The sequence below is a fragment of the Chryseobacterium sp. ON_d1 genome (assembly GCF_006829085.1).
Classification (GTDB): Bacteria; Bacteroidota; Bacteroidia; order Flavobacteriales; family Weeksellaceae; genus Chryseobacterium.
The window spans coordinates 288,358-339,264 of sequence record NZ_BJTC01000006.1; the positions used below are offsets into that span (position 1 = coordinate 288,358).

At 36.7% G+C, this 50,907-nt stretch carries 51 protein-coding genes and 2 rRNA genes (1 of these 53 only partly in view); 28 read left to right on the forward strand and 25 right to left on the reverse strand.

The window, feature by feature from the left end:
- The 3 genes from CRS_RS11835 to ruvX all read right to left on the reverse strand — a co-directional run.
- Positions 1-363, reverse strand: the 5' portion of a protein-coding gene (locus tag CRS_RS11835; RefSeq protein ID WP_142724241.1) for a DUF5606 domain-containing protein. It extends 198 nt beyond the left edge of the window; only the first 363 of its 561 coding nucleotides appear in the window; the start codon lies at positions 361-363; the stop codon falls past the left edge of the window.
- Positions 364-438: 75 nt separating this feature from the next.
- A complete protein-coding gene (gene def / locus CRS_RS11840; protein WP_142724242.1) occupies positions 439-1,011 on the reverse strand; it encodes a peptide deformylase in 573 nt (190 codons plus the stop codon).
- Positions 1,008-1,424 (reverse strand): Holliday junction resolvase RuvX, encoded by a 417-nt coding sequence (gene ruvX, locus CRS_RS11845; RefSeq protein ID WP_142724243.1) that lies wholly within the window; start codon positions 1,422-1,424, stop codon positions 1,008-1,010. Before ruvX ends, def begins: the two co-directional genes overlap by 4 nt.
- Before the next feature lie 115 nt (positions 1,425-1,539).
- On the opposite strand from ruvX, the gene CRS_RS11850 reads away from it, so the two are divergent.
- On the forward strand, positions 1,540-2,016 hold the full coding sequence (locus tag CRS_RS11850) for a histidine phosphatase family protein (RefSeq protein ID WP_142724244.1): 477 nt from the start codon (positions 1,540-1,542) through the stop codon (positions 2,014-2,016).
- A gap of 97 nt (positions 2,017-2,113) precedes the next feature.
- Entirely contained in the window at positions 2,114-2,890 is a 777-nt protein-coding gene (locus tag CRS_RS11855; RefSeq protein ID WP_228451234.1) for an archaemetzincin, read from the forward strand.
- 223 nt (positions 2,891-3,113) lie between these two features.
- On the opposite strand, the gene CRS_RS11860 is transcribed toward CRS_RS11855, so the two are convergent.
- Positions 3,114-4,658, reverse strand: a complete 1,545-nt coding sequence (locus tag CRS_RS11860) for a serine hydrolase (RefSeq protein WP_142724246.1) — start codon at positions 4,656-4,658, stop codon at positions 3,114-3,116.
- Positions 4,659-4,746: 88 nt separating this feature from the next.
- Between CRS_RS11860 and CRS_RS11865 the strand changes: the two genes are divergently transcribed.
- From CRS_RS11865 to CRS_RS11890, 6 genes are all read left to right on the forward strand, one after another.
- On the forward strand, positions 4,747-5,211 hold the full coding sequence (locus tag CRS_RS11865) for a hypothetical protein (RefSeq protein ID WP_142724247.1): 465 nt from the start codon (positions 4,747-4,749) through the stop codon (positions 5,209-5,211).
- A 57-nt stretch (positions 5,212-5,268) separates the two neighbouring features.
- Entirely contained in the window at positions 5,269-5,718 is a 450-nt protein-coding gene (locus CRS_RS11870) for a hypothetical protein (RefSeq protein WP_142724248.1), read from the forward strand.
- The gene (locus CRS_RS11875) at positions 5,718-6,215 is read left to right on the forward strand and encodes a metallophosphoesterase (RefSeq protein WP_142724249.1); all 498 of its coding nucleotides are present in this window, start codon (positions 5,718-5,720) and stop codon (positions 6,213-6,215) included. Before CRS_RS11870 ends, CRS_RS11875 begins: the two co-directional genes overlap by 1 nt.
- Positions 6,216-6,309: 94 nt before the next feature.
- Complete coding sequence (locus CRS_RS11880) at positions 6,310-6,804, forward strand: Smr/MutS family protein (RefSeq protein ID WP_142724250.1); 495 nt, start codon at positions 6,310-6,312, stop codon at positions 6,802-6,804.
- Positions 6,805-6,822: 18 nt separating this feature from the next.
- The gene (locus tag CRS_RS11885) at positions 6,823-7,539 is read left to right on the forward strand and encodes a DUF3822 family protein (protein WP_142724251.1); all 717 of its coding nucleotides are present in this window, start codon (positions 6,823-6,825) and stop codon (positions 7,537-7,539) included.
- A gap of 79 nt (positions 7,540-7,618) precedes the next feature.
- Positions 7,619-8,191: an RsmD family RNA methyltransferase gene (locus tag CRS_RS11890; RefSeq protein ID WP_142724252.1), complete on the forward strand. Its 573-nt coding sequence runs from the start codon at positions 7,619-7,621 to the stop codon at positions 8,189-8,191.
- Here the strand turns inward: CRS_RS11890 and CRS_RS11895 are convergent.
- Complete coding sequence (locus CRS_RS11895; protein ID WP_142724253.1) at positions 8,188-8,535, reverse strand: helix-turn-helix domain-containing protein; 348 nt, start codon at positions 8,533-8,535, stop codon at positions 8,188-8,190. The genes CRS_RS11890 and CRS_RS11895 overlap by 4 nt on opposite strands.
- Positions 8,536-8,619: 84 nt before the next feature.
- Between CRS_RS11895 and CRS_RS11900 the strand changes: the two genes are divergently transcribed.
- Positions 8,620-9,219: a nitroreductase family protein gene (locus tag CRS_RS11900; RefSeq protein WP_142724254.1), complete on the forward strand. Its 600-nt coding sequence runs from the start codon at positions 8,620-8,622 to the stop codon at positions 9,217-9,219.
- Between the two features lie 80 nt (positions 9,220-9,299).
- Here CRS_RS11900 and murI read toward each other — a convergent pair whose 3' ends face one another.
- From murI to CRS_RS11925, 5 genes are all read right to left on the reverse strand, one after another.
- Entirely contained in the window at positions 9,300-10,130 is an 831-nt protein-coding gene (murI, locus tag CRS_RS11905) for a glutamate racemase (RefSeq protein WP_142724255.1), read from the reverse strand.
- 59 nt (positions 10,131-10,189) lie between these two features.
- The gene (gene hemW / locus CRS_RS11910) at positions 10,190-11,314 is read right to left on the reverse strand and encodes a radical SAM family heme chaperone HemW (protein WP_142724256.1); all 1,125 of its coding nucleotides are present in this window, start codon (positions 11,312-11,314) and stop codon (positions 10,190-10,192) included.
- A 51-nt stretch (positions 11,315-11,365) separates the two neighbouring features.
- Entirely contained in the window at positions 11,366-12,316 is a 951-nt protein-coding gene (locus CRS_RS11915) for a PorP/SprF family type IX secretion system membrane protein (protein ID WP_142724257.1), read from the reverse strand.
- 51 nt (positions 12,317-12,367) lie between these two features.
- Entirely contained in the window at positions 12,368-13,441 is a 1,074-nt protein-coding gene (locus CRS_RS11920) for an RluA family pseudouridine synthase (protein WP_172617050.1), read from the reverse strand.
- 73 nt (positions 13,442-13,514) lie between these two features.
- Positions 13,515-14,591 (reverse strand): PASTA domain-containing protein, encoded by a 1,077-nt coding sequence (locus CRS_RS11925; RefSeq protein ID WP_142724258.1) that lies wholly within the window; start codon positions 14,589-14,591, stop codon positions 13,515-13,517.
- A 156-nt stretch (positions 14,592-14,747) separates the two neighbouring features.
- Here CRS_RS11925 and CRS_RS11930 point away from each other — a divergent pair, with 156 nt between their 5' ends.
- The 4 genes from CRS_RS11930 to CRS_RS11945 all read left to right on the forward strand — a co-directional run bounded on the left by CRS_RS11930 (position 14,748) and on the right by CRS_RS11945 (position 17,399).
- Positions 14,748-15,731, forward strand: a complete 984-nt coding sequence (locus CRS_RS11930) for a D-alanine--D-alanine ligase (protein ID WP_142724259.1) — start codon at positions 14,748-14,750, stop codon at positions 15,729-15,731.
- Positions 15,732-15,735: 4 nt separating this feature from the next.
- Positions 15,736-16,188 carry a hypothetical protein gene (locus CRS_RS11935; RefSeq protein WP_142724260.1) on the forward strand — a complete coding sequence of 151 codons (453 nt, stop codon included), beginning with the start codon at positions 15,736-15,738 and terminating at the stop codon, positions 16,186-16,188.
- A gap of 3 nt (positions 16,189-16,191) precedes the next feature.
- Positions 16,192-16,656, forward strand: coding sequence for a pantetheine-phosphate adenylyltransferase (gene coaD, locus CRS_RS11940; protein ID WP_002983612.1), 465 nt, complete (start codon positions 16,192-16,194; stop codon positions 16,654-16,656).
- Positions 16,657-16,766: 110 nt separating this feature from the next.
- On the forward strand, positions 16,767-17,399 hold the full coding sequence (locus tag CRS_RS11945) for a trimeric intracellular cation channel family protein (protein WP_142724261.1): 633 nt from the start codon (positions 16,767-16,769) through the stop codon (positions 17,397-17,399).
- A 68-nt stretch (positions 17,400-17,467) separates the two neighbouring features.
- Here the strand turns inward: CRS_RS11945 and CRS_RS11950 are convergent, their stop codons facing one another.
- Positions 17,468-18,037 (reverse strand): DUF2892 domain-containing protein, encoded by a 570-nt coding sequence (locus CRS_RS11950; protein ID WP_142724262.1) that lies wholly within the window; start codon positions 18,035-18,037, stop codon positions 17,468-17,470.
- A 149-nt stretch (positions 18,038-18,186) separates the two neighbouring features.
- Positions 18,187-18,684: a dihydrofolate reductase gene (locus CRS_RS11955; protein WP_142724263.1), complete on the reverse strand. Its 498-nt coding sequence runs from the start codon at positions 18,682-18,684 to the stop codon at positions 18,187-18,189.
- A 73-nt stretch (positions 18,685-18,757) separates the two neighbouring features.
- Between CRS_RS11955 and CRS_RS11960 the strand changes: the two genes are divergently transcribed.
- The 5 genes from CRS_RS11960 (at position 18,758) to CRS_RS11980 (ending at position 23,192) form a co-directional block, all read left to right on the forward strand.
- Positions 18,758-19,363: a LemA family protein gene (locus CRS_RS11960; protein ID WP_002983620.1), complete on the forward strand. Its 606-nt coding sequence runs from the start codon at positions 18,758-18,760 to the stop codon at positions 19,361-19,363.
- A 2-nt stretch (positions 19,364-19,365) separates the two neighbouring features.
- Positions 19,366-19,794, forward strand: a complete 429-nt coding sequence (locus tag CRS_RS11965; protein ID WP_172617051.1) for a TPM domain-containing protein — start codon at positions 19,366-19,368, stop codon at positions 19,792-19,794.
- Entirely contained in the window at positions 19,775-20,584 is an 810-nt protein-coding gene (locus tag CRS_RS11970; RefSeq protein ID WP_142724265.1) for a YgcG family protein, read from the forward strand. Before CRS_RS11965 ends, CRS_RS11970 begins: the two co-directional genes overlap by 20 nt.
- Positions 20,585-20,777: 193 nt before the next feature.
- Positions 20,778-21,299 (forward strand): NAD(P)H-dependent oxidoreductase, encoded by a 522-nt coding sequence (locus CRS_RS11975; RefSeq protein ID WP_142724266.1) that lies wholly within the window; start codon positions 20,778-20,780, stop codon positions 21,297-21,299.
- 3 nt (positions 21,300-21,302) lie between these two features.
- Positions 21,303-23,192 (forward strand): monovalent cation:proton antiporter-2 (CPA2) family protein, encoded by a 1,890-nt coding sequence (locus CRS_RS11980; RefSeq protein ID WP_142724267.1) that lies wholly within the window; start codon positions 21,303-21,305, stop codon positions 23,190-23,192.
- A 1-nt stretch (position 23,193) separates the two neighbouring features.
- Here CRS_RS11980 and CRS_RS11985 read toward each other — a convergent pair whose 3' ends face one another.
- Positions 23,194-24,021 carry a GIN domain-containing protein gene (locus CRS_RS11985; protein ID WP_142724268.1) on the reverse strand — a complete coding sequence of 276 codons (828 nt, stop codon included), beginning with the start codon at positions 24,019-24,021 and terminating at the stop codon, positions 23,194-23,196.
- A gap of 253 nt (positions 24,022-24,274) precedes the next feature.
- Here CRS_RS11985 and CRS_RS11990 point away from each other — a divergent pair, with 253 nt between their 5' ends.
- Together CRS_RS11990 and CRS_RS11995 are read left to right on the forward strand one after the other, a co-directional pair.
- A complete protein-coding gene (locus CRS_RS11990; RefSeq protein ID WP_142724269.1) occupies positions 24,275-26,416 on the forward strand; it encodes a M3 family metallopeptidase in 2,142 nt (713 codons plus the stop codon).
- Positions 26,417-26,643: 227 nt separating this feature from the next.
- Complete coding sequence (locus CRS_RS11995; protein ID WP_142724270.1) at positions 26,644-27,021, forward strand: YchJ family protein; 378 nt, start codon at positions 26,644-26,646, stop codon at positions 27,019-27,021.
- Between the two features lie 59 nt (positions 27,022-27,080).
- Here the strand turns inward: CRS_RS11995 and CRS_RS12000 are convergent, their stop codons facing one another.
- Together CRS_RS12000 and CRS_RS12005 are read right to left on the reverse strand one after the other, a co-directional pair.
- A complete protein-coding gene (locus CRS_RS12000) occupies positions 27,081-27,581 on the reverse strand; it encodes a peptidylprolyl isomerase (RefSeq protein ID WP_142724271.1) in 501 nt (166 codons plus the stop codon).
- Between the two features lie 145 nt (positions 27,582-27,726).
- The gene (locus CRS_RS12005; protein WP_142724272.1) at positions 27,727-27,975 is read right to left on the reverse strand and encodes a VF530 family DNA-binding protein; all 249 of its coding nucleotides are present in this window, start codon (positions 27,973-27,975) and stop codon (positions 27,727-27,729) included.
- Positions 27,976-28,095: 120 nt separating this feature from the next.
- Between CRS_RS12005 and CRS_RS24420 the strand changes: the two genes are divergently transcribed.
- The 3 genes from CRS_RS24420 to CRS_RS12015 all read left to right on the forward strand — a co-directional run bounded on the left by CRS_RS24420 (position 28,096) and on the right by CRS_RS12015 (position 32,638).
- The gene (locus tag CRS_RS24420) at positions 28,096-28,248 is read left to right on the forward strand and encodes a hypothetical protein (RefSeq protein ID WP_171006328.1); all 153 of its coding nucleotides are present in this window, start codon (positions 28,096-28,098) and stop codon (positions 28,246-28,248) included.
- A 145-nt stretch (positions 28,249-28,393) separates the two neighbouring features.
- Positions 28,394-29,599, forward strand: coding sequence for an exonuclease subunit SbcD (locus CRS_RS12010; protein ID WP_142724273.1), 1,206 nt, complete (start codon positions 28,394-28,396; stop codon positions 29,597-29,599).
- A gap of 3 nt (positions 29,600-29,602) precedes the next feature.
- The gene (locus tag CRS_RS12015) at positions 29,603-32,638 is read left to right on the forward strand and encodes an SbcC/MukB-like Walker B domain-containing protein (protein ID WP_142724274.1); all 3,036 of its coding nucleotides are present in this window, start codon (positions 29,603-29,605) and stop codon (positions 32,636-32,638) included.
- Positions 32,639-32,714: 76 nt separating this feature from the next.
- Here CRS_RS12015 and CRS_RS12020 read toward each other — a convergent pair whose 3' ends face one another.
- Together CRS_RS12020 and CRS_RS12025 are read right to left on the reverse strand one after the other, a co-directional pair.
- Positions 32,715-33,740 (reverse strand): LLM class flavin-dependent oxidoreductase, encoded by a 1,026-nt coding sequence (locus CRS_RS12020; RefSeq protein WP_142724275.1) that lies wholly within the window; start codon positions 33,738-33,740, stop codon positions 32,715-32,717.
- Between the two features lie 388 nt (positions 33,741-34,128).
- Positions 34,129-36,267 carry a DPP IV N-terminal domain-containing protein gene (locus CRS_RS12025; protein WP_142724276.1) on the reverse strand — a complete coding sequence of 713 codons (2,139 nt, stop codon included), beginning with the start codon at positions 36,265-36,267 and terminating at the stop codon, positions 34,129-34,131.
- Between the two features lie 441 nt (positions 36,268-36,708).
- On the opposite strand from CRS_RS12025, the gene CRS_RS12030 reads away from it, so the two are divergent.
- Positions 36,709-37,221, forward strand: a complete 513-nt coding sequence (locus CRS_RS12030) for a YceI family protein (protein WP_002983653.1) — start codon at positions 36,709-36,711, stop codon at positions 37,219-37,221.
- Between the two features lie 80 nt (positions 37,222-37,301).
- Positions 37,302-38,129, forward strand: a complete 828-nt coding sequence (ygiD, locus tag CRS_RS12035) for a 4,5-DOPA dioxygenase extradiol (RefSeq protein WP_142724277.1) — start codon at positions 37,302-37,304, stop codon at positions 38,127-38,129.
- Between the two features lie 65 nt (positions 38,130-38,194).
- Here the strand turns inward: ygiD and CRS_RS12040 are convergent, their stop codons facing one another.
- The 3 genes from CRS_RS12040 to hutH form a co-directional block, all read right to left on the reverse strand.
- A complete protein-coding gene (locus CRS_RS12040) occupies positions 38,195-39,676 on the reverse strand; it encodes a S8 family serine peptidase (protein ID WP_142724278.1) in 1,482 nt (493 codons plus the stop codon).
- 120 nt (positions 39,677-39,796) lie between these two features.
- On the reverse strand, positions 39,797-40,243 hold the full coding sequence (locus CRS_RS12045; protein WP_142724279.1) for a GNAT family N-acetyltransferase: 447 nt from the start codon (positions 40,241-40,243) through the stop codon (positions 39,797-39,799).
- Positions 40,244-40,333: 90 nt separating this feature from the next.
- On the reverse strand, positions 40,334-41,821 hold the full coding sequence (gene hutH / locus CRS_RS12050) for a histidine ammonia-lyase (protein ID WP_142724280.1): 1,488 nt from the start codon (positions 41,819-41,821) through the stop codon (positions 40,334-40,336).
- Positions 41,822-41,954: 133 nt separating this feature from the next.
- On the opposite strand from hutH, the gene CRS_RS12055 reads away from it, so the two are divergent.
- Positions 41,955-42,713, forward strand: a complete 759-nt coding sequence (locus tag CRS_RS12055) for a hypothetical protein (protein ID WP_228451235.1) — start codon at positions 41,955-41,957, stop codon at positions 42,711-42,713.
- 87 nt (positions 42,714-42,800) lie between these two features.
- Positions 42,801-44,594: an excinuclease ABC subunit UvrC gene (gene uvrC, locus CRS_RS12060; RefSeq protein ID WP_142724282.1), complete on the forward strand. Its 1,794-nt coding sequence runs from the start codon at positions 42,801-42,803 to the stop codon at positions 44,592-44,594.
- A gap of 419 nt (positions 44,595-45,013) precedes the next feature.
- On the opposite strand, the gene CRS_RS12065 is transcribed toward uvrC, so the two are convergent.
- The 3 genes from CRS_RS12065 to CRS_RS12075 are packed head-to-tail and all read right to left on the reverse strand — an operon-like array spanning position 45,014 to position 47,749.
- Positions 45,014-45,763 (reverse strand): hypothetical protein, encoded by a 750-nt coding sequence (locus CRS_RS12065; RefSeq protein ID WP_142724283.1) that lies wholly within the window; start codon positions 45,761-45,763, stop codon positions 45,014-45,016.
- Between the two features lie 11 nt (positions 45,764-45,774).
- On the reverse strand, positions 45,775-46,857 hold the full coding sequence (locus CRS_RS12070; RefSeq protein WP_142724284.1) for a PorV/PorQ family protein: 1,083 nt from the start codon (positions 46,855-46,857) through the stop codon (positions 45,775-45,777).
- 13 nt (positions 46,858-46,870) lie between these two features.
- Positions 46,871-47,749, reverse strand: coding sequence for a DMT family transporter (locus tag CRS_RS12075; RefSeq protein ID WP_142724285.1), 879 nt, complete (start codon positions 47,747-47,749; stop codon positions 46,871-46,873).
- Between the two features lie 364 nt (positions 47,750-48,113).
- Here CRS_RS12075 and CRS_RS12080 point away from each other — a divergent pair, with 364 nt between their 5' ends.
- Entirely contained in the window at positions 48,114-49,742 is a 1,629-nt protein-coding gene (locus CRS_RS12080; RefSeq protein ID WP_142724286.1) for an acyl-CoA carboxylase subunit beta, read from the forward strand.
- A 746-nt stretch (positions 49,743-50,488) separates the two neighbouring features.
- Here CRS_RS12080 and rrf read toward each other — a convergent pair.
- Together rrf and CRS_RS12090 are read right to left on the reverse strand one after the other, a co-directional pair.
- Positions 50,489-50,596, reverse strand: a 5S ribosomal RNA gene (gene rrf, locus CRS_RS12085).
- Between the two features lie 202 nt (positions 50,597-50,798).
- Positions 50,799-50,907, reverse strand: a 23S ribosomal RNA gene (locus CRS_RS12090); the annotation flags it as partial.

Below are 50,907 nucleotides of genomic sequence, written 5' to 3' on the forward strand. Positions count from 1 at the left end.
TTTCTGAAGAATGTTATACCATTGAGCCAGTTTCTTGATATCAGAAGAATATACCCTTTCTGTATCATAATTAGGAAGTGATGCCAGCATAAAGTCCTTAAGCTCTGAATCTGAAGATTTATGAGAGATCGTTTCTTTATAATCGTTGTTCTTAGCAATATTTTCAAAAACTTCGAATAAAGGAACTTCTTTTTCAAATGTAAACATGGCAATATTGTCCAGTAAACTTACCTGGCTTGAGTTTCCAATGCTTACTTTTTTCTTGTTGGTAACATCTTCAATGATGAATCCGTTTCTTAATTGAGAAACTAATTTGTAAAGTCCTGGTTTTCCAGAAATTGAAATTATTTTTTCTAACAGCATAATTTTATTTTTTGTAAATTCTGCAATCAGCACTAGCTTTTTGCTTTTTATTATTTCTTTTTATCCTTGTTTAAATTATTTTGGAAATCTCATTTTGTAACCGATGCTTACATCCCCCTGAGAGATTTTTGTCAGTTTCCCCTTTACCAGTTTCTTCTTAAGAGCACTCAGGTGGTCGGTAAACAGAATCCCTTCAATATGGTCATATTCATGCTGAATTACGCGGGCTCTAATATCGGAAAAAGTTTCTGTATGTTTCACAAAATTTTCGTCATAATATTCTATAACGATCGTACCTTTCCTTTTCACATCTTCTCTTACATCCGGAATAGAAAGACAGCCTTCATTGAACTTCCATTCTTCCCCTGATTCTTCAAGGATCTGAGCGTTGATGAATACTTTTTTGAACTCAGCCAACTCATCTTTAATATCTTCATAATCCTCATCTTCTGCAAGAGGAGTCACATCTATTACAAACAGACGGATATCCAAACCAATCTGAGGCGCTGCAAGACCTATGCCATTGGCGCTGTACATCGTTTCAAACATATTATCTATCAGTTCCTGTAATCCGGAATAATCTTTATCTATGTCTTTTCCCACTTTTCTCAAAACAGGATCCCCAAAAGCTCTTATCGGTAAAATCATCTTAATCTTTGTTCTAAAAAATTTTGCAATATGATGGTTGCGCTTACTTTATCTATTAATCCTTTTTCCTGTCTCTTTTTTTTGCTTTTTCCGCTTTGGGAAATAAAAAAAGAAGCCATTTTAGAGGTAAACCTCTCATCAAAACGGTGAACCGCAATATCTGAAAATTCCTTTTTGAATGCCTCAATGAATTTTAAAATATCGGTTTCCACTTCAGAAACATTTCCTTTCAAATCTATGGGAAGCCCAATCACTACTTCATCCACCTTGTTTTCTCTGAAATATTTTTTCAAAAATTCCATTAAAGAACGGTTTTCAACAGTTTCCAGCCCGCTGGCTATAATCTGCATATCATCCGTTACAGCAATACCACAACGGGCCTTTCCGTAATCTATAGCAAGGATTTGTCCCATAAGTCTGCAAATTTAGTAAAATTTACTGATTTTATTCATAACGCAGTTTTTTTATATAAATCATGTTTTATTCCATTATTTTTTTTATAATTTTAATCTTCCAAAAAACAATCATATGAAGAAACTCATCCTCGTAAGACATGCGAAAAGCGACTGGCCAGAGGAAACAGAGGACTTTGACAGGCCTTTAGCAGACAAAGGTCTGGAGGATGCTATGCACATGTCCAGATTCCTGAAAAGCAATAATATTTCCATTGATCATTTTGTATCCAGTCCTGCAGTACGTGCACTGAATACCTGCAAAATTTTTAATCAGACCTATCAGCTGAACTGCTCCACTGATCAGAAACTTTATAATCCTTCGGAAAGAAGCTTTGAATCTGTAATTTATGACCTGGATGATAATCTGAACTCCGTCGCTCTCTTTTCTCACAATAATGGAATATCCAATTTTGCCAATTCCATTTCTGAGGATATTTTCCATTTTCCAACCTGCGGTGTAGCCGGTTTCGAGGTAGACTGTGAGTCGTGGTCACAGTTTGATGGGGCTAAAAAGAAGCTTTTATTCTTTTATGAGCCTGGGAAAATATAACTTTATTTTTTTGTTTTTTTATGCTGTAGTATTCATTCTTCTTTTTTCTTGCGAAAAACAGAAGAATTCCTATATTGAATCTATTGCACGGAATGATATGAAGCTTTCTTCTTCACCAAAACCAGGAAGCTGGCGTTATAATCATGATGAATGTTTCCAGACATTTGAAGATTTTCAGAAGTTAAGAAAAATAAAACCCGGACCTGGAAAAAATATCATTTATATTCAGCCTATAGGAACTTTTGATGAACTTCAGAAAAAGGAAATAGTACTCACAAAAGAATATTTAAAAATATATTACCAGCTGGAAACAAAAATACTGCCTGCTCTGCCCAATACTATCTTTCCTGAAAAAGTGAAAAGAATTTCAAAAGAAGGACAGGAACAGATTTTGGCAGGATATGTACTGGACAGCATCCTGATCAAAAGAAAACCCAAAGATGCTCTAGTCCTGATGGGAATTACAGAGAAAGATCTTTTTCCCAAACCGGAATGGAATTATATTTTCGGATTGGCTTCTTATGAAGATGGTGTAGGAGTAACTTCAATGTACAGATTTGCTGACGGCCGCTTAACAGATTCTAATTTTAATGAGAGCTTTTTAAGGTTAATAAAAATCAGCTCTCACGAAATTGGTCATATGTTCGGAATCAGCCACTGCCTGAATGCCAACTGTGTAATGAATGGAACGAATTCATTACCGGAAACGGATTATCACCTGGCCAGAGCCTGTTCGCTTTGCCAAAGAAAACTGAGTTCAAGCATCCACTATGATCATAAAAAAAGACTTCTTCAACTAAAAAATTTCTTTGAAAAGCAACATCTCAATACAGAGCTCACTTTAGCCAACCAGGATCTGAATCTTGTCCAGTAAACCATTATTTCTTTTACCTACACATTCCCCTCCACCGGAGGGATGGCAAAAAATTTATTTTTGACGGGGTGGTTCATTTCTGCTAAAGCCTTTTTTTTATTAGAACTCGTGTTATTTGTGAACAAATTAATACCATTGGTGTTAAAGAAAAAAGAACAGACTAAAGCCCGTTCTTTTTAATATTTTTCTAAGATTTTATCTTTTACTTTTTAGCCTTTTGTATTTATTTTCTTTTTAAATCCAGGTCATCAAAATCAAAACTGAAATCCGTCACATCAGAAACAGCCTTCAATCTTGCAGATTCTGCTTTCCCGTTTTCATCATAGTTGAAAATAATATAAGCATCCGCATCATAACTTCTGTCATCCCATTTAATAATAAAAGAATTATTGGAGTAAGGAAGCAGTTCTCCTTTTAATCTCGGAGAGTTTTTACATGAAATTCTGTACGTATTACCCTGCTGTGTAATTTCTACATCACCAAACCAAACATCATTGTATGTTCCTACAAACTGTTCTGCTTTTGGCTGAAGACCTTTCTCTTTCTTAAAAGATTCTGATTTTGCAAAAGCATCTTTCTTCTGCTTATCAAATTCAGCTTCCATTTTAGACATTCTCTCGCCATATGTTTTCAGCCAGTTTCTGTCGGCTATCCCAAGGTAAGAATCTTTCACGGTATTGGTAATCGTATTGAAAGCGGCCCCGGATTGCTGGTTGGTCAGTACAACAATTCCCAGTTTCATATCCGGTATTAAAGTAAACTGTGTAACTGTTCCGATTAACCCTCCGGTATGCTGTACCTGCTTGTGTCCTTTAACATCACTCAGGAACCAGCCTAAGCCGTATCCATAGAAACTCGTATCATAAGGATTCTTCGCTGCCACCCTATCTGGAATCTGTAAGCTCCAAAGCTGTTGGGCATTTTTATCAGAAACCAGTTTTTTTCCGTCTTTAGTCGTAAAATTATTTAAGAGACATTCTGCCCAGGTGGTCATGTCTTTAATATTACTCATAATTCCGCCGGCTGCATTGGCTGTTTCATTCCAGTCATGAGGAACGGCGATTGCTTTTCCATCTACAGGTGCATGGGCATCAATTTTATTGGCTACCGCTTTTGCTCTGTTGTAGCTTCCAAAACTTGAAGTCATTCCTACAGGTTTCATGATTCTCTGCTCAATAAATTCTGCCCAGCTTAATCCGGAAACTCTGTGAATGACTTCTCCGGCTACAATAAACATGATATTGTTATAATCCAGTTTTGTTCTGAACGGATTCTCCGGTTTCAGATATCTCACATTACGAACAATATCATTAACGGTTAAGCTCCCTCCTTCCGGAAAAAACATCAGATCTCCCTGCCCAAGTCCTAATCCGGCTCTGTGTGTGATAAGGTCTTTGATTGTAACATTTTGTGATACGTACGGATCATACATTTGGAACTCAGGAATATATTTTGAAACTTTATCATCCCAGTTTAATTTTCCTTCATCTGCCAAAATAGCTAATGCTGTACATGTAAAACCTTTAGAATTGGAAGCAATTCCTACTAAAGTGTTATCATCCATAGGCTGCCTGGAAGTGAGTGAACGTACACCAAACCCTTTGGAATAGATCATTTTTCCATCTTTTACGATTCCTACTGACATTCCTGGTACATCAAAGGTTTTCAGGGTGTTTTGGATCAGCTCGTCCAGCTTTTTTTCTTCAACCTGCGCATTGGCCAGTCCTACGGTCAAAAGAAAAATGAAAAAAGAAAGTTTCTGTTTCATTGTTTATTTTAATTTTCCCAAATTTACTAAATATTAAGCGATGCTAATTTTAGCAGTGTTAAAACTTTACGATAAATCAGTTGTCTTCATGAAAAAGCCTATTTCTATCTGTATTTTCTCTCTTCTTATGACCTGCGGTATAAAAGCTCAGGACAGAACTGCCAATCCTTTACTTTTACAGACCTGGAATCTCAATAAAATGGATACTTATATTTATACTTATGAGAAACAGGATGGTTTTGAGGCCAGAAGAGAGGGGCTCAGATTTCAGAAAAATGGAAAAATTACAGGAAATCTGATTAAATCCACATTAAAATATGATGCTCTTGAAGAGCCCGTTATTAAAAATGAAAAAGCTGACCGTTATATCGGGAGCTGGAAAAAAGCTTCAGATTCTACAGTAACCATAGTATTCCCATCCAATACGAATATGACCGGAACTTTTATTATATCAAAGCTTACTGAGAACCAGCTGAAGCTAAAAAAAGTTTTCAGTGCAGATATAGAAAAGAAAATGGATTCCATCAGAAAAACAAAAAATATCACTGAATAAGATCCCGGCTCAGTTTATGAAAGCTTATCTATATTTGCAATCTAAAAAAATAGTAAAATGACATTAAACAGATTATTGGCTTTCTTCTTACTGATGATAAGCTGTAATTTATATTTTTCCCAGGACGTCACCATCAAAGATGATAAAGTTTTACTGGATGGGAAACAGATCCTGAAAGCCGAAAAAATCAATGTGGCACAGTATTCTTTTTTCTCCATGAAAGACGATGAAGAAATTCTTCTTTACCGGTATATGGATAATGAAACCCCGCGGTACGTAAGTGATGATTATTTTATCCTGAATTTCCTGACGGAAAAAACCAAAGTAGAATCTACGGATTTAGGCAAAATCTCTAATTTTATGAATTCCAAAAAAGGAATGGAAAAGCTGGTAAAATGGCTATTGAAAGAAAGAGTAATCAATCATGACGGAGAATTAAATCCGGACCGTCTGGCTGTGTTCAAAGATAAATACCACGAAAACATTACTGAAAGAACCCTTAGATAATGACAAAAGTTCTTCTTCTTTCCGATTCCCATTCTTATATTGACGACCGCATTCTTGAATATGCTTCTCAGGCCGATGAAGTATGGCATTGTGGAGATTTCGGGAGTCTTGATGTGATTGAACAGCTGGAAAAGATTAAACCTCTGAAGGGAGTTTACGGAAATATTGACCATGCTAAAATACAAGCAGAATTTCCTGAAGTGAATCGTTTTTTTTGTGAAAAACTGGAAGTTCTGATGATCCATATAGGAGGTTATCCCGGAAAGTATTCTCCACTCGCGAAAAAAGAAATTTCAGAAAAGGCTCCGAAATTATTTATTTCAGGGCATTCACATATTCTGAAAGCAATGTATGATGAGAAAAACAAGCTTCTCCATCTGAATCCCGGTGCCTGCGGAAAACAGGGCTGGCATAAAGTAAGAACAATGATGCGTTTTGCAGTGGATGGTGAGGAAATCAAGGATCTGGAAGTTATTGAATTGGGACCAAGAGCCTGACGGGATGAGAGGGTTTGAGAATTTGAGAGTTTGTGTTCATCCATTTTACTTTCTACCTTTGCAGAAATATTGGTTCAGAAAGGCCTTAAAAATTATGAAGATCGGCGATAAGGTTTCGGTAGTAGATGAAGATTTAAGCGGGGTAATTACTTCCGTAAAGGGGAATATTGTTGTTTTTAAAGATGAATATGGTTTTACTCATCAATATCCGAAAGAAAAAATGGTTCCTAAAAATGCTGATCTGTATGAAAATATCAGAATAGTAAAAAAAGCAGAGCCTAAAAAAATTATTTCCAAGAAACATCAGAAAAATCATTTGGTTTTAGATCTGCATTTTCATAATTTGGTAAAGAATCCCAATGACTATGACAGCTTTGAAAGATTGTTTATTCAAAAGGAAAAACTGATCGAAGTGATTGAATTCTGCAGAAAAAACAACCTCAAGAGGCTGGAAATTGTGCATGGTATTGGTGATGGCACTTTACAGCGTATGGTTCGTGATGTGTTGGAAAGCCAGCTCAATATTGATTTTTATAATAAGGAAATACTTCACCATCAATCAGGTGCGGTAATGGTAGAATTTCACTAAATTTGCAGGAATTGAAATATGAACGTACTTAATTTACTTTTTACCAAAGACGGATTGATCTGCCAGATTGTTAAAAACAAAAACATTCTGGAGGAAAAATCTTATTTCGTTACTGAAGAGACACCAGCCAATCTTATTGAACAGAAGCTGGACGAAGTTCTTATCAAGCAGCGTTATGAAGAAATCCATGTGATTTCGGCATTCAACCATTTTACCCTGATGCCAGAAGGTTTTTCTGAACATGATGCAGGATTTGATTTAATTGCCTTTAATGCTCCTGCTGACAGGGAAAAAGAAGAACTGATGCTCTCCATCAACAAAAAATTCAATATTCAGTTTTATTATACTTTCCCGAAAAGCTATTATAAAAAAATAAAAGAACTGGCTATACCTGCTCATTTTAACTTCTCCGGTGAAAAGTTTTTAAGCTCGATCAATAATAAAACCACTAAAGAAATTCACATCAACCTTTATCATAATCAATGCGAATTTTTTGCAATTGATAATAAGAAAATCATTCTTTATAATAACCTGGATGTGAATTCGGAAGTGGATTTTCTTTATTTTATCATGTTTACCTTAAGCAAAATCGGTTTCGGAATCAATGAGACCAGCTTTTATGCATATGGAGAAACAACGGAAAATGAAACCTTTATTTCCGAACTTCAGAAGTTTGTTAAAAACTTAAAAATTGTTTTTGACAATATTCCCAACAAAAATTTTATACTTAATTAGGTTGCAGGCCGCAGGAAATAGCAATTAAAACATATTCACCTGCCACCTAAAATCTATTACCCTAAACCGTAACAACAATATGTTCAGAATAATATCAGGCAAATGGAAAGCCAAAAAAATTGCCGCTCCCAAGAACTTTGAAGTAAGGCCTACAACTGATTTTGCAAAAGAGGCTTTATTCAGCATTCTGGAAAACAAATATGATATGCAGTCGATCTCTGTGCTCGATCTTTTTGCAGGAATTGGCTCTATCACTCTTGAATTTGCTTCCAGAGGATGCCAGAATATTACTTCTGTGGAAATGAACCCAAAGCATACAGCATTTATCAATACTACTGCTTCTGAGCTTGATATGGCACTACAGATCAATGTGCAGAGAGGTGATGTATTTGACTGGCTTAAAAAATTCAGAAATAAAAAATCATTTGAGATTGTATTCTCCGATGCTCCTTTCGAAATGGAAGAAAAAAAGTATCACGAACTGATTTCTCTGGTTTTAAACAATAAATATCTGAAAGAAAACGGAGTCCTTATTGTAGAACACCAAAGCCGTATGAAATTTGATCACCCGAATTTAATTGACACCCGAAAATACGGAAACGTAAGCTTCAGTTTTTTTGAACCGAATAAAGAAGATAATCAGGAACTTTAATTCCTGATTATTTTTTTTGAAATGACCGGAGCTTCCTCACCCCATTTTGTAATGGCCTCCAGAACGGGTAATAAAGTTTTTCCAAAAGAGGTTAATTCATACTCAACGACTAAAGGAGGTTTCTCTGTAAAAACTTTTCTGTCAACAATTCCATCTTCTTCCAGCTGTTTCAGCTGTAAGCTTAACGTTCTTTCTGTAATCGTAGGAATTGACTTCCTCAGTTCGTTATATCGCTTGGCACCATCAATCAGGTGATGTAAAATTACTGCCTTCCATTTCCCACCTATAAATTTCATGGTAACACTGGTACAGCAGGGATAGGATTTATTATCTATGGTATACATTTTTATACTATCATTTTTTACCGTTATTGCAAAGTTAGGAAACTTAAATTAATTTTGTAACTATAAAAATGATAGTATAAAATTATGAACTTTTTAGACCAAATGAAAAAAAGGTATACCGTAAAAAAGTATAACCCACAAGGAAAAATCACTGAAGAGAAAGTTGCAGAACTTAAAGAAATTTTACATCTCAGTCCATCTTCTATCAACAGTCAGCCGTGGAACTTTGTCTTTGTGAATGATCCTGAACAGAAGAAACGACTGGGAGAAAAGTCCTATTTTAATAAGGAAAAAGTGTTGCAAAGCAGCCATATTATTGTCTTTCAGGTAATCAAAGATGTAGAGAATTTTGAAAAACAAATAGAAGAAAATCTTCCGGAAGGTGCTGTTAATTATTACCACACTATGGTAAAGCCTAAGGGAGAAGAAGCTGTAAAATCATGGTTGAGGCATCAGGTGTACCTGTCATTAGGTGTACTTTTATCTGCCTGTGCAGCGATGGGAATAGATTCTACTCCTATGGAGGGAATTGAGCCTGAAGGATATGATGCAGTTCTGAATAATGGGAAATATGAGACGTTGTTTGCTGTGGTTATCGGGGAAAGAGATGAAACGGATGCTAATCAGCCTAAATTCAATCCAAAGAAGAGACTGAAAGCTGAAAAAGTAATTGTGGAGGCATAGTAATAACACGAATTTCACAAATTATTTCACCAATGACACTAATAAAAAAGTCTGCGTCAATATGAGGCAGACTTTTTTATTTATAGTACTTTCAATTCTAAATCAATTGTTTTTCCGAAGAATTTCTTAGAGATTTTTTCAAAATTCTTGGTAAGATCCGAAAGGTAGAAATGATAATTCGGTTTGGGGTTGTTATCATTTAAAAGATTGTATTTATCCAGGATAATCTTCAGATGATTGGCAACAATATTCGGAGAATCAATTACGCGGACTCTGTTTCCGTAATACTGTTTAATTTCATCAATTAAAAGAGGATAATGGGTACAACCCAGAATCAATGTTTCAATATTTTTTAATTTACTGTTGCTTAAATAATTATAGATGATAGCATGGGTGATCGGATGATTTTTAAATCCTTCTTCAATGGCAGGAACCAGCAATGGGGTAGCCAGCTCATCCACTTTGATCCATTTATTATGTTTACGGATACTCTTTTTATACAGCCCGGAATTCACAGTCGCTTTAGTAGCAATAACACCAACATTATTATGGATCTCGTAAGATACTTTTTCAGCAACCGGATTGATAACGTCTATCACAGGAACTCTTCCTGCAACAGACTGCATTACTTCATTCAATGCATTAGCCGTTGCTGTATTACATGCAATGACAATCGCCTTACAGTTCTGCTCCAGAAGAAAATTGGTGATTTTTGTAGAATATTCAATGATGGCTTCCTTGGACTTCTCTCCGTAAGGAAGGTGTTTGGTATCTCCAAAGTAGATCAGGTCTTCATGAGGCAGAAGTCTTTTGATTTCTTTGGCAACGGTAAGACCTCCTACCCCGCTGTCGAAAATTCCGATAGGCTGGCTTGGTGAAAGATGTGAATAATCTTGTTTTTTAGTTTTCAAGTGAGCTGAAATTTTATACAAAAATAGTGAATTTATGGTATATCATATACATCAAAATACTATACAATAAATAAATCTGAAGCAATTCCATCTGCCATAAACCAATGTTTTTCAGGAATTTTCAAATGTCCGTTTTCAGTGATTAAAATACCTTCTTCCAATTTCGGTTTGATCTCTGTCTGAAAATGCTCCAGCACTCTGTCTGAAAATTTACTTTTTAAGCTGGTGAGATCTACTCCCCAAATGGTGCGTAAACCAATCATAATCATTTCATTAAACTGATCTTCCTGGGAAAGAATTTCTTCTTCTTTGGCTAACAATTTATCATTAAGCTTTTTAATATACTGCTGATTATTGGCCACATTCCAGCTTCTGATATCAAATCCGTTATAAGAATGCGCAGAAGGTCCTATTCCCAAGTATTCACGGTATTTCCAATAAGAAGAATTGTGCCGCGAATAGAAACCGGGTTTTGCGAAATTGGAAACTTCATAATGTTCAAAGCCATGATCTTTTAAAAAGTCTGATAAATAATAGAATTCCCTGTTTTGCTCTTCTTCCTTCGGACTTTTTATCTTCCCTTTTGCAATCCAGTTTTCCAAAGCTGTTTTAGGTTCTACTGTCAGGGCATATGACGAAATATGAGGCACTTCCAAAGCAATGGCTTTATTCAGATTTTCTTTCCAGATCTCAAAATTGGAAGTAGGTGAACCATAGATCAGATCAATACTCAGATTTTCAAAACCGAAATCCTGAGCCCGTTTGATAGAGCTTTCTGCTTCAGAAGCACTGTGAGCCCTGTTCATGAGTTTCAGGTCATCTTCAAAAAAACTCTGAGTACCAATGGACAGTCTGTTCACTGAAGTTCCTGAAAGCTGTTTCAAGAAGTTTTTATCCAGATCATCAGGATTGGCCTCCAGTGTAATTTCAATATCTTTTTCAAAGCTGAAATAGCGCAATACTTCATCGATTAAAGAACTTATTTCATCCACGGAAAGAATAGAAGGGGTTCCCCCTCCGAAATACAGGGATTTCAGCGTTCTGTCCTGCAATTCATCTTTCCTGAGTAGTATTTCAGTTTTCATGGCACGAAGCATTTCATCCTTGAAATTCAAAGATGTTGAAAAGTGAAAATTACAGTAACTGCATTTCTGCTTACAGAACGGAATGTGAATGTATATCATAAAAAAAGCTCTGAAATTTTTCAGAGCTCAAATTTATTTAAATTAAATTGATTAGTATCTAAATCCTCTTACATTAATAAAGTTGTCAAAGTTATACCCTAAACCAATCATGAAACTGTTTCCGCCATAGCTCTGGATATCAGATAATCCAAGGTTATAGGTAGCTCCGATCATGAATTTATTGAATCTTACTTTTACAATGGGAGAGATACTCAGGTTCTGATTGTCAAATCTGTTCTGAACTGTTCTGTAGCTTACCCCAAAAGAGAATGCGTTGATATCATTAGAGAATGTTGCCATAAGGTTCCAGTCAATCATTCTCGTAGAGTTTGTATTAAGGTTAATTAATGCTGATGGTGCCAATGTAATATTATCAGCAATATTCCAGTTATATCCTAAGTTTAAGAAGAATTTAATTGGAGAAGGCTCATAATTGTTTACAATAGAAGCGTCATTACTTAATGCAATATCGTTTACGGAAACACCCCCGAATAACCCTCTATAAGTGGCAGCCAAACCGAAGTTTGCATACACCATAAAGATGTTGCTTTCTTCCCCTCTTAATAATGGGTCACCCCCTTCCTCAGTGTTGATTTTTGAATAATCAAAGTTCATGTTATAGAAGTTAACACTTGTACCGAAAGAGAACTGATCTTTTCTGTCTCCTTCACTACTCAGAGGAATAAAATATGAAGCACCCGCTGTAATACCTCCTGCAGAAATAGGGCCGTTGCTATCTCTGAATACGGAAATACCAGCACCTACTCTATCAAAGATATTCGCATTGATCCCGATTGACTGTACATTCGGAGAATTGTTGAACTTTGAAAATTGTTGTTGATAATTGGCGTTGAGCTGTACGTAATCTGTTTTTCCGTATTGAGCTGGGTTGAACAGGAACTCACCATCCAAAAGATATTGCTGATAGTATGGTAGTGATTCTTGTGCTTTGTATGCATTTGACAAAAGAGCTAAACATACGATAGCATATAGTTTTCTCATAACAAATCTTGATTTCAATTCAACAAATATAAAAAAATTCTCAATATATTTTTAGTTTTCCAAATAATTTCTCCATTTTTTTACAGCATCCGCCATATCTTTAGGCATTGGGCTCTCAAAATATAATTCCTTCTTTGTAGTTGGGTGTATAAATCCGAGGGTATGTGCATGAAGGGCATGTCTGGGCAAAATCTCAAAGACATTTTTAATAAACTGCTTGTATTTTGGAAGATTTACCCCTCTTAGAGGAGTATGCCCTTCATATCTTTCATCATTAAACAAAGTATGCCCTATATGTCTGAAATGCGCTCTGATCTGGTGTGTTCTTCCCGTCTCCAGCTTACATTCCACCCAGGTCATATACTTGAATCTTTCCAGTACCTTGTAATGGGTTACTGCATGTTTTCCCTGGCTCCCATCTTCATAAACAGACATCTGCATTCTGTTTTTAGGATGCCTTCCGATATGCCCCCTGATAGAACCTTCGTCTTCCTGAAGGTTCCCCCATACGAAAGCCCAGTACAGTCTCTTCGTAGTCCGGTTGAAAAATTGTTTTGCCAGGAAGCTCAATGCATATTCATTTTTGGCGATCACTAACAGACCCGATGTATCTTTATCAATCCTGTGAACAAGCCCTACCCTGTCAAGATCGGATTTCTCACCATTCTTTTCAAAATGAAAGGCAAGGGCATTGACCAGCGTCCCATCCCAGTTTCCGAACCCCGGATGCACTACCATTCCAGCCTCTTTATCCACAACAACCAGATCATCATCTTCGTAAATAATATTCACAGGAATATCCTGTGGAATAATGACGTTCTCTCTCGGAGGATGTGCAAGCAGTACGGAGATCTGGTCTCCAGGCTTCACACGGTAATTCTGCTTTACCGGAATTCCGTTGACTATAACATTTCCGGCTCTGCAGGTCTGTGAAATTTTATTCCTTGAAGAATTCTGTCTGTATATTAAAAGAAACTTATCAATTCTTAACGGTTCCTGTTTGCTGTCAACAGTGATATTAAGATGTTCATACAATCCCTTATTTTCCTCATCAATATCGATGTTTTCAATACTGTTGGAATCTAATAATTCTTCATCCAAAAAATCGTCGTTATCTTCTGACATTGTTTTATATTTTTTTACGCAAAAGGCTTCAACATTTGCAGTTGAAGCCTGTATTTTTGATATTAACCTAATTTTATTCTACGACAACCTTCTTAGCTTTTGGCTTTTGAGCAGGCTGTTGAGTCGTTGCAGATGCTGTTGGCTTGGCCGTATTATTTCCCGCAGCATGAGTGCCATTCCCGACGGATGTTTTAGGCTTTTCAGCCGTAGTCTGAGTTTTAGGAGTCTCTGTCTTCGGAACGTCTGGCTTTGGAGTTTCTTTTTTAGGGGCCGGAGGGGGGACTACCGGAGCTTCGTAGCTTGGCTCGCTATGTACTTCTTCATAACGTACCGGAGGAAGTGAAGTATCTACTTTCATACGGTAGATAGAATTCAGCTGCTCTACTTTAGCTCTTAATTCTGCCGGAGTTTTCTTACTCGCCCAAAGATCAATCTGCATTCCCTGATCACGAACGTCTCCTGCAGCAGGATCCTGATAATAAATAATATCAGATTCATCTCTGCCTCCATCTTCATGTTCCACCAATCCTACTTCAAACATGCTCTTTGCAATCACTACTCTGGCTTCTTTTACCGTAAGTCCCACTACATTAGGAATCGAAATATTTCTCATAGGACCAGATCCTACAACCACGTCAATAACTGAGAATCTTGGTAAACGGGTACCGGGGTTCACAGCGTTTCCTTTATAAAGAATTCTTAAAAGAGCGTCTTTCTGGATACTCGGCTCGTAGATCGTATCTCCGATCTTAAGACCTACCTGATCCAGTCTCTGGAAAGCCAGTCCTGAATATTTGTTGATTACATTCGGAATCGCAATTGGCGCCCATGTTCTTGGATTTACCTTAAGCGTTACGGTTCTTCCGTCTTTTACGCGGGAACCTGGCGCAGGATACACCTGCAAAACCTGAAATGGTCTGTATTTAGGGTCATAATTGGCACTGTCTACTTCATATTCCAATCCTGTATCATCTAGTATTTTAACGGCATCATGCACCGATTTATTTACAACATTGGGAACAGGGATTTCCTGCCCGTGATTAGTATGGTACTCCAACCAGCGAAATGTGAGCCACACCAGCCCAACGAAAACACCGATGGCTACTACTAAATTCAGTAAAACTTTCCAATTGAAAAGTGATTTAAGCATACTTAAAAATACTTTAATTATAACCGCAAATATAGCTAATAATTTTAGAATGGACTTTTTATTTAACACAATTCATTTTTGATTTTAAATTTTGTCGATTTCCCATATTGCATTATATAAAATGATTAAATTTGCCTTAATTGATACTATATGGTTATGAATAAAAAAAGTGTTGCCGTAGTAATGGGAGGCTATTCTGATGAATATGTCGTTTCTTTAAAAAGCGGGCAATTGATTTATGATTCTTTAGACAGAAATCTCTATGATGTATATAAAGTAGTAGTCCTTAAAGATGAATGGTATTTTTTAGGAGAAAATGATAAAAAATACGAGATGAACAGAGGTGATTTTTCTGTGACTTTAGACAACGGAGAAACTTTGAAATTTGATGTCTGCTTCAATATTATCCACGGAACTCCTGGTGAAAACGGAATTCTTCAGGCATACTGGGACGCAATAGGTCAAAAGTATACAGGCTGTGGCTTCTATCAGAGCGCTCTTACTTTCAATAAAAAAGACACATTGGCAGTACTCTCAAAATATGGAATTCCTTCTGCAAAAAGTATTTATTTAAGAAAAGGTGAAGGCATCAATGTAGATGAGATCGTATCAGAATTAAAGCTTCCTTTATTTGTAAAACCTAATCAATCCGGATCTTCTCTGGGAATTTCAAAAGTAAAAGAAAAATCTGAATTGATTGCTGCTACTGAAATTGCCTTCAAAGAAGACGATGAAATTCTGATCGAAAGTTTCTTAAACGGCATGGAAGTCTCTGTAGGGGTTATTGATTTTAAAGGAGAAACCATTGTTTTAGGAATCACTGAAATTGTTCCTACCAATGAGTTTTTTGATTATGAGGCAAAGTATGAAGGCGCTTCTGAAGAAATTACACCGGCAAGAATTGACGAAGAAACCACAAAAAGAGTGGAAGAAATCGCAAAAAGAGCCTACAACTCATTAGGGATGAGCGGTTTTTCAAGAAGCGAATATATTCTGATGGATGGTATTCCTTATATGCTGGAAATGAACACCAACCCTGGGTTCTCTCCGGCAAGTATTCTCCCTCAGCAGGCAAGACATTATGGAATTTCCATCATGGATCTTTGTGGAAATGAAGTTGAAAAAGCACTTAATAAATAATCAAATGATGAGGCTTCTTACTATTTCATTATTTGTTTCTTCTTTGGCATTTGCACAGAACTACAAAACTCTTGAATTACAACTGCCTAAAAATTCGCTTGAACCCAAAAGCGTCAAATTTAGTGGTGATGCTGTTTACCTTGATGATCAGAAGTGTTTCAATTACATTAAAAAGCATGATGTTATCATTGATAATGAAACAGTTCCCAATTATTTTGAAATCAGTTCTCTTGACAACAAAATCTTGTTTTCAGGAATTATAAAGAAAAATGAAAGTGGAGTTTTTGAAAGTAAGATTAAGTTTCATCCCATCGACAAAGTTTACAAAAATTCAAAAATTACAGGAAGAAATGATTTGATTCTAAATCTGTCTTCCAATCAGGTTCTAAATAACAACTGCAGCCTCAATCTTGAAAACCTAAGGCTGTTTTACGAAAAATCAAACGAAAACAACTAGAATATGAAAATTGCTGTTTTCCCGGGATCATTTGATCCTATTACCTTGGGACATTACGACATTATAGAAAGAGCGGCCCCGCTATTTGATAAATTAATCATCGCTATCGGGCAGAACTCCCAGAAAAAATATATGTTCCCTCTTGAAAAAAGAATGGAATTTATCCAGAACTCGGTCGCTGAATTCCCCAATGTGGAGGTAGATTATTTTGAAGGGCTTACTGTTGACTACTGCTTTGAAAAAAACGCACAGTACATCATCAGAGGGCTGAGAAATCCTGCCGATTTCGAGTTTGAAAAAGCGATTGCCCACACCAACAGAACTCTGGCCCACAAAAAACTGGAAACAGTATTTTTACTGACTTCCTCAGGAAAATCTTTCATCAGCAGCAGTATTGTAAGAGAGATCATTAATCATGGAGGAGAATACGAACTACTGGTTCCTGAGTCCGTGAGGGTGGAGCGATAAAAAAATATAATTGATGAGCGATAAATGATAATTGATATAATGGCCAAGAATTTGCTTAAGCAGAAATCATTCATCAATTATGATTTATCAACAATCATTTATAATTATATATGCACGAACAGTTCAATTTTGCTATAGAAGTCCTGGGGACTATTGCCTTTTCCATGTCCGGAAGTTTTGCAGCAATGCAGAAACGGCTTGATCCGTTCGGGGTACTTATTATTGCATTTGTAACTTCTGTGGGAGGAGGAACTGTAAGAGACCTGCTGTTGGATATCCCTGTATTCTGGATGCATGATCTTCTGACGTGTGCCCTGATTCTGATAACCAGTATTTTTTCAATGGTCTTCAAATCACTTGAGAAAAACTTCAAGGTAACCCTGTTTATTTTCGACAGCTTCGGTCTCGGGTTATTTACCATTATCGGGGTTCAGAAAGGTTTAAATGCAGAAATCCACCCTATGATCTGTATTGCACTAGGAACTATAACAGGCTGTTTTGGGGGGATAATCCGGGATATACTACTCAACAGGATTCCATTGATTTTTAGAAAGGAAATTTACGCTACGGCATGCATTGTAGGAGGTTCGGCATTTTTATTAATGACAAAATACACTGCGTTTTCCTATACTTTTGTACAGGTTTTTACTATCTTATTGATTGTTGCGATCAGAACTTTCGCTGTAAAATATCATTGGCAGATACCTAAATTTTATGGCCATGATCACAGCTCAGAAATGTAGAATAGAATTTTCACAGATATAAAAAAAGCACCTGAATCAGGTGCTTTTTTTGTATTTTTAGTTGATGACTAGAAGAATTTCCCTCTGTTTCTCATATTAGGATTGTGCATATGCTTCTGCATGGTTGGCATTTTCAACTGCTCTTTCATCATTTTGATCTGATCGGTCATCATTCCTGCACTGTCTAATCTTTTTGCTTCTTCCAGAAGCTTCTGCCCTTCCTGCTTTCTTCCTTTGGAAATAGCTGCTGCCGCAAGATTCAAAGTTGCCATTGCTCTGTCATGTTTCATATTCAAACCATATTCCAAAGCTTTTTTCATAAAAGGCTCTACTTTCGCAGGGTGATCCTGAGCCTGGGTCAATCCTGTTAAATAGTGAAAATATCCGTATTGAGTTTTATGAAGTTGTGTTTTATAATCTGTTATTTTTGATAACCATTCTCCCGCTTTTTCCATATTCTGCTTTCTCAGCTGCCAGAATGCCAAAAGAATATACTCATTTTTAAAGAATAGCAAGATTGGAAATGCAGCTAATAGAAATACAACAATACCCCATCCCAGATTTCTTGTGAAAAACATCATATAAAGTCCTGCCAGGATAAGAAATGCTGCTACTGCAATTTTTATGTATTTATTCATTATTAAATTTTAGAAGTGCAAAGATAATAAATTTAGGGCTTAAAGTTCAAAAAGTCAATGGTGAATGGTCAATTCGCTGCGTTTGTTAATTTTTGTAGCTGTGAGAAATTCACAATTCACCTTGCAAAGCAAAAATTGACTATTGGCCCCTAAGCTTCTTTCTTAATTTTTTCAAACGTCCGGAAACAGAAATCATAACCGTTCTTTTCGTCTTTCTCATGGCAGATTTCATTGGTCAACTTCCAGATTTTAGGATCTATTTTCGGGAAGAATGTATCGGCTTCAAGATCTGCTTTCACCAAAGTAACTTCAAGCCTGTCCACCACCTCCATTGTCTGTTCATAGATATTTCCACCTCCGATCACGAAAACTTCTTCATCAATCTTCTTTGCAAATTTCAATGCTTCCTTGATGCTTCCTACAATAAGAATTCCTTCTTCAAACCAGTCTTTTTTTCTTGACACAACAATGTTGGTACGGTTGGGAAGAGGCTTTCCAATACTTTCGTATGTTTTTCTTCCCATAATAACCGGATGCCCTGAAGTAATTTCCTTAAAATGTTTCAAATCTTTGGGAAGATGCCAAAGCAACTGGTTTTCAAAACCAATTTCATTTTTCTCTCCCATCGCCACCACTATTGTTGTCATTCAAATAATTTTTTACAAAATTAGCACATAATTTGTATATTTGGTTAGCACAAAAAATTTAAAAAAATAAACTATGAAAAATAAAGGATGTCTGGGTGCAGGAACCATTGGTATCGCCCTCCTTATTATTGTTGCTGTTCTATTCTTCTGGGGAAAAAGCGGCTATAACAACTTTGTCAACAAAGAACAGACTGTCAATGCAAAATGGTCTAATGTAGAAACTGTATATCAGAAAAGAGCCAACCTTATTCCTAACCTGGAAAGAACTGTAAAATCGTATTCAAAATTTGAACAGGAAACTTTAACTCAAGTTGTGGAAGCCCGTTCAAAAGCCACTTCTATCAATATTGATCCTACCAATATGACAGAAGCAGATCTGGCCAAATTCCAGGCAGCGCAGGGAGAATTATCAGGAGCATTAAGCCGATTGATGGCCGTGGTAGAATCTTATCCTAACTTAAAAGCAGACCAGCAGTATATCAATTTCCAAAGAGAATACACTGCTATCGAAAACAGCATCAGAACTGAAACTGTTTATTACAACGATGCTGCACAGGATTACAACACGTCTATCAAGACTTTCCCGAATAATATTCTTGCAAATTTCACCAATTTTAAAGAAAAACCTTATTTCAAAGCTGACGCAGGAGCTCAGAAAGCCCCTGAAGTATTTAAATAATAATGGGTAATTTCCTAACAAATCAACAGATCGCTTCCCTTGTGGAAGCGATTCAGTCTGCGGAAGATCATTCTACGGGAGAGATCAGGATACACATTGATTCCAATACGGAAAACCGTGATGCTAAAAGAGCATTTGAAGTTTTTAAAAAACTTGGTATGGATAAAACCGCTGACAGAAATGCTGTCCTTTTTCACGTTAATTTTGAACAGAAATATCTTACTATTATAGGAGATATCGGAATTCATGAAAAGGTAAGACAGTCATACTGGGATCACCTTCACGATTATATCACTGCTGAATTTGCCAAAGGAAATTATTATAAAGCACTGAAAAGTGCCATCCTGGAAACAGGACTTGAACTCAAAAAACATTTTCCTGTAGAAGGAGAAAATCCAAACCAACTTTCAAATGAAATTACGTTCTCTTAAAATAGTATTTTCATTTTTATTGCTATGCTTTTACACTTTTGTATCAGCACAGTATACTATTCCTGAAAAACCTGCAGTTCTCTACCCGGTTTTTGATGAAGCCGGATTACTTTCCCAACAGGAAAAAGATGCGCTGAATAATAAGCTGATCAAGTTTGCTGATTCTACCTCAACGGAAATTGAAGTGGTGATCATCCGCTCCACCAAAGGAGAAGATATTAATTTTCTGGCAACCATGTTTGGAGAGAAATGGAAAATCGGGAAGAAAGATGTGGATAATGGCGTAGTTTTCCTGATTGCCACAGAAGACAGAACAATGTCTATTCAGCAGGGACGTGCTGTAGAGCAATATCTTACCGCTTCAGTAGCAGGACAGATCTTAGATTATATCGTCACTCCAAATTTCAAAAAAGGCCTTTGGTATGAAGGGATCAATGGAGGAACCTCAGCCATTATGGAGGCTGTGCAGGGAAAATTCAAACCTGTGCCGACAACAGCTCCCTCCGGTAATGGGAGTGCCTTTAAAGTGCTTATCATTGCTTTTATTATTTTCATCATTATTGCTATACTTTTTGGTAACAGAGGAGGCGGACGCGGCGGAAACAATGACGACGACGATGATGTAATTATCACCAGAAGAGGACGCAGAAATTATCCTGGCGGTTTCTTCCCATTCCCTGGAAGCTTCGGAGGAGGTGGTTTCGGAGGTGGAAGTTCTGGCGGCGGCGGATTCGGAGGCTTCGGCGGAGGCGGAAGCTTTGGAGGCGGTGGTGCATCCGGAGGCTGGTAACAAATACATTTTAAAAATCATATAAATCAGGTCATTAACGACCTGATTTTTTTATTTAAAACACTAAAATAATACCAATTCTTTAACTTTTCTTAATGTTAAATTGATCTTTAGATATTAAAAAATTAACAAAACCACACAAAAACCGTCTTTAATTCAATATTTTTTCACTATATTTACTGAAAACAGGATTATGAAGAAGACGCTGGTAGTATTTGCACACCCTTACCTGGAGCACTCCAATTCGAATGTAGAGCTCATTAATTTCTACGTTCGTCACCAGCATTTTACCTTAAGAGATCTTTACGAAGAATATCCTGATTTTCATATCGCTGCCTTCAGAGAAAGGAAACGCCTTAAAAATTATGACCGGTTTATTTTTCAGTTTCCTCTGATATGGTTTGGAATGCCTCCGCTTCTCAGATTATGGATTGATGAGGTTTTCGACAGAGACTGGCTTAAGGAAGGTGAATACAATCCACTGGAAGGAAAAGAAGTTTATATTTTGGTCACTACCGGCGGAAAAGAAAGATCTTTCAGTAAAACAGGTACCTATCAATACTCCATAGAAGAACTGATCAGCGGACTGATTGTTTCTTTAAAAGTTTTCAAAGCAGACATTAAGCATATCAAAATCGTATACGAAGCCAACAAACTATCCAAAAAGGAAATTATTTTACATAAAAAAGAATTTACAGAACTTCTCAATCAATAACATATGGAATCCAGCTTAGCAATGAACACATTAATTTTCCTGGGGGTTGCCATTATCATGGTTCCATTGGCCAGGAAATTAGGGTTGAGCTCTGTCATCGGCTATATTTTAGGAGGAATTATCATAGGCCCATATGTACTCAGGCTTACAGGAAAAAATGTAGATGATATCATGCACGCCAGTGAATTCGGTGTCATCATGCTTTTGTTTCTTGTAGGATTAGAACTGGAACCCCGTAAATTCTGGGAAATGAGAAAAAAGATAATGGGACTGGGATTGTCACAGATGGTACTTACGATTGCATTATTATTCCTCGTGTTCATCAGTGCAGGATGGAGAATAGACAAAGCCGTTGCCATCGCTATGTGTTTTGCACTATCTTCTACAGCAATTGTTCTGCAGACCTTACAGGAAAAAAACAATCTCAAGACCACCGCCGGAGAAGCCTCATTCTCTACCCTGCTGTTTCAAGATATCTCTGTGATCCCTATTTTAGCCATACTCCCTATTGTAGCCAATTATAAAGCCAAGCATCATGATAATGAAATCCAGATTCTGATTCAGAAACTTCCGGAATGGCTTCAGGCCGGAACCGTAATTTTTGGAGTAGCCCTGCTTATTTTATTAGGAAGATATGTTTTTGTTCCCTTCCTCCGATATGTTTCAAAATCGGGAATGACAGAGTTGTTGACCGCCTCTTCTCTATTCCTTGTTATCGGGGTTTCAGAGCTGATGGTTGTTATAGGCCTTTCACCTGCATTAGGGGCTTTCCTTGCGGGGGTAATGCTTGCCAACAGTGAATTCCGCCATGAGCTGGAAGCACAGATTGATCCGTTCAAGGGACTTTTACTGGCTGTATTTTTTGTCAGCGTAGGTTCTACTATTAATTTTAATATTATTCAGAAAGACCCACTGTTCATATTCAGTACTGTTTTTGCTGTACTGGCTGTAAAATTTATCGTTTTATACACCATTGGAAAGTTTTTCAGAATAGATACTCCTCAAAGTCTTTTTTATGCATTTGCACTTTCTCAGGTAGGAGAATTTGCCTTTGTACTGCTTAATTATGCATCAGATCTTTATCTGTTAGGTCCCGAGATGAATGCACAGATGATGGCCGTTACGGCAATCACCATGTGTATCACTCCTATCCTGCTTATTATCAATGATAAATTTATTACTCCGAAATTCATTAAAGAAATTCCGGAAGAAGAGCATGATTTTAATATCCTTGGAAGTGAAGTTACCCAAAAGAAAATCATTATTGTAGGTTTTGGTCATTTCGGAAGTACCGTGGGACGTCTTTTAAAAGCTAATAAAATATCAGCAACAGTTCTGGACCGTGATTCTGACCGTGTAAAACTGCTCAGAAGCTACGGCTTTAAAGTCTATTATGGTGATGCCACCAGAATTCCTATTCTAAGGGCTGCAGGAATTGAAGAAGCTGAAATTTTGGTTTTATGCCTGGATGATCCGGATGACAATAAGTTTATTGCGGAACTGGTACGCGAACATTATCCTGATGTGAAAATTTTTGTAAGGGCTAAAAACAGGATTGATGCTTATGACTATCTGAATAACGGGATCAATCATATTTACCGTGAAACATTAGGAACAGCTGTGGATATGGCTGTGGATGTTCTTCATGAAACAGGAATGAGAAAATATGCAGCAAGACGGCTGGGACAAAGGTTTATGGCTATTGATAAAGCATCGATCAGAAAGCTGGCAAAAATGAAAGAAAATGATGATGACATTACGCTTTTTACCACAAAAGAAATCCTCCAGCGTGAGGAGGAATTATTAGCATATGATAATCTCAATTTTGACAATAAGAACTGGGAAGGTTCCTCATCTGCTGACGAAGAAGATGAGGATGAATCCCAGGATTAGTTTATTGGATGCTTACGCTTCCACCACTACTTTCCTCTTTGCTTACATTCTTGAGCTCTCCTTTTTTCGAAATATCTACACTTCCACCAGATGAAGCTCCAGCTTTCACACTGGAAACAGCACTGATGTGAACACTTGCTCCACTGGAAGCATCTGCTTCTACATCATCAGCAATGACTCCTTTAGCTGAAACGCTGCTGCCAGAAGAAGCACTGATATCCGCCTTTTTAGCTTTTCCGGAAAGATCAAGGGTAGATCCTGATGAAGATTCAATATCAAGATTCACAGCCCATATTTTACCATCGAAGCTACTGCTGCTGCTTACATTGATCTCCATATCATTAGCCTCCAGGTCTCCGGAGATGCTTCCCGCACTTGATGCTTCGATATCTGTCTTCTCCTGGGTAAACTTATCTTTTACAATAATTCTCGCTGCCGAATCTGCAAGGAGCTTTTTAAAATCTTTTGCATAAATTTTTGCAGTCACTTTGCTGATGTTCATCACTCTGATTCCCGGTTTATAATGAATATGCAGTTTCCCACCATCATTGTCAATAAGAATTTCATTGATGATGCTTTGAGGAGCTGAAATTTCTACTCTTTCTGTTTCAGATTTTATAACCTCTGCCTCAATCGCCTGAGAAACCTGAATTTCATCAAAATCTCCGGTAAATTCTTTATGCTGCATTGGGCCTGATTCTTTGCTGACTACTTTTTCTACCCAATTATTCCCATCTCCATCCCTGTCTCTGTTTCTGTTCTCATGTTTATCATTACATGAGGCTAATGCCACTAGGGCTGAAAAAATAAATAAAGTCCTTGTTTTCATGCTTATTTCTTTTGTCAATTATTTGTTTGATTTCTTTATATCTAAATAACAACTAATTTATAAAAAATATTACATTACCATTGAAATTACTGCAAATACCTGCTATAAGGTTTTATGAAAGACTTTTTCTTAATTAAGCATATAGTTTGTTCATTTTAAATGTTCATAAAAAGGTTTCAGTAAATACGTCTGCTAACATATATCCTATGATGCAAGTTTTTAATATCTTTATGCTTTAATAACAATTATATTTATGAAGAATATTTCATCGGTATTATTAATTTCTGCCTTGGCGTTCAATCAATCTTGTACTACAATGAAACAGACCGATATTCAACAGGAGCTGCCTGCTCCTGATCCCTCTTTATCTTCAAATCCTTTTATGAAGAAAAGCAGGCTTCAATATGAAGCTCCGGAATTTGACAAAATCAAAAATGAACACTTCAAACCCGCTTTTGACTATGGTTTAAAGCAGCATGAAGCTGAAATTATAAAAATTGCCAACAATCCGGCAGCCCCTACTTTTGAAAATACCATCGTTGCACTGGAAAAAAGCGGTGAGGTATTGAGAAGAGCACAGATTGTATTCTCCAATCTTACCAGTGCCAATACGAACCCTACTTTGCAGGCTCTGGATGAAGAATATGCTCCTGTTTTCGCAGCTCATTCTGATAAAATGTACCTGAATGAAAATCTGTATAAAAGAATACAATCTATCAAAGAAGACGGTCTCGATTCTGAAAGCAAAAGACTGGTACAGTTTTATAAGCAAAACTTTGAGATTGCAGGCGCCAATCTTTCCGCTGCTGATAAAGAAAAGCTTAAGCAAATCAACCAGGAACTCGCTTCTCTTTCTACCCAATATGCCAACAAGTTACTGGAAGCAAGAAAGCAGGGAGGTGTATTTTTCTCAGATGCAAAAGAACTTGACGGACTTTCTGCTGATGAAATTGCAGCGGCTGCATCTGATGCCAAAACGGCAGGACAGCCGGGAAAATATCTTCTGGCTTTACAAAACACTACACAGCAGCCTCTTTTGCAAAACCTAAAAAACAGAGCAACCAGAGAAAAACTGTTCAAAGCTTCATGGACAAGAGCTGAAAAGGGAGATGCTAATGATACAAGAGCAACTATTGAACAACTCGCTAAACTGAGACTGAAAAAAGCTCAGATTCTGGGAAAGAAAAATTTTGCTGAATGGAAACTTCAGGACCAGATGGCAAAAACTCCTGAAGCAGCTACTAAGCTGATGAACCAGATCGCCACTCCGGCAGTGGAAACAGCCAGACGTGAAGCAAAAGACATTCAGGATCTTATTGACCAGCAAAAAGGAGGCTTTAAAGTAGAGCCATGGGACTGGAATTTCTATGCTGAACAGGTAAGAAAAGCAAAGTTTGATCTGGACGAAAGTGAAATAAAGCCTTATTTTGAGATTACAACAGTTCTTGAAAAAGGAGTTTTCTTCGCTGCTGAAAAATTCTATGGGTTAACTTTCAAAAAGAGAACAGATCTTCCGGTTTATCACCCGGATGTTGTAACGTATGAAGTTTTTGATCATGATGGAAAATCTATCGCCATCTATTATCTGGATTTCTATACAAGAGATTCTAAAAACGGAGGGGCATGGATGAGCAATTTTGTTGAGCAGTCTTATTTATTGGGCACAAAGCCTGTGATTGTTAACTGCTACAATTATCAGAAACCGGCTCCGGGAAAACCTTCACTGATCAGTTATGATGATGTTTCAACCATCTTCCATGAATTCGGACATTCTATTCATGGAATGTTTGCCAGCCAGAAATATCCTTCTCTTTCAGGAACGAATGTACCGAGAGATTTCGTGGAATTCCCATCTCAGATCAACGAGCACTGGGCTTTAGATCCTGTCGTTCTTAAAAATTATGCAGTACATTATGAAACAAAACAGCCTATCCCACAGGCTTTGGTAGAAAAAATCAAAAAGGCAGCTACATTCAATCAGGGGTATATGACTACTGAATTGGTTTCTGCTGCTGAGCTTGATATGGATTGGCATACTGTAAGCAATGAAAGCCAGTTTATTCCTGTTCTTGATTTTGAAAAGCAGTCTTTAGCCAATCATGGATTCAATCTGGCAACGGTTCCGCCAAGATATCATACACCTTATTTCGCCCATATCTGGGGAGGTGGATACTCAGCTGGATACTATGCTTACTTATGGTCTGAAACATTGGACAATGATGCATGGGAATGGATCAGTAAAAATGGTGGTCTCACCAGAGAAAATGGTGATCGCTTCAGAAAGTATATTCTTTCCGTAGGAAATTCTGTAGACCTGAACCAGGCATTCAGAGACTTTACAGGACACGATCCGGATATCAAACCTTTATTGAGAAACAGAGGGTTTATAAAATAAATCAAACGGAAGCATTCTTTAATTAGAGTGCTTCTTTTTTATGTTTTGGCTAAAGCCGATGAAGAATTTTATTTTTCTATTTTTTAACGGGCTAAAGCCCGTTTCTATTGAATTTGAAATTCTTCACTTCCATATATTAATTTCAGTATAAATTATAAATTTAAATATGCAGAAGTAGTTTCTATTGATATTGATTATTTTTGCATTTCAAATTTTAAATACAATATATGGACTGTCCATGCTGTTCAGGAAAATCCTACGAAGAATGCTGCCAACCTTATCACACCAGGGAAAAACATGCGCCTACCGCTGAAGCTCTGATGCGTTCAAGATTCTCCGCCTTTGCTATTCCGAATGGTGAATATCTGATGGAAACCACACTTCCGGGAAAAAGAAAGTATCACAATAAGAAAGATCTTCAGGAATGGGGAGAAATCAATCAATGGACAAAGCTGGAAATCATAAAAACGCCTGCTCTTAATCATGTAGAATTTAAGGCTTATTATACTGATCAGGATGGCCATCCACAAATTCATCATGAGTTTTCTGTTTTTCAGAAAATGCATGAGCGCTGGTATTATGTTTCAGGGGAATTTTTGGATTAATAATGAAATCCAATTGATACAAATAAAAAATGTCCGACTAGATCGGACATTTTTATTTTTTAGTGAGCATCAGTTCCGTCAATTCCATGAGCGTGACCGTGTGCCAATTCTTCTTCTGTCGCCGGACGGGTATTTAAAACTTCTACCTGGAAGTCTAAAACTTTCCCCGCCATTGGGTGGTTAAGATCTGCTACTACAACTTCAGGAGTAATTTCAACTACAAATGCCTGGAAGTTGTTTCCCTGATTATCAGATAAAGGCAAAATAGCTCCTACTGGTGGAAGACCTGATTCTTTAAACATATCAACTGGTAATTGAGCAATAGCATCTGGCTGTCTTTCTCCGTAAGCTTCTTCAGGCTGAATCACAAAAGCAGCCTTGTCGCCAGCTTTTAAGCCTAAGATATTTTGTTCAAATTTTGGAATCATCATTCCCACACCATACAAAAATGTAAGCGGATTTTCTGTTGTTGTCTCTTCTACAAGAATCTTACTTCCATCTGGTTCGATAGTGTGAAGTATATACTTTACAGCTACAACGTGATTGTTTTCAATTGTCATATTTTTCTTTTTTTCGTGATTTTGTCTCACGATTAATGATACAAATATACTGTTTTTGAAATGATTCAGTGAGCTTGGAAGCCGGAGGTTGGAAGAAGGATGCTATGAAAGACATAAAGAAATGGAGATCTTCTTTTTACAGCCTTTATTTTTTTCTACTTTCGTCTCTCTTTTTTTGTCTTAGCATAAAGAGATACAGACTCTCCACTTTTGTTCTGGCCCAAGGTGTTCTTCGCAGAAACTTCAGGGAAGAATTGATGCTTGGGTTATCTGTAAAACATTTTATATTGATCTGTTCGCCAAGCCTTTCGAAACCTTCATAGTATTCTACCAGTTCTTCCAGGATCGCATCCAGCCTTTTTCCGTGTAGAGGATCTTTGGACTGTTGTTCCATATTTTTTTTACAAAATTAATTTATTATAAGTTTATATGAAAATCTCTCCCCTTCTTCCTTTTTTGTTTCTTATTTTTGAAAAAGATATTTCTTACCATACCATTATTTGTTTCAAAAAATATGAGCAAAAATAACGAAGCGAACAGGAAAAAAAATAAAAAGAAAATTGACCAGAAAAAACGTAAAATACAAAATGCTGAAGCAGAAAGAAAAGCAAGGTTAAAACAAATCCGGGAAGATTTCAAAGCAAGAGAAGCTGACAATAAGCTATAAATTGTTTTATCCGAATTAAGGAAAACCTTATTTTTAAAAATTAAGTATTCTCTATCTTTACATTGTAATAGCTGCAAAATAATTCTCTACGAAGCAAGCTGAAAATTATGCTGCATATATTCTTTTTAATTCTCAAATTTAAATTATGAAAATTCTCCACACTGCCGACTGGCATTTGGGTAAACGCCTTGACCGTTTTTCCAGACTTGAAGAACAGGTTTTGGTTATGAATGAAATTGTTCAGATCGCTGACGAGCAAAACGTTGATTTAATTTTAATTGCCGGTGATCTTTTTGACAATTTCAATCCAGGTGTAGAGGCCGTTGAACTTTTTTATAAAACATTAAAACGTTTATCACTGAATGGTAAACGTCCCGTCATTGCGATTTCCGGCAATCATGATTCTCCAAGCTTAATCAATGCTCCTGATCCTCTGGCGCGGGAATGCGGAATTATTTTAATCGGCCATCCCAAAACTGAAATTACACCTTTCGGAACAGAATATTTCAACATTACCAACTCAAAAGAAGGTTTTATAGAACTGAAAATTGACGGAATAGATTTTCCTGTAAGAATCCTTCATACCCCTTTTGCCAATGAGATCCGGTTAAAAGAATATTTCGGTGAAAATAAAGAAGAGGAAATCAACAAAGTGCTTTCTCAAAAATGGAAAGATCTTGCAGATCAGTTTTGTGATCATTCCGGAGTTAATCTTCTGACAGCTCATTTGTATATGAATAAAAGAGGAGCTGAAATTTTAGAAGAGCCTGAGGGAGAAAAACCTATTAAAATCGGAAATGCTGACCTCATTTTTTCAGACAGCATTCCTGAGCAGATTCAATATACAGCACTGGGGCACCTGCATGGGTTTCAGAATATCGGTACGAAGGAAAAGCCTGTGATTTATTCATCCTCACCTCTCTGCTACAGTTTCAGTGAAGCCGGACAGACAAAATATGTCTCTATTATTGATGCGGAACCGGGAAAAGCAGTTAGCTATGAAAAAAAAGCTTTAAAAAACGGAAGAACTCTGGTCAGAAAAGCCTTCACTTCTGTAGAAAATACTGTTCAGTGGCTGGGTGAAAATCCCAATATATTTATTGAACTCACCCTGGAAAGTGAAACTTTTTTAACGGCTGATGAAAGGAGATTAATCTATCAGTCTCATAACGGAATTGTCCACCTTATTCCAAAAGTAAAAAATAAAGAATTTACAGAACAACAAGTTCATGAAATCAACCTAAATCAAAATATCGAATTATTATTCAAAGATTATTTTAAATCTAAAAACGGTGGGCAGGAAGCTAATGAAGAACTGATGAATTTGTTTAACGAAATTTTAAATGCATAAGTCATGATCCCTGTTCAATTAACTATCGAAGGACTTTACTCTTACCGGGAACGTCAGACCATTGATTTCAGAAATCTTACTGAAGCGGGATTGTTTGGGATTTTCGGGGCGGTAGGCTCCGGAAAATCTTCAGTACTTGAAGCCATTTCGTTTGCCTTGTACGGAGAAACAGAACGCCTGAACATGCGTGACAAAAGGGCTTACAATATGATGAATTTAAAATCAAACAGTTCTTATATAGAATTTGATTTTGTGAATTATGAAAATAAACTCTTCCGTGCCACCCGTGATTTTAAACGGAATTTAAAAAAGTTCGAAGAAGTAAAACCTAATGCGGTTACTTTTTATGAGTTTATCAATGGTAAATGGATTCCTTTGGATCACTCGAATGCAGAGGTTATTATCGGCTTGAGTTATTCCAATTTTAAGAGAACCATCATTATTCCGCAGGGACAGTTCAAAGAATTCCTTGAGCTGGGTGCTGCAGAAAGAACGAATATGATGAAAGAGATTTTTAATCTTCAGAAATTTGACCTTCAGAACAATGTTTCTGCTCTGAATGTAAAAAACAGATCAGAACAGGATCAGCTGGAAGGGCAGCTTAAAGGATTTGAAGACATCAATGAAGAGAAAATCAACATTCAGAAAGAACAGCTCACAAAAGAACAGAAAATTCTTTCTGAATCCAATGAAAAACTGGAGAAAATTTCCCAGACGTATCAACAGCTGAAAAACTTGAAAAGTGACTTCGACAGTTTACAGCAGAATAAAGAAAAATTCAATCAACTTACAGAGAAAAAACCTCAAATAGATGCTCTGGAGGCACAGGCGGAATTATATGATCGTACTTTCAGACTTTTTAATCCTCTAATTATTGAAAAAAATAAACTTTCAAAAGAGATTTCTGACAAACGAAATGAAAAAGAACAGCAAGTTAAAAACTGGCAGGAAACTGAAAAAGCTTTTAATATCATAAAGGAACAACTTACAGTTCTTGAACAACAGTTTAAAGCTTTAGAGCAATCCAGAATTCAGGAAAACGATTTGAATCTTATCATTCAGATCATGAAGTTTTCTGAAGAGATTAAGATTTTGAATGAAAGAACTCAGAAAGGTTCCGAAAAAGTAAAAGAAGTAAATGTTCATAAAGAGAAAATTCAAAAAACAATTGATGAGCTTTCTGCACAGATTAAAGTCTTAAAGGAACAAAAACTGGATTCTGCACTACTTTCTGAAATGGGCAACTGGTTTATTCAACAAAAGAATTTAAAAAAATCACTGCAGGAACAAACCGAAAAGGTTGAGAAACATCAAAAGCAGATTGGAGAAATTGCAGAAGAATTAAAGCCTTTTAATTATACCGAGAATTATAAAGAAGGTTTCAAAAGCAGGAAAGAAGCTTTAGAAGCAAAGAAAAAGGAACTTTCGCAGAAATTGGATCACCTTAAAATTCAAAAAGAGCTTTCCCGTTTCGCCAGTGAACTTCATGATGGTGAAAACTGTCCTCTTTGTGGTTCTAAAGAGCATCCGCATATTGTAGAATTTCATGATATAAATGCTGAACTGCTGGAAATTCAGGAGAAGATAACATCCGTGGAACAGGAAACGGCTGCTATTCAAAAGCAGGAAGCAGAAATCGACAAAATTCTGGATCGAAAAAAGATCTTCGAGGAACAGCTTCTTTCGGAACAAAAAATTGTTCTTCAAATTCAGGAAAACATTGAAAAACATATCCTGAATTTCACCTGGAAAACATTCTCTCCTGATCGGGAAGAAGAATTTGAAAAAAAACGTTCTGATTCTTTTACACTGGAAAAAAAGATTGAAGAAACGGAGCGCAATATAGCTGTAGAAAGGGAAAATATGGACAGAGAAATCAAAACTCTGGAGAAATATAAGAGCGCCTTGGAGGCTTTCCGCCTGGAAGAAGTTTCGAAGCAGGAACAGATCAATATCAGTCGTTCCGGTCTTAAAATCCTGGATTGGAACCTGTATACTCAAAAAGAAAAAGCTGAGATTGAAGAAACCTATCAAACACTGGTACAATCCAACAAAGAAACAGAAGAAAGTTACCAAAAAGCATTAGAGCAGGAAAAAATTCTTTCACCAAAATTGGCAGAGCAAAAAGCGATTGTCAGTCAGTCTGAGAAACAGATTGCAAATCTTGAAAAGGAAATTGCCGTTAATGAAGACGCGATCATCAAAGCTTTGGCAAATCAAAATTTCAAAGAGTTCAAAGAGGTTGAGAATATTTTACTTCAGGAAATCAATATTGAATTCGTGAGAACGAAAGTTCAGCATTTCAAAGTCGAATTTGAAGCTTTAAAAAAATTCATCGGAGAGCTGGAATTGAAACTGAAAGGCCTTTCATTTGATAATGAGCAGTTTTCTCTGACCGAAAAGCAATTCAATGAGGTACAAATCGAACAAAAACAGATCAGTGATTCTGTAGTTACAAAAACCGCTGAAATAGACCGACTGGAAAAAGAATTTGTAAAAAAACAAACTCTTTTAAAAGAATTAACAAAACTTCAGAAGCGTTCGGACAATTTAAAAATCATGATGAATCTGTTTAAAGGAGCTGGCTTTGTACAATATGTTTCGTCTATTTATCTGAGACAGCTTTGTGATCATGCCAATGTACGTTTCCACAGAATGACCAGAAACCAGCTGAGTCTGCAGCTTAATGAAAATAATGATTTCGAGATTATAGATTACCTCAACGAAGGGAAAAGCAGAAGTGTAAAAACGCTTTCAGGCGGACAGGCCTTTCAGGTATCTTTGAGTCTGGCTCTGGCTCTGGCAGAAAGTGTTCAGGCCAATGCACAGGCTGATAAGAACTTCTTCTTTATTGACGAAGGCTTCGGAACCCAGGATACAGAATCTGTGAACATCGTATTTGAAACCCTCACCAATCTGATGAAAGAAAATAGGATTGTAGGTATTATTTCGCATGTTGAAGAACTGAAAGAAAAAATTCCTACGGCTCTCAATATTATCAAAGACGAAGAAAGAGGAAGTCTGATTGAAATTATTTAATTCAATATATTGTAAATAACAAAAGCCACAAAAGAAACAAATCTTTCGTGGCTTTCACACCTCACAAACTTTCCTGTTACAGTCCTTTTATAACAGGCTTCACTTCATTTCCAAACAATTCTATAGATTTCATCATTACATCATGTGCAGGATCTCCCACATCCATGTGCCCGATAAATCTTGTGATTCCGAAAATTTCTTTCATATAAGCAATTTTATCTGCTACTTCAGATGGACTTCCGATAAACAGTGCACCGTCTTTGCTTCTTCCGCCTTCATACTGTGCTTTTGTGTAAGGAGCCCATCCTCTGGAAGCCCCTATTCTATCCATCTGGGATTTATAGTTATGGAAATATCCATCAACTACTTTCTGATCATCGCTCACAAAAGTGTGTGAATGAATGGCAATCTGCATCTTCGAAACATCATGTCCTGCTTTCTGATACTCTTGTTTATAGAATTCGATCAGATTCCTGAATTGGATAGGCATTCCTCCAATAATGGCTACCACTAAAGGCATTCCCAATTCCGCCGCACTTAAAACAGACTGCGGAGTACCACCCACCGCTCTCCAGATAGAAAGTTTTCCGTCATTTTTTGCCCGTGGATACACGGTTTGGTTCTGCATCGGAGCACGAAGTTTTCCAGACCAGCTTACATTTTCTTTAGAATTGATTTTCAACAATAATTCTAATTTTTCGTCAAATAGCTGTTCATAGTCATTCAATGAATAACCGTACAGCGGAAATGATTCAATGAAACTTCCACGTCCCACGAATATCTCTGCTCTTCCGTCTGAAATAAGATCAAGTGTTGAAAAATCTTCATATACTTTTACCGGCTCTGAAGAACTTAAAACAGTTACTCCACTGGCCAACTTTATATTTTTGGTAATACTTGCCGCGGCTGCCAAAACTATTTCCGGAGAAGAAACAGCATAATCCGGACGGTGGTGCTCTCCCATTGCGAAAACATCAATTCCTACCTCATCCATTAATTTTACCTGATCCAGTATTTCACGGATCTTAGTTCCTGCATCTCTATATTTCCCGGTTGACTGGTCAAAAGCGAGGTCACCGAACATTCCTATTCCTAATTCCATATTGTTGATTTTAGTGATACAAAGTTACCACTATGGAAAATCAAAAACATTGATGTTTGTTAAGATCGAAAAGTTACTTTTTTAAAACACAAATAACACTAATGTATCACTAATAACACGAAAGTGTCATTGCGAGCAAAGCGAATTGTGCTTTTGTTGGAAAACGCAAAGACGCGAAAGGATCTTTATCTTCATTCTGTTTAAGGCGCAAGAAAATCGAAGATTTTCAGCAAAGGTCAGTTCTTATAGTATTAGGGATTATAAAATTTTATCGCAGATAAAATCTTTGCGTCTTACGACATAATCCATTAATAATCTTGCGCCTTTGTGTTTCCAAAAGATTAGCAAAAACAAAAAATCCAGCCTAAAACCAGGCTGGATTCTATTATTATTTTTTCAGATATAAATCAAAATAATCTGTGATTTTCTGCATCAGGTGAACCCTGTCTTTTCCAATCACATTATGCGGATGTCCCGGATAGGTAAAATAATCCAGCTGAACGCCGTTGTCAACAGCCGACTTGATGAATTTGATAGAATGCTGCCATACCACCACATCATCCTGTGCCCCGTGGATCATCAGTAATTTTCCTTTCAGGTTCTGAACTTTATCCAAAAGATTGGCTGCAGCATATCCCTGCGGGTTTTCCTGTGGCGTATCCATATATCTTTCTCCATACATGATCTCGTACATGCTCCAGTCGATTACAGGTCCTCCAGCTACCCCTACTTTGAACACATCCGGCTTGCGGAGCATAAAACTTGTCGTCATAAATCCTCCGAAACTCCATCCATGGATTCCCATTCTGTCTCCGTCTACATAAGGAAGAGACTTTAGATACTCTACTCCTTTCATCTGGTCGTTCATTTCTGTTGTTCCCAGATTTCTGAATACAGCCTGCTCAAACTTCAGTCCACGGTTGGAAGAACCTCTTCCGTCCATTGTGAAAATGATGTATCCGTTCTGAGCCATATATTCATACCAAAGGTTTCCTGAAGCCGGAAAGCTGTTTGTGACCAACTGTAAGTGCGGACCATTATACAGATAGACAATAGTCGGATATTTTTTGTTCGGATCAAAATTCGTTGGAAGAATAATTTTTCCATATAAAGCAGTTCCATCATCTGCCTTTAATTCTACATTTTTGATTTCCGGTCTCTGATAATTCTTTAATGGATTTTCAGAAGTGAGAATATTGGTAGTCTTTAAATTGGCTGTATTGATGATATTGGCAACTCTAGGTGAATTGGCATTGCTGTACGCATCATACAGGTAGCTTCCGTCACTGCTCAAAGTTCCGGCATGCATACCTTCTGCACTGTCCAGTCTCTGCATTTTGAAATTCGTCCAGTTGATTCTGTATAAATGTCTTTCCAAAGGAGTCTCTTTCGTAGAGGTAAAATAGATTTCCTTTTTCTTTTCATTAAATCCTAAAATATCTGTTACCAGCCAGTCTCCTTTCGTAATCTGTGCAATCAGTCCTTTTTCCAGACTATAATGGAACAGATGATTATATCCTGTTCTCTGGCTTTGCCATATAAAATCTGTGTTGGAATTTGGGAAGAAAGTAAGCGGATGTTGCGGTTCCACGTATTTGCTGTCTGTTTCTTCAAACAGTGTTTTTACCAATTCTCCTGTAACAGCATCGTATTGGTTCATCTTCATATGATTTTGCCCTCTGTTCAGAACTCCTACAAAGATGTATTTTGAGTCCGGGCTCCAGGTAACTGCCGTCAGATACTGATCTTTTTCCCCTTCGATTTTCAGAAAAGCAGTAGATTGAGTTTTGATATTGAAAACCCCAAGTGTTACCTGATGGGAAGTCTGACCAGCCATCGGGTATTTGATATTGTGATTGACAGCAGGCGTTACAGACCAGTCGATGATCGGGTAATCTGCTACCATGCTCTGATCCATTTTATAAAATGCTACACTCTCAGAGTTTGGAGCAGGGAAAATTCCGGTATCAATCCCGAATTCGTTTCTGTGAACCGCCTGTCCGCTGATGATATTTTCGTTGGTTTCGTTGGTTACCGCAATGGTTTTCCCGTTTCTGTTTACAAATAAATTATTCTTCGCGGTAAAAGCAAAGGTCTGGTTATCACCAAACATTTTTATGTTGGCAGCGTCCTGATCAATGACAGCCGTATTCTTTACTTTCCAGTCATTTCCTGATCTTTCAATCCACGACATTTTACCACCGGTCGTAAAATAGCCGTTAGAATTTCCTGTAAATTTGATAGATGGAACAGTTTTCAGCTTATCATTGGATAGGTTTCTGTTCAGTTGGCTCAAGGAGACCAGGGTATCCTGTCTGTTAGTTTTCAGATCTGTAATCAGATAACCGCCTTTTACAGCCTGTATGTAAGATTTTCCATCTGCAGCCCACGAAAACTGGGAAATATTTTTCACGGCAAGGTTGGTTCTCATTCCATTTACAGCCTCCGCCATCGTAAATTTCTGGGTCTGGGCAAAGGCTGAACTGCCTAAAACCAGCATCAATAAAGAAAATTTATGTAATTTCATTGTATAAAATTGAATCCACCAAAAATAAGAAATAAAAATCATCCGTTAAGAAATGTTAAATTAAAACATTTGTAAAATGGAATTTAAGCATTGAAAGAAATTATTTCTTAACTTAATAGTAGATTTTAAAGGGATTAGAATAAGTCAATGGTGAATGGTCAATCCGCTACGCTTGTCAAATTTTTATTGTTGAAAAATTATAGTATTCACCATTCACTTGCGAAGCAAAATTAACGATTGGATGTTAAAAAGCAATTGTGAATAACCAATCCGTTAAGATGTCAAATTTTAATTTCAGACAGTTACAGTATTCACTATTCACTTGCGAAGCAAAATTGATGATTGATAAAAGAACTCATTTCTTATCCTATATCAATGTCTTGTATAGGTACGCTGTCCTAAATTTGCATCATTAATAACAAACAAAAAATACAAAATACAATGGCAACAAAATGGATTTTAGACCCAACGCATAGCGAAATTACTTTCAAAGTAAAACACATGATGATCTCTAATGTAAAGGGAAGCTTCAGAACTTTCACTGCTGAAATTGATTCTGAAGACGAATTCTTTGCTAATGCAAAAACGACTGCTACCATTCAGACAGACTCAGTTTTTACTAACAACACAGACAGAGATAATCACTTAAAATCTGCTGAATTCTTCAATGCTGAAGTACATCCTACAATCACTTTTGAATCACAGGCATTAAACAATACTGTTGTGGGTAACCTTACCATCAACGGAATTACAAAACCTGTAACGCTTGACGTGGATTTCGGAGGAATCAATGTAGACCCATGGGGAAATACAAAAGCAGGTTTCTCTTTCGAAGGGAAAATCAGCAGAAAAGATTTTGGATTAAACTGGAATGCAGCTCTTGAAGCAGGAGGTGTCATGGTAAGTGATGATGTAAAAGTAGCTGGTGAATTACAGTTTGTAAAACAAGCATAGTTAATAACACACATTATAAAAGGTTCAGGGATTTGTCTAAAAGCCTTGAACCTTTTATTTTTTTATAATCTTCAATATTTATGAACCTTAACGATCTTCAAAACATAAGCAATGGTTTTAAAAGCACCCAGCGAATGCCTGTTTTATTTCTTGGACACGGTTCGCCTATGAACGCCATTGAAGAAAACCAATTTGTGCAGGGATTCCGGAAAGCGGCCTCAGAAATTCCTAAACCTAATGCTATCCTTTGTGTGTCTGCTCATTGGTATACCGATGGTACTTTTGTAACGGCTATGGATATGCCGAAAACCATCCATGACTTCTATGGTTTTCCCAAAGCACTTTTCGATGTACACTATCCTGCACCGGGGAGTCCGGAACTGGCCAAAGAAACGGCTGAACTTCTTTTACCTGTTGATGTAGAGGAAGATCACAGTTGGGGACTGGATCATGGCGCATGGTCTGTGATCAAGCATATGTATCCTGACGCCGATATTCCTGTGATCCAGCTGAGCATTGATTATACAAAGCCTCCGCAATATCACTATGATCTTGCCAAACGACTGAATAAACTTCGTGAAAAAGGCATTCTGATCATCGGAAGCGGAAATATTGTTCATAACCTCCGTCTTATCGACTGGAAAAACATCAATACAGTAGGAGCCGGCTGGGATTGGGCAGTGGAGGCACGGGAAAAAACAAACAACTGGCTTCTTGATGGTGATTTTCAGAATATTATTGATTATCAGAAACAGGGAACTTTTCTACAGTATGCCGTACCTACACCTGATCATTATCTGCCTTTACTGTACACTTTAGGCCTGAAGGATCAGTCTGAAGAGCTTACTATATTTAATGATGAACTTATTGGTGGTTCGCTGAGTATGACAAGCGTAAGGATCGGATAATATGAATATTAAATAAAAAAAGAAATACCTCAGCCGAGGTATTTCTTTTTTTTATGACTGTTTTTTTACTGTACTGCTTTTAAAGCGTTGATATTTCCATAACCGTAGCTTGAATTTACATTGGAATAGTAGGTGGCAGACTGTCTCATTTTAGTAAGCACCTGCTCTCTTGTCCAAGATGGATTTTTAGACCAAACCAGTGCAGCGATCCCTGCTGTAGCTGCCGTAGCCACCGAAGAGCCACCCACATAATCTGCCTGTCCGTTGTAATAGCTTAAGACAGGAACCGTATTTCCTGAAGGTCTTTCCATCTGGAAGGTAAAATCAATCTGGCTTCCTGAATGACATACATCACATTTCTGATTGGATGTATTCTCTTTTACTCCTGTAATCGCCTGTGTTTCCGACATTGACGCAGGGAAAATAACCCCAACAAAATTGGTAAAACTGGTAGAAGTTCCGCCTGCACAGAAAATCAGCTTGCCTTTAGAATAAGCATATTTGACACCATCTTCAATTTTTCCTACCGAAAATATATGCCCCATCGACATTGAGATAATCTTTACATTCGTATTATTGCCCAATTCTGTGAAAGCCGTTTTTACAGCGGTTTGTTCACTGGAAGTTTCCAATACAACATTTTCTGCTGCCCTGTAAGCAATCAGATTGGCATTATAAGCCACACCTACCGGTAATCCTGCATTATTTCTCGGAGCCGCCATTACAGAAGCCATTTTGGTTCCATGTCCGCATTGATCTCCCGATCCATCCGAATTATACACTCCGAATTTACTGATCGTTCTTCCTGAAGAAGCTCCGTTGTTAAAGCTGCTGCCCAGTAAAGTCTGTTCCGGAGAAACCCCGGTATCAATAAGTCCAATAGTCACTCCAGCTCCTGTACTGTAGTTCCAGGCTTCAGGAATATTGTGCTTAGTAAAAGCCCATGGAATTTTTGCACTTGGTGTTGTAGAAGTATAATCTGCCGTGCTTAATGTTGCAGAAGAAAAACCACAGCCTGACGAGCCGCTTCCGGAAGATTTTGCAGCGGTATTATACTGGGCTTCAAATTCAAAATAATGATAATCCGCCGGCTCTACGTAACGGATGTTTTTCATTTGCCTGAGGGCAGTAATCGTTTCCTCATTTTCAATGACAACATCCATCTGATTAAGATATTGATCTGAAAGGATGAGAAAATTTCTTTCCTCTTTTCCTTCATATTTTTTGATCACAGACAGCACTTCTTTTTCCATATCGCTGCTGCTTGGAGATTTGCTTCTGTCAAAGTCATCCTTAGAAGCCCCGAAACCAATCGATACCATTTTGTTTCCACGGAAAATAGCACTCCATACAAAATGATCAGATTCATTTTTCCAATTAAAAGTACCATCCGTTTTTATGGCCTGATTGATTCTTTCATTAATCTGTTTTGCAGTCAGTGGATCTTTCTGCATCATTTCTGTTTTTACATTTTCACTCTGAAGTTCTTCTCTGGAACACGAATGAAGGGCAAAAAATATTGCCAGGAGGAATACAGTTTTTTTCATATGTTATTATTTTGGTTGGAACCACAATATAACACTTTACTGAGAATTAAAAACTTTTAAACAAAAAATTTACCATTACATGAATATTAATTAATTTAATACAGCTATGTAGCTTAAAAATTATAATACTTTTTCATAGCAGACACTTTGCTCAACTCCGGCGTATTGCCCATAGTTTGGGATCCTGTGAAATCCGTTTTTTTCATATACGGAAATTGCATTTTTCAAATCCCGGGAAGTTTCCAGTACTGCTTTTTTAAAACTCAATTCTGCAGCCCATCTTTCGAGTTCTTTAACAATAGCTGAGGCCAGTCCTTTTTTTCTGAACTCCGGATTCGTAAACATTCTTTTTATTTCAACTGTTTCTTCTGACAATGGCTTGAATGCTCCACAAGCCGCCGGAATATTATCAATATAGGCTACAACACAGTTCTTAATGGTATCAATTTTATTGAACTGAGCAAAGAAACTATCATTTTCACCATTATGCTCAGATAAAGCAGCATCGAGGGATTTTACAAGGTTCTGAAAATCTGTATGGGCAGAATCTGTCCTGAATATGTGCATATTTATTTGATTTAGAGATTTAAAAATTGAAGGATTTAAAGATTTGTGAAAACAAAAAGCTCCCTTTCGGAAGCTTTTGATGTATTTAAATTAGTTGACAACAAATTTTCTTTCATTGATCAGCTCTGCGATCGCCAGCATATCTTTACCGATCAGCCTGTCATCTTCAAGCTTTGAAACTCTGGAACGAAGAATCGCAAAATTTTCTTCAATGATTTTAGAACATTTGGCAGGTCTTCTGAATTCCAGTCCCTGTGCAGCAAACATCAGCTCAACAGACAGAATATTCACAAGATTTCCAAGAACCTGATTGAATTTTCTTCCTGAGATACTTCCCATAGAAACATGATCTTCCTGGCCTAAACTTGTAGGAATAGAGTCTGCAGAAGCAGGGAAACACAGTGTTTTATTCTCAGTAACCAAAGCTGCAGAAGTATACTGAGGGATCATAAATCCGGAATTTAATCCTGAGCTCTCCGTCAATAATCTTGGAAGTCCATATTTTCCTTCCAATAATAAATAACTTCTTCTGTCAGAAATATTCCCTAATTCTGCTGCGGCCAATGTAGCATAGTCTAAAGGTAATGCCATAAGCTGTCCGTGGAAGTTTCCTCCTGAAATAGATTCTTCGGCACTTAAGACAATCGGATTATCTGTAACAGAGTTCAGCTCTGTTTCTGCCATACTTCTAAGATGTTCAAAAGCATTTCTGCTGGCACCATGAACTTGCGGTACACATCTCATTGAGTAAGGATCCTGAACCCTTTCACAATCTTCGTGAGCTTTCAAATTTTGAGATCCCTTAAGAAACTTAAGCATTCTTGCGGCTACTTTTTTACTTCCTTCAAAAGGTCTGATATCGTGAAGTTCTTTTTTAAACGGACTTGCCGAACCTCTGTATGCTTCAAGGCTCATCGCAGCGGTCATATCTGCAAGATCCAATAAATATTCAAACTTTTCAAGCCCTTTGATTGCATGAGCAAGAATAAACTGAGTCCCGTTGATCAACCCCAACCCTTCTTTAGGCCCTAAAGCCAATGGTTCAAGGTCATGTTTCTTCAGAACCTCCATCGTATCTGACACCTGCTCTCCTTCCCAAACCTGTCCTAATCCCAGTAATGGCAGTACCAAATGAGCTAATGGAGCAAGATCTCCTGATGCCCCTACAGACCCCTGCTCAGGGACTACCGGAATAATATCTTTTTCCAACATCAGGATCATTCTTTCAATCACTTCCAGAGAAACTCCGGAAAATCCTTTCGAAAGAGCATGAACTTTAGCAATCATCATGATTTTGGAAAGCTCTTTATCAATAGGTTTACCCACTCCTACTGCGTGAGAAATGATCAGATTATATTGTAGCTGGGCGGTTTCGTCAGCTGAAATTTTAGTATCACATAATGGTCCGAATCCTGTATTGATACCATATACACATCTGTCGGACTCTACTATTTTTTGTACGTTTTTCTGAGATTTTAAGATCTGTTCTTTTGCTGCTTTGTTAAGCTTTGCTTTATTGGTTTTTTTACAGATTTCCAAGACATCGTGGAAAGTAAAAACATCTACTCCGTATATCATTTCTAAAAATTTCCTTAAAATTACACATTTAACAATAATTGGAAAAGCTAAATTTCAATCTTCCATTTTTTTGTAAACAAACAAATTAATTTACTACTTTTAGCCCCGAAAATTAAAACCAATATACATGAGAATGAAAACTCTACTGCTTGCTTTATGTATTGCAGGAACAACCGCTTTTGCACAACAGAAAGTAAAATATTCTAAAGAAGAAAGAAAAGAAATGAACCGTTATCTGTTTAACGAAGGTTTCAACACCGCAACGGATAAAAAAGTTTCCACAATTATCCTAAAAGATAATACTGAACATCAGGGATACAGCAAATCGTGGGAAAAACAAAAAGGGCAGATTCTTTCCATCACCATTGAAGATGTTGATACCAGAAAGCCTATGAAATTTGCAGCAGCAGATATTGCTGAAATGTTTCTGTATGCGACTGAGACTGAAAAATCTATGAAAGCAGCCAAGTTTATTTCAAATATGAGGAATTATAGTACTAAAAAATACAGTAAATCCGTAACTGATGACGCCATTCCATATGAAAACCAGATTGTCTCTTTAAAGAACAAAAAAGAACCCAAAGCTTTTCTAATGCAGGTGATCAATCCTGAGTTCAACGAACTTATTACCGTTTATCATGATCCATTTGCTTCAGAAACTATGTCTACCGGGTTTGCCGGTGCTCCTGCATTTGGCGGTGGTGTTATTAAATCTTATTATATAAGAAAAGGTGATAAAGTAATGTGGCTGCACAAAGATGATTTCGAAGACAACTATGATTTTCTATTCGGAGATAATGTGGAATTTATGAAAAAATATCCTAAAAACTCTGTGGAATGGAATTATCTGAGCTTTCTGATCTATCAGTATACTGAAATGAGTCACGGATAAAATACACAATTGTCATATTAAAACCTGTAGAATCATCTGCAGGTTTTTCTTTTTTTAAAATAGGGAAAGTTTCCTTAATTTTGTTGTATGAATCCTTCTTTAGAACTACAGCTCAAAACCTTACCATCCGAACCCGGCGTTTATCGTTATTATGATAAAAACGAACAGCTTTTGTATGTGGGGAAAGCTAAAAATCTGAAAAAGAGGGTTCTCTCCTATTTCAATAAAAACCTTTCCGGGTACAGGATCAAAATTATGGTCAGTAAAATCCAGAGGCTTGAAACGACGATCGTAAACAGTGAATATGATGCCCTGTTACTGGAAAATAATCTGATCAAGGAGCATCAGCCGTTTTATAATGTCATGCTGAAGGACGATAAGACTTATCCGTGGATCTGTATCAAAAATGAAGATTTCCCAAGAATTTTTCTGACCAGAAATGTGATTAAAGACGGATCAGAATATTACGGCCCTTATGCAAAAGTACGCCCTGCAAAGATATTACTGGATACCATCAAACACATTTATAAACTCAGAACCTGCAACCTGAATCTTTCTCCGTCAAAGATTGCTGAAGGGAAATATAAAGTATGCCTGGAGTATCATATCAAAAACTGTGAAGGTCCGTGTGAAGATCTCGAAAGTAAAGAAGATTATGATGAAAAAATAGATGCTATACGTGGGATCATTAAGGGAGACTTCCGGAAAGCGAAAGATTATCTTGTGAACCAGATGATGAAACTGGCTTCCAATCTTAAATTTGAAGAAGCGCAGATCATTAAGGAAAGACTGGATATTCTTGAGGATTATCAGGCTAAAAATACGGTAGTTAATCCGAATATTGATGATGTGGATGTCTTCGGAATGACCAGTGATGAAACCGCCGCCTATATTAACTTCTTTAAAATCAGAAACGGAAATATCATCCAGAGTTTCACGACAGAAATCAAAAAGATTCTTGAGGAAACGGATGAGGATATTATGGAGGAAGCATTGATTGAAATCCGCCAGAAGTTTTCATCTGATTCAAAAGAAGTTCTTCTTCCCTTCCATTTGTCTGTAGAAATTCCCAATGTAAAATTGATTGTTCCAAAGGTAGGAGACAAAAAAAGAATTGTAGAACTCTCTGAAAAGAATGCCAAAGAATACCGCCTGGAAAAACTGAAACAGGTTCAGATTGTAGATCCTGAAAGACATACCAACAGAATCATGGCCGAAATGCAGAAACTTCTGAGAATGCCTGTAGAGCCAAGACATATTGAGGGTTTTGACAACTCAAACATCCAGGGAACCAATCCTGTATCAGCCTGTGTCGTTTTTAAAGATGGCAGACCGAGCAAAGCCGATTACAGAATTTTTCATCCGAAAACAGTAGAAGGTCCAAATGACTTTGCAACCATGGAAGAAGTCATCTACCGGCGTTATAAAAGGATGCTTGATGAAGGAGAAAGTCTTCCCCAGCTGATTCTGATAGACGGGGGAAAAGGGCAGCTGTCTTCCGCTGTAAAAAGCCTGAGGTTACTGGGACTTTACGGAAAAATTACCATCGTGGGTATCGCCAAACGTTTGGAAGAGATTTTCTTTCCTGAAGATCCTATTCCCTTGTATCTGGATAAAAAATCTGAAACATTGAAAATCCTTCAGCGTGTACGTGATGAAGCCCACCGGTTTGGGGTAAAGCACCACAGGACAAGAAGGAAAAATTCTACTATCAAATCCGAACTGGAAGAAATTCCCGGTGTGGGAGAAAAAACCATTGAGATGCTTCTGTCTAAATTGAAGTCTGTAAAACGCATTAAAGAAGCCAGTCTGGAAACCCTTGAAGAAATTTTGGGGAAAAGTAAAGCTAAAATCATCTGGGAATTTTTTAATGTCAATTGATTAATATTGGCATTAAGTGTTGGTTATTTCAACAAATAAAAAGTATAAAATTTCATTTACATTTTCCATTTACCAACTTGGGACAAAAACTAACATTTCATCCAATACAAAGAAAATATAATAATAAAAATATTAATAAACAAATATTTTATTAAAAAAATACCATTATATATATTTTTTTCGTAAATTAGTATTATAAACTAATACCAATTATATGATGAAAACTTTTCTCATTTTGTAAATCTTTTATTTTTTTTATCTTCCACCGTGGATAATAAAATTATTACGATATCAACTGAATATTGTTCCCATAGCAATTATATTTTTTTTGAAAAATAGAAAAACACATCAATATATATACTGTAAAAGGCTCTTTTTTAAGAGCCTTTTATACATATTGTTTCCTTTATCTTTTTAGATTATTTCGCTGTAAATACTTCTTTGGCATACTTTCCATCTGCCTGTGGAATATCTATTACAATGTTTCCATTTTCAAAATATCCAATAGTAGCACTTCCATCAGCAAGCTTTACAATGAAAACAGAATTCTTGGAAGTTGATCTAAAAACTGCAAATGGTACTGAACTACCAGATTTTGCAAGAATAAACTGATTAGGATCAAGCTGTATTTTCTGAAGGTCTAGTTTTCCATTCGAGTAATTACTAGCTTCTGGAGTTGTTGCAGATTCTGTAGATGCTGAAGATATATTATCTGAAGATGTTTGCTGAACAACATTATTAGATGCTGGTAATATTGCAACTGGATTGGAAACTGGTACTCTTATTAAAGCCTGTTTCAAAGCATCCTGTAATCCTTCTTCAAATTCTTTGATATTCGAACTTCCTTTAGATTCCAGAATCGTATTATTATTACAATCTTTAAACTGGATAATTAATTTATTTTTAAATAAGCTTTTGTCATTCAGAATATTTGCGGAAACCACATTGCAATAGTTATTTTTAGCATCAGTAGGCCAGTTATCTTTAATTAAAGGAAGTGTAATATACTTTTTCCCAGTTAAAGCTTTAGTGAGAAAATTCTTTAATCCAAAATCTTCTTTAAATGTTTCAAATTTTTCTGGAATAGATACATATTTATAATCTGAAATCTTTTGAGCAAAAACTATTGTTGAGCATACTGTCAACATAAACATTGATAACTTTTTCATTTTTTATAATTTTAATCGTTTCTGAATGCTCCCATATCCAATTTTAATGAGAAGAAGTTGGAATAAAAATTAGATCCACCTATTCCTGAATTCGTAATAGCATAATCCAGGGTAAGTCCTCTGTATCTGATTCCAAGACCGGCACTCGGTTGAAAAGAAACTTTTCTTTTAAGATCCTCTATATCTGTAATCGACTGAAATCTATTGATCCCTAATCTCACAAAAATCATTTTCTGATATCCCAATTCAGCTCCGGCATATGGACTGATGCTGGCAAAATCTGTTGAAATCAATGACGCAGTTTTGGCGAAATCTACATTCAGACCAGCTTCTGGCAAAACGTACACACTGCTGTTGATTTCAAATAATTTACTGGCACCCACATTCAGCTTGGGCATGGTAAGTTCCATTTTATCTTTCGGTGCAGGGTTGAATTCTTCACCATTGACAACTGTTGAAAGTTCTTTCTGATTTACACTCCAGAAGTTTACCGTGGTAGTAATATCACGAACCATTCCTCCAAACTTCCAACCATTATCTGCTTTATAAATTGCTCCTACATCAAAACCAAAACCATAGCCATTCGCAAATTTCCCTACATTTCTATAGACAATTTTTGCGTTTACCCCAACATCCAGTTTGGGATTTCCTCCTGGTCTGAAGGCATAGGAAAGGATGGCTGCATAATCAGATTGGGAAAACTTTGTAATTTTATCATAATCAATATTCCCTTCAGAATCAATCATCTGAGTGGTATTCAAAATATTGTCTACTCCAAGTCTTACTACTGAGACACCAAAAACGCCTTCTTCAAGAACCTTTGCATAGGCCAGATAATCATATTTTGCAATGGATTCAAAGTATTCTGCGTGCATTGCAGCTCCCTGCCAATCCCTTTCCACAGACATCAAACCTGCCGGGTTCCACATTGGAGCGTACACATCATCCTGATTGGAAATAACAGCACCTCCCATTGCAAGACCTCTTGCTCCTGCTCCGATATTTAAGAATTCATTGGAATATTTCCTGATGATCTGAGATTGAGAGAACCCAAACAGCAGAGAAAATGCAAGTAAAAAATATTTTTTCATCATATAAATTTGATGCTTAGTTTAAGTTTTTATTTTTTCTGGCTTTAATTAAACCATTTGCAATGATTGCCAGTATCATAACACCTGAAGCTATATAAAAAACAGGGCTCATATGTTCTGATTCCCCAAAGATAAAAAAAGCTAGTATAATTCCGTAAACAGGTTCCAAATTAACTGTTAAAATTAAAGTAAAAGGTGATATATACTTCATTAATTTCACTGATTCCAGCATTGGAAAAGCAGTGAAAACACTGGCTAACAAGCATATTAACGCCAGATCTCTGTAGTTTATTTCATTCATCTGAAAAATTTGGCCTGTAAGTAGATAAAATATCATTAAAATAAACCAACCACAGAAGATTTCATAAAAAATAATGTTTCCGGAACTTGTTTTACCAAACATTTTACCATTAAATACAGAAAAAACAGTTCCAAATACTGCACAAAGAATTCCGTAGATAATACCTTCCTTAAAATGGAATTCGGTTTTAAAGATTAATAATATACAAGCTACAATAACAGTTCCCATTACTACTTCTGATATATCAATTTTTCTTTTGAAAATAATGGGTTCCAGGATTGAGGCAAAAAGTGTAGATAAGGAAAGACAGCTCAATGCTATGGAAACATTGGATACTTTAATAGAATAAAAAAAACAATACCAATGAAGTGCCATTGCAAAACCTATGGCTGCCAACTGAAAAAATATTTTTTTCGAAACTTTTATACTTTCTTTTCTAAAAACCCGGATAAATACAAAAAGAAAAACAGCAGCAAAGAGCATCCTGTAAAATACAAGGATCTGAGCATTGGCATGAATCAATTTTCCTAAAATTGCAGTGAAACCCCATAAAAAAACTATTAAATGCAACCTGAAAAGTGCCAATTTATGCATACCCTATCTCCTTTTAATTTTTACCCTGCAAATTTACAAATCACAATCGCAAATATTGATAAAAAGATAGGTTTAATTTAAAAAATAAAGTTATAACACAAAAAACCCTGAAAATTTGTTAAACTTTCAGGGCCTTCAAATAATAAACTATTAAAAAAATAAACTAGGAACTTAGAGTATTTTGCAGAGAATATCACCTCTGTTACTCTAGTGTAAAGTTAGAAAAAATATAAATTATTTAAAAATATTTTTTAGTTAAAAATTTCACAATTTCCTATAAACCAAACTATTAAACATCTGTTTTACTTCTCATTTGTATTCCTCATAAAAATAGTATCTTTAAGCGTAAAAAATTGAAAATTTTATGGACATCGAATTCAATAAACGTGAAGATCAGAACAGACTAAAATTATCTGAAATAAATCGCTTACTTACTGAGATCAAAAAAGGAGGGGGTGAGAAGAGGCTTCAAAAGCTTCGTGATGAAGGAAAAATGACAGCAAGAGAAAGAATAGATTATCTTCTCGATAAAGATTCTGATTCCATAGAAGTAGGAGCATTTGCAGGATATGACATGTATAAGGAGCACGGGGGATGCCCTAGCGGAGGAGTTGTAGTAGTTATCGGCTATGTTTCCGGAAGACAGTGTATTATTGTTGCCAATGATGCTTCTGTAAAGGCCGGTGCATGGTTTCCTATCACAGGAAAGAAAAACCTCAGAGCTCAGGAAATTGCTATGGAAAACAGACTTCCGATTATTTATCTGGTAGACTCTGCTGGGGTTTATCTGCCAATGCAGGATGAAATTTTCCCTGATAAAGAACATTTTGGAAGAATATTCAGAAATAACGCTAAAATGAGTTCTATGGGAATCATTCAGATTTCAGCTGTTATGGGCAGTTGTGTTGCTGGAGGAGCTTATTTACCGATCATGAGTGATGAAGCTATGATCGTAGATAAAACAGGTTCTATTTTCCTTGCAGGAAGCTACCTTGTAAAGGCTGCTATCGGGGAAAGTATAGATAACGAAACATTGGGTGGTGCTACGACCCACTGCTCTATCTCAGGCGTTACCGATTATAAAGCAAAAGATGACAAAGATGCCCTGAATAGAATTAAAAATATTATGAAATCTATCGGAACCACAGAAAAAGCAGGTTTTGACAGAATAGAAAGTTTCCCGCCAAAAGAGAATCCTGAAAACATTTTTGGAATTATGCCGGTTTCCAGAGCTGAGCAATATGACACCTACGAAATTATCAAATGCATTGTAGACAACTCCGAATATGAAGAATACAAACCGGATTACGGTAAAAGCATTATCTGTGCCACAGCAAGAGTTGATGGTTGGTCTGTAGGTATTGTTGCTAATCAGAGAAAACTGGTAAAAAGCGGTAAAGGAGAAATGCAGTTTGGGGGAGTGATTTACTCTGATTCCGCAGATAAGGCAACCCGATTTATTGCGAACTGTAATCAAAGAAAAATCCCTTTAATATTTCTACAAGATGTTACCGGATTTATGGTAGGTTCCAAGTCAGAACATGGCGGTATTATCAAAGACGGAGCTAAAATGGTAAATGCAGTTTCCAATTCTGTAGTTCCTAAATTTACTATTATCACAGGTAATTCTTATGGGGCAGGAAACTATGCGATGTGTGGAAAAGCTTATGACCCGAGATTAATTGTAGCATGGCCTTGGGCAGATTTAGCCGTAATGGGAGGAGCACAGGCCGCAAAAGTCTTGGCTCAGATCCAGGAATCAACATTAAAAAAACAAGGAAAGGAAATCTCCGAAGAAGAGCACAACGAAATTCTTGATACAATTTCAAAGAAATATCAGAAACAAACTGAAGCAACTTATGCCGCGGCAAGATTATGGACTGATGCGATCATCAATCCTGCAGATACACGAAAATGGATCTCTATGGGAATTGAAGCCGCTAATCATTCTCCTATCACTGAGAAATTCAACTTAGGAGTCATTCAGGTCTGAAAGAATTTATACATAAAAAATAAAAACAGCGGTCTCAAATTGAGATCGCTGTTTTGTTATTACGTGCAGTACTTTATTTTATAAGTAAACTTTTTTAAAAATTTCAGAAGCTTTGTCCCGCTATCCATTCCTACTCCTCGCGCCAGGGCTTATTTTCCTTGCTAATCCCAGTGCTTCCACCTCCTGCTGCGGGGTAACCATTCCTATCGGGGCTAGAAGTGAGTGAATGAATGATGAGTGATAAGTTATAAATGATGTGACGAGATTCGGGATACGGGTTCCGTGGTTATAGATTCCTGAGCTTTGGATTGGTAGTAGTAAGAAAGTAATAAAGTTACACATCGTGAGTTATAAATCCCCTCTGTATCAATGCCCTTACTCCTATTCCAATTGGGGTCATAAAGCATCCCTTCAAAATTGTACTGTGTTTCAACTAGCCACTTTCTTTTCATTTGTATTGGATTCTTTCCTACTGTATCATTCCGCAGGAATCCAGGCTGTTTTATTAGAATTTTAAACGATTTAAAAGGGTAAAAGTAATACTTGTGTTATTTTCTAATACTTTGTTTAGACTCCTACGGAGTGACAATGGGGTATGTGATGAATGATGAGTGTTAATTGATAATTGATTGATGTATCCTTTATCATTCATCAATTATTACTCATTACTTATTGCTTATAAGTCAGGTATACAACAAAAAAAATCCTTTATCGTCATGATAAAGGATTTTTAAAAATAAAATAAAAACTGGCGGCGGCCTACTCTCCCGCGTTAGCAGTACCATCGGCGCTGGTGGGCTTAACTTCTGTGTTCGGAATGGGAACAGGTGAGCCCCACCGCTAAAACCACCCTAAAGAAGGTATATATTGTAAAATGTCAGTTGTATCATCTACAATGTCGTTACATTATACTTTGTACATATTACATTTTACAAGTTTTAAGCGATAAAAACTTTCACAAAGACAAAACCTTTACTGCGCATAAAGTACTTGTCATCATTTTTTAATCATTAAATTTTTTAATCATTAAATAAATATTCTAATATAGCAACCATAGACTATAAATCTACGGGTAATTAGTACTACTCGGCTATGACATTACTGTCTTTACACCTGTAGCCTATCAACGTCGTCATCTACAACGACCCTTAAAAGATGTCTCATC

Excerpts from the sequence above, each read along its gene's own strand:
- CRS_RS11920 (WP_172617050.1), bottom strand. The coding sequence starts at position 13,441 with ATGTCAGAAGATAACGACGATTTTTTGGATGAAGAATTATTAGATTCC.
- CRS_RS11860 (WP_142724246.1), bottom strand. The coding sequence starts at position 4,658 with ATGAAACAGAAACTTTCTTTTTTCATTTTTCTTTTGACCGTAGGACTG.
- CRS_RS11885 (WP_142724251.1), top strand. The coding sequence starts at position 6,823 with ATGAACGTACTTAATTTACTTTTTACCAAAGACGGATTGATCTGCCAG.
- CRS_RS11855 (WP_228451234.1), top strand. The coding sequence starts at position 2,114 with ATGAAGCTTTCTTCTTCACCAAAACCAGGAAGCTGGCGTTATAATCAT.
- CRS_RS12000 (WP_142724271.1), bottom strand. The coding sequence starts at position 27,581 with ATGACAATTGAAAACAATCACGTTGTAGCTGTAAAGTATATACTTCAC.
- hutH (WP_142724280.1), bottom strand. The coding sequence starts at position 41,821 with ATGATATACGGAGTAGATGTTTTTACTTTCCACGATGTCTTGGAAATC.
- CRS_RS12040 (WP_142724278.1), bottom strand. The coding sequence starts at position 39,676 with ATGAAAAAAACTGTATTCCTCCTGGCAATATTTTTTGCCCTTCATTCG.
- CRS_RS12025 (WP_142724276.1), bottom strand. The coding sequence starts at position 36,267 with ATGAAATTACATAAATTTTCTTTATTGATGCTGGTTTTAGGCAGTTCA.
- CRS_RS12080 (WP_142724286.1), top strand. The coding sequence starts at position 48,114 with ATGGACATCGAATTCAATAAACGTGAAGATCAGAACAGACTAAAATTA.
- CRS_RS11865 (WP_142724247.1), top strand. The coding sequence starts at position 4,747 with ATGAAAAAGCCTATTTCTATCTGTATTTTCTCTCTTCTTATGACCTGC.
- CRS_RS11880 (WP_142724250.1), top strand. The coding sequence starts at position 6,310 with ATGAAGATCGGCGATAAGGTTTCGGTAGTAGATGAAGATTTAAGCGGG.
- CRS_RS12005 (WP_142724272.1), bottom strand. The coding sequence starts at position 27,975 with ATGGAACAACAGTCCAAAGATCCTCTACACGGAAAAAGGCTGGATGCG.
- CRS_RS12075 (WP_142724285.1), bottom strand. The coding sequence starts at position 47,749 with ATGCATAAATTGGCACTTTTCAGGTTGCATTTAATAGTTTTTTTATGG.
- CRS_RS11975 (WP_142724266.1), top strand. The coding sequence starts at position 20,778 with ATGAAGAAGACGCTGGTAGTATTTGCACACCCTTACCTGGAGCACTCC.
- CRS_RS12015 (WP_142724274.1), top strand. The coding sequence starts at position 29,603 with ATGATCCCTGTTCAATTAACTATCGAAGGACTTTACTCTTACCGGGAA.
- CRS_RS12010 (WP_142724273.1), top strand. The coding sequence starts at position 28,394 with ATGAAAATTCTCCACACTGCCGACTGGCATTTGGGTAAACGCCTTGAC.
- CRS_RS11850 (WP_142724244.1), top strand. The coding sequence starts at position 1,540 with ATGAAGAAACTCATCCTCGTAAGACATGCGAAAAGCGACTGGCCAGAG.
- CRS_RS11960 (WP_002983620.1), top strand. The coding sequence starts at position 18,758 with ATGAAAAATAAAGGATGTCTGGGTGCAGGAACCATTGGTATCGCCCTC.
- def (WP_142724242.1), bottom strand. The coding sequence starts at position 1,011 with ATGATTTTACCGATAAGAGCTTTTGGGGATCCTGTTTTGAGAAAAGTG.
- CRS_RS11915 (WP_142724257.1), bottom strand. The coding sequence starts at position 12,316 with ATGAGAAAACTATATGCTATCGTATGTTTAGCTCTTTTGTCAAATGCA.
- CRS_RS12055 (WP_228451235.1), top strand. The coding sequence starts at position 41,955 with ATGAAAACTCTACTGCTTGCTTTATGTATTGCAGGAACAACCGCTTTT.
- ygiD (WP_142724277.1), top strand. The coding sequence starts at position 37,302 with ATGAACCTTAACGATCTTCAAAACATAAGCAATGGTTTTAAAAGCACC.
- CRS_RS12030 (WP_002983653.1), top strand. The coding sequence starts at position 36,709 with ATGGCAACAAAATGGATTTTAGACCCAACGCATAGCGAAATTACTTTC.
- coaD (WP_002983612.1), top strand. The coding sequence starts at position 16,192 with ATGAAAATTGCTGTTTTCCCGGGATCATTTGATCCTATTACCTTGGGA.
- CRS_RS11935 (WP_142724260.1), top strand. The coding sequence starts at position 15,736 with ATGATGAGGCTTCTTACTATTTCATTATTTGTTTCTTCTTTGGCATTT.
- CRS_RS11950 (WP_142724262.1), bottom strand. The coding sequence starts at position 18,037 with ATGAATAAATACATAAAAATTGCAGTAGCAGCATTTCTTATCCTGGCA.
- CRS_RS12045 (WP_142724279.1), bottom strand. The coding sequence starts at position 40,243 with ATGCACATATTCAGGACAGATTCTGCCCATACAGATTTTCAGAACCTT.
- CRS_RS24420 (WP_171006328.1), top strand. The coding sequence starts at position 28,096 with ATGAGCAAAAATAACGAAGCGAACAGGAAAAAAAATAAAAAGAAAATT.
- CRS_RS11980 (WP_142724267.1), top strand. The coding sequence starts at position 21,303 with ATGGAATCCAGCTTAGCAATGAACACATTAATTTTCCTGGGGGTTGCC.
- CRS_RS12020 (WP_142724275.1), bottom strand. The coding sequence starts at position 33,740 with ATGGAATTAGGAATAGGAATGTTCGGTGACCTCGCTTTTGACCAGTCA.
- CRS_RS11890 (WP_142724252.1), top strand. The coding sequence starts at position 7,619 with ATGTTCAGAATAATATCAGGCAAATGGAAAGCCAAAAAAATTGCCGCT.
- CRS_RS11965 (WP_172617051.1), top strand. The coding sequence starts at position 19,366 with ATGGGTAATTTCCTAACAAATCAACAGATCGCTTCCCTTGTGGAAGCG.
- CRS_RS11870 (WP_142724248.1), top strand. The coding sequence starts at position 5,269 with ATGACATTAAACAGATTATTGGCTTTCTTCTTACTGATGATAAGCTGT.
- CRS_RS12070 (WP_142724284.1), bottom strand. The coding sequence starts at position 46,857 with ATGATGAAAAAATATTTTTTACTTGCATTTTCTCTGCTGTTTGGGTTC.
- CRS_RS11955 (WP_142724263.1), bottom strand. The coding sequence starts at position 18,684 with ATGACAACAATAGTGGTGGCGATGGGAGAGAAAAATGAAATTGGTTTT.
- CRS_RS11985 (WP_142724268.1), bottom strand. The coding sequence starts at position 24,021 with ATGAAAACAAGGACTTTATTTATTTTTTCAGCCCTAGTGGCATTAGCC.
- CRS_RS11945 (WP_142724261.1), top strand. The coding sequence starts at position 16,767 with ATGCACGAACAGTTCAATTTTGCTATAGAAGTCCTGGGGACTATTGCC.
- uvrC (WP_142724282.1), top strand. The coding sequence starts at position 42,801 with ATGAATCCTTCTTTAGAACTACAGCTCAAAACCTTACCATCCGAACCC.
- CRS_RS11900 (WP_142724254.1), top strand. The coding sequence starts at position 8,620 with ATGAACTTTTTAGACCAAATGAAAAAAAGGTATACCGTAAAAAAGTAT.
- CRS_RS12065 (WP_142724283.1), bottom strand. The coding sequence starts at position 45,763 with ATGAAAAAGTTATCAATGTTTATGTTGACAGTATGCTCAACAATAGTT.
- hemW (WP_142724256.1), bottom strand. The coding sequence starts at position 11,314 with ATGATATACATTCACATTCCGTTCTGTAAGCAGAAATGCAGTTACTGT.
- CRS_RS11970 (WP_142724265.1), top strand. The coding sequence starts at position 19,775 with ATGAAATTACGTTCTCTTAAAATAGTATTTTCATTTTTATTGCTATGC.
- CRS_RS11895 (WP_142724253.1), bottom strand. The coding sequence starts at position 8,535 with ATGTATACCATAGATAATAAATCCTATCCCTGCTGTACCAGTGTTACC.
- CRS_RS11925 (WP_142724258.1), bottom strand. The coding sequence starts at position 14,591 with ATGCTTAAATCACTTTTCAATTGGAAAGTTTTACTGAATTTAGTAGTA.
- ruvX (WP_142724243.1), bottom strand. The coding sequence starts at position 1,424 with ATGGGACAAATCCTTGCTATAGATTACGGAAAGGCCCGTTGTGGTATT.
- CRS_RS11995 (WP_142724270.1), top strand. The coding sequence starts at position 26,644 with ATGGACTGTCCATGCTGTTCAGGAAAATCCTACGAAGAATGCTGCCAA.
- CRS_RS11875 (WP_142724249.1), top strand. The coding sequence starts at position 5,718 with ATGACAAAAGTTCTTCTTCTTTCCGATTCCCATTCTTATATTGACGAC.
- CRS_RS11930 (WP_142724259.1), top strand. The coding sequence starts at position 14,748 with ATGAATAAAAAAAGTGTTGCCGTAGTAATGGGAGGCTATTCTGATGAA.
- CRS_RS11990 (WP_142724269.1), top strand. The coding sequence starts at position 24,275 with ATGAAGAATATTTCATCGGTATTATTAATTTCTGCCTTGGCGTTCAAT.